Origin of the sequence: Arthrobacter alpinus (assembly GCF_900105965.1) — a bacterium.
In the GTDB taxonomy this organism is placed as follows: domain Bacteria; phylum Actinomycetota; class Actinomycetes; order Actinomycetales; family Micrococcaceae; genus Specibacter; species Specibacter alpinus.
On sequence record NZ_FNTV01000001.1, the window covers coordinates 3,837,084 to 3,893,061 of the forward strand.

55 protein-coding genes, 1 tRNA gene and 1 riboswitch (2 of these 57 only partly in view) are annotated in these 55,978 nt (G+C 61.7%); of the genes, 30 read left to right on the forward strand and 26 right to left on the reverse strand.

Annotated elements, in window-relative coordinates:
• Positions 1 to 17, reverse strand: partial view of a PucR family transcriptional regulator gene (locus BLV41_RS17570; RefSeq protein ID WP_074712758.1) — the 5' portion only. 1,432 nt of this gene lie to the left of the window's left edge; only the first 17 of its 1,449 coding nucleotides appear in the window; its start codon is at positions 15 to 17; its stop codon lies beyond the left edge, outside the window.
• A gap of 142 nt (positions 18 to 159) precedes the next feature.
• On the opposite strand from BLV41_RS17570, the gene BLV41_RS17575 reads away from it, so the two are divergent.
• The 4 genes from BLV41_RS17575 (at position 160) to BLV41_RS17590 (ending at position 5,201) form a co-directional block, all read left to right on the forward strand.
• Positions 160 to 1,590, forward strand: coding sequence for a gamma-aminobutyraldehyde dehydrogenase (locus BLV41_RS17575; protein ID WP_074712759.1), 1,431 nt, complete (start codon positions 160 to 162; stop codon positions 1,588 to 1,590).
• Between the two features lie 76 nt (positions 1,591 to 1,666).
• Entirely contained in the window at positions 1,667 to 3,025 is a 1,359-nt protein-coding gene (gene gabT / locus BLV41_RS17580; protein WP_425284281.1) for a 4-aminobutyrate--2-oxoglutarate transaminase, read from the forward strand.
• A 236-nt stretch (positions 3,026 to 3,261) separates the two neighbouring features.
• Positions 3,262 to 4,161 carry a hypothetical protein gene (locus tag BLV41_RS17585; protein ID WP_139244375.1) on the forward strand — a complete coding sequence of 300 codons (900 nt, stop codon included), beginning with the start codon at positions 3,262 to 3,264 and terminating at the stop codon, positions 4,159 to 4,161.
• Positions 4,158 to 5,201 carry a hypothetical protein gene (locus BLV41_RS17590; RefSeq protein WP_170835494.1) on the forward strand — a complete coding sequence of 348 codons (1,044 nt, stop codon included), beginning with the start codon at positions 4,158 to 4,160 and terminating at the stop codon, positions 5,199 to 5,201. Before BLV41_RS17585 ends, BLV41_RS17590 begins: the two co-directional genes overlap by 4 nt.
• Here BLV41_RS17590 and BLV41_RS22830 read toward each other — a convergent pair.
• A complete protein-coding gene (locus tag BLV41_RS22830; RefSeq protein ID WP_280138635.1) occupies positions 5,198 to 5,320 on the reverse strand; it encodes a hypothetical protein in 123 nt (40 codons plus the stop codon). The genes BLV41_RS17590 and BLV41_RS22830 overlap by 4 nt on opposite strands.
• Between BLV41_RS22830 and BLV41_RS17595 the strand changes: the two genes are divergently transcribed.
• Positions 5,319 to 6,140, forward strand: a complete 822-nt coding sequence (locus BLV41_RS17595) for a universal stress protein (RefSeq protein ID WP_074712763.1) — start codon at positions 5,319 to 5,321, stop codon at positions 6,138 to 6,140. The two genes, BLV41_RS22830 and BLV41_RS17595, sit on opposite strands and share 2 nt — an antisense overlap.
• Positions 6,141 to 6,158: 18 nt before the next feature.
• On the opposite strand, the gene BLV41_RS17600 is transcribed toward BLV41_RS17595, so the two are convergent.
• A complete protein-coding gene (locus BLV41_RS17600) occupies positions 6,159 to 7,553 on the reverse strand; it encodes a dihydrolipoyl dehydrogenase family protein (RefSeq protein ID WP_074712764.1) in 1,395 nt (464 codons plus the stop codon).
• 41 nt (positions 7,554 to 7,594) lie between these two features.
• Positions 7,595 to 8,599: an EamA family transporter RarD gene (rarD, locus tag BLV41_RS17605; RefSeq protein WP_083360853.1), complete on the reverse strand. Its 1,005-nt coding sequence runs from the start codon at positions 8,597 to 8,599 to the stop codon at positions 7,595 to 7,597.
• A 183-nt stretch (positions 8,600 to 8,782) separates the two neighbouring features.
• Here rarD and BLV41_RS17610 point away from each other — a divergent pair, with 183 nt between their 5' ends.
• From BLV41_RS17610 to BLV41_RS17630, 5 genes are all read left to right on the forward strand, one after another.
• The gene (locus tag BLV41_RS17610; RefSeq protein ID WP_074712765.1) at positions 8,783 to 10,201 is read left to right on the forward strand and encodes an FAD-dependent oxidoreductase; all 1,419 of its coding nucleotides are present in this window, start codon (positions 8,783 to 8,785) and stop codon (positions 10,199 to 10,201) included.
• 169 nt (positions 10,202 to 10,370) lie between these two features.
• Positions 10,371 to 12,191, forward strand: a complete 1,821-nt coding sequence (locus BLV41_RS17615) for a DUF7927 domain-containing protein (protein WP_074712766.1) — start codon at positions 10,371 to 10,373, stop codon at positions 12,189 to 12,191.
• A 226-nt stretch (positions 12,192 to 12,417) separates the two neighbouring features.
• Positions 12,418 to 14,145, forward strand: coding sequence for an RNA polymerase sigma factor (locus BLV41_RS17620; RefSeq protein WP_170835495.1), 1,728 nt, complete (start codon positions 12,418 to 12,420; stop codon positions 14,143 to 14,145).
• A 127-nt stretch (positions 14,146 to 14,272) separates the two neighbouring features.
• Positions 14,273 to 15,781, forward strand: coding sequence for an amino acid permease (locus BLV41_RS17625; protein WP_074712768.1), 1,509 nt, complete (start codon positions 14,273 to 14,275; stop codon positions 15,779 to 15,781).
• Positions 15,782 to 15,837: 56 nt separating this feature from the next.
• On the forward strand, positions 15,838 to 16,638 hold the full coding sequence (locus BLV41_RS17630; protein WP_083360855.1) for an oxygenase MpaB family protein: 801 nt from the start codon (positions 15,838 to 15,840) through the stop codon (positions 16,636 to 16,638).
• A gap of 29 nt (positions 16,639 to 16,667) precedes the next feature.
• Here BLV41_RS17630 and BLV41_RS17635 read toward each other — a convergent pair whose 3' ends face one another.
• Positions 16,668 to 17,303, reverse strand: coding sequence for a DUF2461 domain-containing protein (locus BLV41_RS17635; RefSeq protein WP_074712769.1), 636 nt, complete (start codon positions 17,301 to 17,303; stop codon positions 16,668 to 16,670).
• A gap of 155 nt (positions 17,304 to 17,458) precedes the next feature.
• On the opposite strand from BLV41_RS17635, the gene BLV41_RS17640 reads away from it, so the two are divergent.
• Positions 17,459 to 17,926: a Fur family transcriptional regulator gene (locus BLV41_RS17640; RefSeq protein ID WP_074712770.1), complete on the forward strand. Its 468-nt coding sequence runs from the start codon at positions 17,459 to 17,461 to the stop codon at positions 17,924 to 17,926.
• Between the two features lie 2 nt (positions 17,927 to 17,928).
• Complete coding sequence (locus BLV41_RS17645; protein ID WP_074712771.1) at positions 17,929 to 19,395, forward strand: catalase; 1,467 nt, start codon at positions 17,929 to 17,931, stop codon at positions 19,393 to 19,395.
• Positions 19,396 to 19,491: 96 nt separating this feature from the next.
• Here the strand turns inward: BLV41_RS17645 and BLV41_RS17650 are convergent, their stop codons facing one another.
• Both BLV41_RS17650 and BLV41_RS17655 read right to left on the reverse strand, forming a co-directional pair.
• Positions 19,492 to 19,878, reverse strand: coding sequence for an ankyrin repeat domain-containing protein (locus tag BLV41_RS17650; protein ID WP_074712772.1), 387 nt, complete (start codon positions 19,876 to 19,878; stop codon positions 19,492 to 19,494).
• Positions 19,879 to 19,934: 56 nt separating this feature from the next.
• A complete protein-coding gene (locus BLV41_RS17655; protein ID WP_074712773.1) occupies positions 19,935 to 20,705 on the reverse strand; it encodes a hypothetical protein in 771 nt (256 codons plus the stop codon).
• Between the two features lie 84 nt (positions 20,706 to 20,789).
• On the opposite strand from BLV41_RS17655, the gene BLV41_RS17660 reads away from it, so the two are divergent.
• On the forward strand, positions 20,790 to 22,070 hold the full coding sequence (locus tag BLV41_RS17660) for an MFS transporter (protein ID WP_074712774.1): 1,281 nt from the start codon (positions 20,790 to 20,792) through the stop codon (positions 22,068 to 22,070).
• Between the two features lie 68 nt (positions 22,071 to 22,138).
• A complete protein-coding gene (htpX, locus tag BLV41_RS17665; RefSeq protein WP_074712775.1) occupies positions 22,139 to 23,008 on the forward strand; it encodes a zinc metalloprotease HtpX in 870 nt (289 codons plus the stop codon).
• Positions 23,009 to 23,038: 30 nt separating this feature from the next.
• Here the strand turns inward: htpX and BLV41_RS17670 are convergent, their stop codons facing one another.
• Complete coding sequence (locus BLV41_RS17670; RefSeq protein WP_139244379.1) at positions 23,039 to 24,163, reverse strand: aminotransferase class V-fold PLP-dependent enzyme; 1,125 nt, start codon at positions 24,161 to 24,163, stop codon at positions 23,039 to 23,041.
• 145 nt (positions 24,164 to 24,308) lie between these two features.
• Here BLV41_RS17670 and BLV41_RS17675 point away from each other — a divergent pair, with 145 nt between their 5' ends.
• From BLV41_RS17675 to BLV41_RS17690, 4 genes are all read left to right on the forward strand, one after another.
• Positions 24,309 to 24,743 carry a GNAT family N-acetyltransferase gene (locus BLV41_RS17675; RefSeq protein ID WP_074712777.1) on the forward strand — a complete coding sequence of 145 codons (435 nt, stop codon included), beginning with the start codon at positions 24,309 to 24,311 and terminating at the stop codon, positions 24,741 to 24,743.
• Between the two features lie 49 nt (positions 24,744 to 24,792).
• A complete protein-coding gene (locus BLV41_RS17680) occupies positions 24,793 to 25,509 on the forward strand; it encodes a histidine phosphatase family protein (protein ID WP_074712778.1) in 717 nt (238 codons plus the stop codon).
• 94 nt (positions 25,510 to 25,603) lie between these two features.
• On the forward strand, positions 25,604 to 26,845 hold the full coding sequence (locus tag BLV41_RS17685) for a sensor histidine kinase (RefSeq protein WP_074712779.1): 1,242 nt from the start codon (positions 25,604 to 25,606) through the stop codon (positions 26,843 to 26,845).
• The gene (locus BLV41_RS17690) at positions 26,842 to 27,510 is read left to right on the forward strand and encodes a response regulator (protein WP_074712780.1); all 669 of its coding nucleotides are present in this window, start codon (positions 26,842 to 26,844) and stop codon (positions 27,508 to 27,510) included. Before BLV41_RS17685 ends, BLV41_RS17690 begins: the two co-directional genes overlap by 4 nt.
• A 95-nt stretch (positions 27,511 to 27,605) precedes the next feature.
• On the opposite strand, the gene BLV41_RS17695 is transcribed toward BLV41_RS17690, so the two are convergent.
• Together BLV41_RS17695 and BLV41_RS17700 are read right to left on the reverse strand one after the other, a co-directional pair.
• Positions 27,606 to 28,382, reverse strand: a complete 777-nt coding sequence (locus BLV41_RS17695; protein ID WP_074712781.1) for a VOC family protein — start codon at positions 28,380 to 28,382, stop codon at positions 27,606 to 27,608.
• 188 nt (positions 28,383 to 28,570) lie between these two features.
• Positions 28,571 to 29,059, reverse strand: coding sequence for a YajQ family cyclic di-GMP-binding protein (locus tag BLV41_RS17700; protein ID WP_044576162.1), 489 nt, complete (start codon positions 29,057 to 29,059; stop codon positions 28,571 to 28,573).
• A 198-nt stretch (positions 29,060 to 29,257) separates the two neighbouring features.
• Between BLV41_RS17700 and BLV41_RS17705 the strand changes: the two genes are divergently transcribed.
• The 3 genes from BLV41_RS17705 to BLV41_RS17715 all read left to right on the forward strand — a co-directional run bounded on the left by BLV41_RS17705 (position 29,258) and on the right by BLV41_RS17715 (position 30,574).
• Positions 29,258 to 29,569 (forward strand): hypothetical protein, encoded by a 312-nt coding sequence (locus BLV41_RS17705; RefSeq protein ID WP_074712782.1) that lies wholly within the window; start codon positions 29,258 to 29,260, stop codon positions 29,567 to 29,569.
• Positions 29,570 to 29,732: 163 nt separating this feature from the next.
• A tRNA-Tyr gene (locus BLV41_RS17710) sits at positions 29,733 to 29,814 on the forward strand.
• Between the two features lie 97 nt (positions 29,815 to 29,911).
• Positions 29,912 to 30,574: a hypothetical protein gene (locus tag BLV41_RS17715; protein WP_074712783.1), complete on the forward strand. Its 663-nt coding sequence runs from the start codon at positions 29,912 to 29,914 to the stop codon at positions 30,572 to 30,574.
• 73 nt (positions 30,575 to 30,647) lie between these two features.
• On the opposite strand, the gene BLV41_RS17720 is transcribed toward BLV41_RS17715, so the two are convergent.
• The gene (locus tag BLV41_RS17720; protein ID WP_050070300.1) at positions 30,648 to 30,908 is read right to left on the reverse strand and encodes a hypothetical protein; all 261 of its coding nucleotides are present in this window, start codon (positions 30,906 to 30,908) and stop codon (positions 30,648 to 30,650) included.
• Between the two features lie 203 nt (positions 30,909 to 31,111).
• Between BLV41_RS17720 and BLV41_RS17725 the strand changes: the two genes are divergently transcribed.
• Entirely contained in the window at positions 31,112 to 31,492 is a 381-nt protein-coding gene (locus BLV41_RS17725) for a thioredoxin family protein (protein WP_044576171.1), read from the forward strand.
• Positions 31,493 to 31,568: 76 nt separating this feature from the next.
• Here BLV41_RS17725 and BLV41_RS17730 read toward each other — a convergent pair whose 3' ends face one another.
• From BLV41_RS17730 to BLV41_RS17755, 6 genes are all read right to left on the reverse strand, one after another.
• Positions 31,569 to 31,847 carry a putative quinol monooxygenase gene (locus tag BLV41_RS17730; RefSeq protein ID WP_074712784.1) on the reverse strand — a complete coding sequence of 93 codons (279 nt, stop codon included), beginning with the start codon at positions 31,845 to 31,847 and terminating at the stop codon, positions 31,569 to 31,571.
• Between the two features lie 86 nt (positions 31,848 to 31,933).
• The gene (locus BLV41_RS17735) at positions 31,934 to 32,677 is read right to left on the reverse strand and encodes a GolD/DthD family dehydrogenase (RefSeq protein WP_244516960.1); all 744 of its coding nucleotides are present in this window, start codon (positions 32,675 to 32,677) and stop codon (positions 31,934 to 31,936) included.
• A 2-nt stretch (positions 32,678 to 32,679) separates the two neighbouring features.
• On the reverse strand, positions 32,680 to 33,138 hold the full coding sequence (locus tag BLV41_RS17740) for a ribose-5-phosphate isomerase (protein WP_074712786.1): 459 nt from the start codon (positions 33,136 to 33,138) through the stop codon (positions 32,680 to 32,682).
• A gap of 31 nt (positions 33,139 to 33,169) precedes the next feature.
• Complete coding sequence (locus tag BLV41_RS17745; protein WP_074712787.1) at positions 33,170 to 34,894, reverse strand: dihydroxyacetone kinase family protein; 1,725 nt, start codon at positions 34,892 to 34,894, stop codon at positions 33,170 to 33,172.
• A 32-nt stretch (positions 34,895 to 34,926) separates the two neighbouring features.
• The gene (locus tag BLV41_RS17750; protein ID WP_074712788.1) at positions 34,927 to 36,231 is read right to left on the reverse strand and encodes an MFS transporter; all 1,305 of its coding nucleotides are present in this window, start codon (positions 36,229 to 36,231) and stop codon (positions 34,927 to 34,929) included.
• A gap of 67 nt (positions 36,232 to 36,298) precedes the next feature.
• Positions 36,299 to 37,414 (reverse strand): zinc-binding dehydrogenase, encoded by a 1,116-nt coding sequence (locus BLV41_RS17755; protein WP_074713424.1) that lies wholly within the window; start codon positions 37,412 to 37,414, stop codon positions 36,299 to 36,301.
• Between the two features lie 190 nt (positions 37,415 to 37,604).
• On the opposite strand from BLV41_RS17755, the gene BLV41_RS17760 reads away from it, so the two are divergent.
• Positions 37,605 to 38,582, forward strand: a complete 978-nt coding sequence (locus BLV41_RS17760) for a sugar-binding transcriptional regulator (RefSeq protein ID WP_074712789.1) — start codon at positions 37,605 to 37,607, stop codon at positions 38,580 to 38,582.
• Positions 38,583 to 38,608: 26 nt separating this feature from the next.
• Here BLV41_RS17760 and BLV41_RS17765 read toward each other — a convergent pair whose 3' ends face one another.
• The 3 genes from BLV41_RS17765 to BLV41_RS17775 form a co-directional block, all read right to left on the reverse strand.
• Positions 38,609 to 40,117, reverse strand: coding sequence for an FGGY-family carbohydrate kinase (locus BLV41_RS17765; protein WP_244516961.1), 1,509 nt, complete (start codon positions 40,115 to 40,117; stop codon positions 38,609 to 38,611).
• Positions 40,118 to 40,206: 89 nt separating this feature from the next.
• Positions 40,207 to 41,160, reverse strand: a complete 954-nt coding sequence (locus tag BLV41_RS17770; protein ID WP_074712790.1) for a DNA-3-methyladenine glycosylase family protein — start codon at positions 41,158 to 41,160, stop codon at positions 40,207 to 40,209.
• Between the two features lie 41 nt (positions 41,161 to 41,201).
• Positions 41,202 to 42,452 carry an ArsB/NhaD family transporter gene (locus BLV41_RS17775; RefSeq protein ID WP_244516962.1) on the reverse strand — a complete coding sequence of 417 codons (1,251 nt, stop codon included), beginning with the start codon at positions 42,450 to 42,452 and terminating at the stop codon, positions 41,202 to 41,204.
• A 120-nt stretch (positions 42,453 to 42,572) separates the two neighbouring features.
• Positions 42,573 to 42,685, forward strand: a riboswitch (SAM riboswitch).
• A gap of 5 nt (positions 42,686 to 42,690) precedes the next feature.
• Between BLV41_RS17775 and BLV41_RS17780 the strand changes: the two genes are divergently transcribed.
• The 4 genes from BLV41_RS17780 (at position 42,691) to BLV41_RS17795 (ending at position 46,121) form a co-directional block, all read left to right on the forward strand.
• Positions 42,691 to 43,515: an ABC transporter ATP-binding protein gene (locus BLV41_RS17780; protein ID WP_074712792.1), complete on the forward strand. Its 825-nt coding sequence runs from the start codon at positions 42,691 to 42,693 to the stop codon at positions 43,513 to 43,515.
• Between the two features lie 66 nt (positions 43,516 to 43,581).
• Complete coding sequence (locus BLV41_RS17785) at positions 43,582 to 44,616, forward strand: aliphatic sulfonate ABC transporter substrate-binding protein (protein WP_074712793.1); 1,035 nt, start codon at positions 43,582 to 43,584, stop codon at positions 44,614 to 44,616.
• The gene (locus tag BLV41_RS17790; protein ID WP_074712794.1) at positions 44,613 to 45,434 is read left to right on the forward strand and encodes an ABC transporter permease; all 822 of its coding nucleotides are present in this window, start codon (positions 44,613 to 44,615) and stop codon (positions 45,432 to 45,434) included. The genes BLV41_RS17785 and BLV41_RS17790 overlap by 4 nt, the downstream gene beginning before the upstream one ends.
• A 129-nt stretch (positions 45,435 to 45,563) precedes the next feature.
• Positions 45,564 to 46,121 (forward strand): hypothetical protein, encoded by a 558-nt coding sequence (locus BLV41_RS17795; RefSeq protein ID WP_074712795.1) that lies wholly within the window; start codon positions 45,564 to 45,566, stop codon positions 46,119 to 46,121.
• Here the strand turns inward: BLV41_RS17795 and BLV41_RS17800 are convergent.
• Positions 46,118 to 47,068 carry a LysR family transcriptional regulator gene (locus BLV41_RS17800; protein WP_074712796.1) on the reverse strand — a complete coding sequence of 317 codons (951 nt, stop codon included), beginning with the start codon at positions 47,066 to 47,068 and terminating at the stop codon, positions 46,118 to 46,120. The genes BLV41_RS17795 and BLV41_RS17800 overlap by 4 nt on opposite strands.
• 177 nt (positions 47,069 to 47,245) lie before the next feature.
• On the opposite strand from BLV41_RS17800, the gene BLV41_RS17805 reads away from it, so the two are divergent.
• Positions 47,246 to 50,698: a bifunctional proline dehydrogenase/L-glutamate gamma-semialdehyde dehydrogenase gene (locus BLV41_RS17805; RefSeq protein ID WP_074712797.1), complete on the forward strand. Its 3,453-nt coding sequence runs from the start codon at positions 47,246 to 47,248 to the stop codon at positions 50,696 to 50,698.
• A 101-nt stretch (positions 50,699 to 50,799) separates the two neighbouring features.
• On the opposite strand, the gene BLV41_RS17810 is transcribed toward BLV41_RS17805, so the two are convergent.
• The 5 genes from BLV41_RS17810 to BLV41_RS17830 form a co-directional block, all read right to left on the reverse strand.
• Positions 50,800 to 51,804 (reverse strand): hypothetical protein, encoded by a 1,005-nt coding sequence (locus BLV41_RS17810; RefSeq protein ID WP_074712798.1) that lies wholly within the window; start codon positions 51,802 to 51,804, stop codon positions 50,800 to 50,802.
• 183 nt (positions 51,805 to 51,987) lie between these two features.
• Entirely contained in the window at positions 51,988 to 52,389 is a 402-nt protein-coding gene (locus tag BLV41_RS17815; RefSeq protein ID WP_074712799.1) for a VOC family protein, read from the reverse strand.
• Positions 52,390 to 52,399: 10 nt separating this feature from the next.
• Positions 52,400 to 52,849 carry a helix-turn-helix transcriptional regulator gene (locus BLV41_RS17820; protein WP_074712800.1) on the reverse strand — a complete coding sequence of 150 codons (450 nt, stop codon included), beginning with the start codon at positions 52,847 to 52,849 and terminating at the stop codon, positions 52,400 to 52,402.
• A complete protein-coding gene (locus tag BLV41_RS17825) occupies positions 52,846 to 53,427 on the reverse strand; it encodes a P-loop NTPase family protein (protein WP_074712801.1) in 582 nt (193 codons plus the stop codon). Before BLV41_RS17825 ends, BLV41_RS17820 begins: the two co-directional genes overlap by 4 nt.
• A 62-nt stretch (positions 53,428 to 53,489) precedes the next feature.
• Positions 53,490 to 53,933 carry an SRPBCC family protein gene (locus tag BLV41_RS17830; protein ID WP_074712802.1) on the reverse strand — a complete coding sequence of 148 codons (444 nt, stop codon included), beginning with the start codon at positions 53,931 to 53,933 and terminating at the stop codon, positions 53,490 to 53,492.
• A gap of 111 nt (positions 53,934 to 54,044) precedes the next feature.
• Between BLV41_RS17830 and BLV41_RS17835 the strand changes: the two genes are divergently transcribed.
• Positions 54,045 to 55,430 (forward strand): cystathionine beta-synthase, encoded by a 1,386-nt coding sequence (locus tag BLV41_RS17835; protein WP_074712803.1) that lies wholly within the window; start codon positions 54,045 to 54,047, stop codon positions 55,428 to 55,430.
• A protein-coding gene (locus tag BLV41_RS17840) for a cystathionine gamma-synthase (protein WP_280138648.1) crosses the window boundary here: on the forward strand, positions 55,427 to 55,978 show its start. It continues 642 nt past the right edge of the window; only the first 552 of its 1,194 coding nucleotides appear in the window; its start codon is at positions 55,427 to 55,429; its stop codon lies beyond the right edge, outside the window. The genes BLV41_RS17835 and BLV41_RS17840 overlap by 4 nt, the downstream gene beginning before the upstream one ends.

The window sequence follows — 55,978 nt, forward strand, 5'->3', positions numbered from 1 at the left end:
GCCAAGGAAAGTGCCATGTATCAACTATACAAACGCACTATGAGAAGTGGCGGCTGTGGTGCAGTTGGCTATTCATGGTTGCGTTGTTGCTGGCTTAGGCTTTCGCATAAGCCGTACGTAATCCGCATCACCCACTTCAAACATAAGAGGTTGAACACCGTGGTCCAGACCTTGCAGAACTTCATCAATGGCGAATTCGTGCCCGTTACCGGAACCGAATCCCTAGACATCGTCAATCCCAGCACCGGGGAGATCGTTGCCACGGCTCCCATCTCCAGCCAAGCTGATGTTGATGCGGCCATGACGGCGGCGGCCACGGCGTTCAAGAGCTGGAAGCATGCAACACCGGGGCAACGCCAAAGCGTACTGCTGAAACTGGCCGATGCCATTGAAGCGCGTAGTAGCGACTTGGTTGAAGCCCAGCACCGCAATACCGGCCAGGTCAAGCAGATGATCGCCGATGAGGAAGTGGCCGCCGGCGCTGATCAACTGCGCTTCTTCGCCGGTGCTGCCCGCCTTCTGGAAGGTCGCTCCGCTGGCGAGTACATGGAGAACTTCACTTCCTATGTGCGCCGCGAACCTGTTGGCGTCATTGCACAGGTCACCCCGTGGAACTATCCCTTCCTCATGCTGGTCTGGAAGATTGGCCCGGCCCTGGCCGCCGGCAACACCGTGGTGCTCAAGCCCAGCGACACCACCCCCGAGAGCACACTTGTCTTTGCAGACATCGCCAAGGACATTGTGCCGGCCGGTGTCCTGAACTTTGTTCTGGGCAATGGTGGCACCGGTGCGGCCATGGTTGACCACAAAACACCCGCCATGGTGTCGATCACCGGCTCCGTGCGAGCCGGAATCGCCGTGGCCACGGGCGCGGCCAAGGGGCTCAAACGCGCACACCTTGAATTGGGTGGCAAGGCGCCAGCCATTGTCTTCGCCGATGCCAACCTCGGCAAGACGGCCCAGGAAATCGCAGAGTTCGCCTTCTTCAACGCAGGCCAGGACTGCACCGCCATCACCCGGGTGCTGGTTGAAGAATCAGCACACGAGGAATTTGTCGCAGCACTGGCTACCGCCGCCAAGGGCCTGGAAACGGGCAACCCGGACGAATCCAAGAACTACTTTGGCCCGCTGAACAACGTGAACCACTTCAACGACGTCGTCAAAGTGGTCGCGAACATCCCCGATTACGCAACCATTGTCACGGGCGGAAAGCGTGTGGGGGAGAAGGGCTTCTTCTTCGAGCCCACCGTGGTGGATGGTGTCAAGCAAAGTGATGACATTGTCCAGCAGGAAACCTTCGGGCCGGTCATCACCGTTCAGACCTTCAAGACCGAGGAAGAAGCAGTAGAAATGGCCAACGACGTTGATTATGCTCTCGCGTCCAGCGTCTGGACCTCCAACCATGGAGTTGCCATGCGTGTCTCTCGAGACCTGGACTTTGGTGCCGTGTGGATCAACACCCACATCATGTTGACGGCCGAGATGCCCCACGGCGGCTTCAAGCAGTCGGGCTACGGCAAGGACCTCTCCATGTACGGCGTCGAGGATTACACCCGGATCAAGCACGTCATGAGCAACCTCGACGCATAGCGCCATTCCGGCCTCATTGTTACACCGAGAGCCGGGAAAGAATTACCCCACTTCCATCATTTTGAAAGGAATGTCCATGAGCGATATTCAGTACCGCCTTGCCCAGAAACGCCAAATCTTAGGGGCATTCCCCGGACCCAAGTCCGTGGAGCTCGAGACCCGCCGCAAGGCAGTTGTTGCTGCCGGCGTTGCCTCGGGCGTGCCGGTTTACGTTGAAGACGCCGACGGCGGCATCATCAAGGACGTAGACGGCAACTCCTTCATCGATCTGGGCTCAGGCATTGCCGTGACCAGCGTTGGTGCCTCGGACGCAAACGTGGTCGACGCCGTCCGCGAGCAGGTTGGCCACTTCACCCACACCTGTTTCATGGTCACGCCCTACGAAAGCTATGTAGCCGTGGCAGAAGAGTTGAACGCGCTGACCCCCGGCACCCATGAAAAGCGCACGGTATTGTTCAACTCCGGCGCCGAAGCCGTGGAGAACGCGGTCAAGGTAGCCCGCCTGGCCACGGGCCGCGACGCCATCGTGGCCTTCGACCACGCCTACCACGGCCGCACCAACCTGACCATGGCGTTGACCGCCAAGGCCATGCCGTACAAGACGAACTTCGGTCCGTTCGCACCCGAGATTTACCGCGTGCCCATGAGCTACCCGTACCGCGAGGAAGCCGACATCAAGGGTGAAGAGGCAGCCCGCCGCGCCATCACCATGATCGAGAAGCAGATCGGCGCCGGCTCGGTTGCCGCCATCGTGATCGAACCCATTCAGGGCGAGGGAGGCTTCATTGTCCCGGCCGACGGGTTCCTGCCCACCCTGGCCGCATGGGCCAAGGAGAACGGCGTGGTCTTCATCGCCGACGAGGTCCAGTCCGGCTTCTGCCGTACCGGCGAGTGGTTCGCCTCCCAGCATGAGGGCGTTGTTCCGGATATCATCACGATGGCCAAGGGCATCGGTGGCGGCTTGCCGCTCTCTGCAATCACCGGCCGCGCCGACCTCATGGATGCCGTGCACCCCGGTGGTCTCGGCGGCACCTATGGCGGAAACCCCGTTGCCTGCGTCGCCGCACTGGCAGCCATCAAGACCATGAAGGAGCACGACCTCAACGGCCGTGCCGCCAACATCGAGCGCATCGTCACCGACCGCTTCAACGCTCTCGTTGAAGAAATGGGCGAGGCCGGCATCATCGGCGAAATCCGCGGCCGTGGCGCCATGATGGCGATCGAACTGGTCAAGCCCGGCACGGCCAACACCACCAAGGAAGTCAACGCCGAAGCCGCCAAAGCCATAGCCGGTGCCTGCCTGCAGGCCGGCGTCATCATCCTGACCTGTGGCACCTACGGCAACGTCATCCGGCTGCTCCCGCCGCTGGTCATCAGTGACGAGCTCCTGAACGACGGCCTGGACGTCCTCGTGGAGGCTATCCGCTCCGTCTAGCCTTGCGCGAATGATGCGATAGGGAGGCGCTTGTGCCGGGGAATTCGTCCGGAACAAGCGCCTCCCTATTTTGTGGTTGCCCTAAATCTCAAGACGGCTGGGTATTGTGGGAGGAATATTCTGTTTCCGACTCGGCACTTTGGGGTGGCATGGGCAATCAGGGCTTTGATCATCGGTATCCGGCGTTGTTTCAACCCGGCGGAGAAACATGGGCGACGTCGGAGCCTCCTTCAGCTTTGCCCGCCCCGTCCGCCGGACTAGTCACGCCTGCTCCGGTAACGAATGACAGTGAGGATGCCCTGGGAGCCACCCCAGAAGTAATTCCTGTCACCGCAGCCGACACCCAGACGCCTGAGCCTGGATGGAGCGCGAGATCCTGGATCATCGCCAGCATCGCTGTTCTTGTCACTTTTGCCGGAGCAGCATTTTGCTTTCTGGCAGTTTCCTTCATTCCGTCTTCTAGCACGTGGGCCACGACGAATGGACCGGGCGTCGTGGCAAGCCCATGGGGCTACACCATCCTTCCCGGCGCTCCGGCATTGGCCACCGCGGCGTTAGGCATGCTCGCGGCTGCTTTTGTCCTGGGCTCACGCCATTATCGGAGCCAGTGGCTGCGAGGCGCTGCAGCCCTCGTGGGGACAGTTGCGCTTGTTGGTGGAACTATTGCGTGTTTCAGTACCACGCTGTGGCCGGACTTGTTCTACCAGCCTTATCAAGAGCAGGAAAACGTAGTTCCCATTCAGTGGTCCATGATGTTCCAGTGGGCCACCGCGCCGTTTCTTACCGTGGGATTGTGCATCCTCAGCGTGGTTGCCGTCACCAGCCCCGAAGGCAAGCCGAGGGGCGGCGTTTATTCGGCCAAGACCGCCTTTGTAATGGGCGCTGTGCTCGTTGCAGCGGCGTTGTGGGCCTGGTTTGCTACCTCCCTCTACCCTCTCCAGTCGCACGGGGAGGCCATCACAACTGGTGACTATGAGTCCTGGACAAACCCGTGGCCCAATGCGGTGGCGCAGGCTGGGGGACCGCTGGTCATGGTGGGTGCCGGAGTTCTCTTGTGGGGTGCGCTCATCCTGGCAACTTCACCGCCGGCCGCTGCACGCAGGGAAGAAAGCAGTGAAGCTGGGGAAGAATCATGAGCAAACAAGGCTTCGACGCACGCTACCCGGCCATGTTCCAGCCCGGTGGTGAGCCAGGGGCGACGCCGGCGTCCTCACCACCGCCGACTCTGGTTCAGGCAGAGATGCCAGCACCATCGGGAACGGACATGCCAATCCGGCCGAAGCCAGCTCCGCCCATGCCTGCCCTCACCGGGCCGGGATGGGCGGCGGGGCAGATAAGAAAGAGTCCGTGGGTTGTTTGGAGAGGGCCCATGGCCTTTGGTGCCGTTCTGGTGGTGGCCGCGGTTTTTTGTTTTGCAGCGCAATATTTGGCCCCGGTCACTGTCAGCCTTGAACAAGAACTGGTGCCGAATGCCCGGAATGCATCGTGGGCCTTGGCTCTTTATCCGCTTGCCACGCCATTGTTGACCGCAGGCCTCTCGCTCCTGATTTTTGTGATGTTCATGATTTCGCGATTGAGCGCTGAACGTGAAAACCGGATCCGGACATGTCTGGGGGTTTTCGGTGCGGGGCTGCTCATATGCGGCGTCGTTGCCCAGTTTGGCCGCCAGATCTTCCCAACACCCATGGGTCCTGTCCTGGTTGTTGATGCAGAGACGGGCATGCCGTCCTCCTATGTCTTGAGCCTGCCTTTGTCCCTAGCGCTGCCTGAGATTGCACCGGCGCTCCTTTGGGTGGGGTTGGTGGTGATTGCTGCACTCGTTTCAGTGCCTCGGGTGTGGCGGTTCACCGAAACGGAAGGGGTCACAGACGACGTTGATTTGGTGGCGCACCAGGCCTTTTCTCGAGCCCGATCAATCAAGGCCGGAGCACTGTTCGCAGCGTTGGCAATCGCCGCAGGGTTGGCTCCCCAAATCTTCCCTTCGGTAGCAGCCAGGTCCGTGGCTGGTGAAGGCGGCATAACCATGCTGCAGCCATGGACAGAGACTGTCACGGTACTTGCACCGTGTTTGCTGGCGGCAGGACTGACCGTCCTTGCCGTGGGGGTTCTCAGCACCACAGTGCGAGCCGCCCTGGCGGGGCTGACGCAAGAGCCGCCATCCGACGTCGAAGGTTAGCTCTCAAAATCCACAAAGCCTGTTGCCTGAGGCCTCTCCCGCTGTACAGTCAGTGCTACGAATGCAAGGATGCCGCCAGCCAGGTACTGGGAAAGCGCACCGTCGAAGGGTTGATTCATGAAATATGTTGTCGGATACCGGCCTGACGAGCGCGGCGCCGATGCCGTGGCCCTTGCTGGAGTCATCGCCAGGACTCAGGGTGCACAACTACATCTTGTCAACGTGGTTCACGGCGGTAAGGCTGCCGATCCAGACATGGAGAAACACGCTTTGGCCATGGTTCCGGACGCTGTCGAGGCCACGTTCTCCACCCGAGTTTCCGAGTCCTTCATCAACGGCTTGATCGATGCTGCCAAGGAGGACGAAGCCGCCCTGATCGTGGTGGGCGCGGCCAGCAACGGCTTGTTCAAACGCTTCACGGTGGGCTCCGTGGCCAACGGGTTGCTGCACGCATCCCCGGTGCCCGTGGCGCTCGCCCCGCGCGGGTATAACCGCAGGGAGCCGCTCACGCGCCTCACCGCCATGATTGGAACGCGGGAAGGCTGGCAGTCCGTGCTCGACGTCGGCGCCACCGCTGCCGGGCGCCGCCATGTGCCGCTGCGCTTGGTTTCCGTGGTGGAACTGGACCAGCTGGAGCAGACCGACTTCAGCCTGGACAATGCCCTGAGTCCCGCCCGGCAGCACGTGAACACGGTGCTCGCCAAGGCTGCGGCAGATCTGCCGGACACCAAGGTCACCGTCACCCTTGCCCACGGGCGCAACATTGAAGAAGCAATTGACGGGATCGGCTGGAAATCGGGGGAATTGGTCATTGTTGGTTCCAGCAGGCTGGCTGAGAACCGGAAGATCTTCCTCGGATCCACGGCCAATAAGATCTTGCGCGCGCTGCCCGTGCCCATGGTGGTAGTTCCCCGAGACTTCCAGAAGCAGGGGATCTAGCAGTCAGGTCTGGTGGACCTACGCCTCCAGGAATGCGTCACTGAACAGTAGTTGCAGGCCCTCCGCCATGGTGGGGTGGGCGATGACAGCATCGCGGAGCCGTTGATAGGGCAGTTTTCCGAGCATGGCCATCTGAACCACGGCGATCACTTCGCTTGAGTCGTGGCCCAGAAGTGAGACTCCCAGGATCTGGTCCGTGCCGCGTTCCACCACTGCCTGCCACACGCCATCCAAGTGGCCCACTGTCCGGGCTCGGGGAATGGCTGAGACTGGCATCCGCGCCACACGGATGTCATGTCCGGCGTCACGTGCCTGGGCCTCGGAAAGGCCCACCCGTCCCAATTCAGGGGTTGTGAAAACACAATAGGGAATGAGCCTGTCCCGGGTGCTTTGCAAGGTTCCATCGGGGCCGGCGGCGAGGTTGGCTTTGAGGATCCGGAAATCATTCCATGAGGCGTGCGTGAACTGTGGCGTTCCCGCCACGTCGCCGGCCGCCCACACGCCCTCCGCCGTGGTGTGAAGGGAGTCATCGACACGCACCAGGCCGCGGTCTGTCAGCTCCACGCCTGCCTCCTCCAGTCCCAGCGCCGCAGTGACCGGAGTGCGTCCAACCGCCACCAAGATTTCCGCGGCATCCACCTGTGAGCCGTCGGAAAGGGCTACGCTCACACCGCTGATGGAACGGGCCACCGATTCGGCTGCGACGCCCAGGCGGACGGACACGCCGTCGGCCTCCAACGCGGAAGCAAGAGCCGCCGAAACCTGCGCATCTTCGCGCGGCAACAATGCCTTGCCGCGCTGAACCAAGGTCACGGCCACCCCCATGATGGCGAGCATGGATGCAAATTCGCAGCCAATGTAGCCGCCACCGAGAATGAGCAGACTCTCAGGAAGCTCGGCCAGCTCAAGGATCGTGGTGCTCGTTAAGGGTTGTGTGGCCCGGAGACCGGGAATGTCTGGAACCAGTGGCACCATCCCCGTGTTAATCACAACTTTGGTGCCGCGCAGCGTGCGGTGAGTGCCGGCGTCGTCAGTCACCTCAACCGTGCGGGGTCCGGTGAACCGGGCCTCGCCAATCACCAATTCCATGCCCGAGGCCAGGAAAGATTTGCGTTGGCCAGCCACCATGGTGGCCACCACCGATTCTTTGTGGGCGCGCAACAAGGCGAGATCAATGGCAGGGGTCCCGCCATCCAGGATGCCGAACTCGGCGGCCCGGCGCGCGGTAGCCAGAAGTCGTGCACTGTTGACAAGGGTTTTGGTGGGGATGCAGGCCACATTGATGCACGTGCCGCCGATCATGCCACGCTCAACCATGGCAACCCGTTGGCCGCCGGCCGCCGAATCCATGGCCAGCGACTTGCCAGCTTTCCCGCCACCAATCACCAGCAGATCAAATTCCTCCAGAGCCATGGGCGTTCCTTCCCTTTATTCGCTTGAGGTTGTTCTTCAAGTTATCCCTGGACCGGGGCGGTTCGGCGCAACTTGGACGTGCGGCGGTAGTTAATCAGCATGTCCACGATCAAGATGCTCAAGGCTACCCAGACAATCGAGAAGCCTATCCACCGTTCCACGCTCATGTGCTCGCCCAGAAGATTGATGGCCACAAGGAACTGAATCAGCGGGGTCATGAACTGCAGCAAGCCTATTCCGGTCATGGACAACCGGCTGGCTGAGGCGCCAAAGAACAACAGCGGAACGGCAGTGACAATGCCGGCAGAGGCCATGAGCCAGAAGTGGCCGGGGCCCAAGCCCGTCAACGTGGCCTGCCCCAGGACGGTCACCACCACCATGGCGGCCACGGCAAACGGGGTTAGCACCGCGGTTTCAACGCTCAGGCTCGTGATGGCATCGACCTTGCCGCCCACACGGTTCTTTACGAATCCGTAGGTTCCGAAGCTTGCGGCCAACACCAGCGCAATCCATGGCAACTTGCCATAACTGAACGTCAAGACCACCACCGCCACGAAACCGATGCCCACGGCTACCCACTGCAGAGGCCGGAGCTTCTCCTTCAGCACGATGACCCCGATCAACACGGACACCAGGGGATTGATGAAGTAGCCAAGAGAGGCCTCGATGGCGTTGCCACTTGTTACGGCAAAGACATAGGTCAACCAGTTAATGACAATCAAAAACCCAGCAATTGTCAGCGTTCCCAGAATGCGACGGCTCTTGAACGCCGTCGCCATTTTCCCCCAACCGCGGCTGAGCGTAATGATCAGGGCGCAGAAGATCAGCGACCAGACCACTCGATTGGCAACAATTTCGATGCTGTTGGCCGGTAGGAGAAGCATGAAGTAGATGGGCATCATGCCCCACAGGCCATAGGCTCCAACGCCATAAAGGACGCCCGTCGCGGCTTCTGATCTTGCCGGCTTGGCGGTCTTCGGGTGGTTGGTGGGAATGCGGTCTGTCTTAGCTTGGCTGGGAGTCACAATCCCCATAACAACACTCATGACGTTTATAGTCCACGGCCACTTGGCATTGATTGGACATGGCGGTAATGGAAAACGGCGCGATCAACGGGCCCTGCAACCCAAATGGCACAGGAACGGAGCGCAAAATTGGTGCCCGGGTGTGCAACAGTTGATCCAGTACTAGGCTGATGTTGCGCTTCACAGTTCGGAAGGACTCCTTTCTTGGCTACTCACCTCGCCCCTCGCCCGTTCCGCGTCGCCATTATTGGTTCCGGACCGGCCGGTGTCTATGCGGCCGACATCTTGACCAAGTCTCAAGAAGTATCCGGCGGCGACGTCCATGTCAGTATTGATCTATTTGAGTCCCAGCCTGCCCCGTATGGCCTCATCCGCTACGGTGTTGCACCCGACCACCCGCGGATCAAGGGCATCATGAACGCCCTCCACAAGGTGCTGGACCGTGGCGACATCCGTTTTTTCGGCAATGTCACGTACGGACGGGACGTGACATTGTCCGAGCTGCGTTCCTTCTATGACGCCATCATCTTCGCCACGGGCGCTACGAAGGACGCCGTGCTCGATATCCCCGGCATAGAGCTGGATGGCTCCTACGGTGGTGCAGACTTTGTCTCCTGGTACGACGGCCACCCGGATGTTTCCCGCGAATGGCCGCTGACCGCGAAGGAAATTGCCGTGATTGGCAATGGCAACGTGGCCCTGGATGTTGCACGCGTGTTGTCCAAACACGCTGATGATCTGCTGACCACCGAGATCCCGGACAATGTTTATGCCGGCCTGTTGGCCTCGCCCGTGACCGACGTGCATGTGTTCGGCCGCCGAGGCCCAGCACAGGTGAAGTTCACCCCTCTGGAACTGCGCGAACTCTCACATTCCCGCGACGTTGACATTGTCCTCTATGAGGAGGACTTTGATTTCGACGAAGCCTCGGACGCTGCCATCAAGAGCAACAACCAGATCAAAATCATGGTCAATACACTCACCAACTGGCTGGTTGAGCAAGACGAGCGAGACTCCAAAACCCCTGCCTCACGCCGTCTACACCTACACTTCCTGCACACCCCGGTGGAGATTGTCGGCACGGAAGGCAAGGTCTCAGGCATCCGTTTTGAGCGTAATGAGCTTGACGGGACAGGAAACGTTCGCGGCACGGGGGAGTTTATCGACTACCCGGTGCAGGCCGTGTATCGGGCCGTAGGCTACTTCGGTTCCGAACTCCCGGAGGTTGGCTTTGACGCCCGCCGCGGCATCATCCCTAACGACGGCGGGCGCGTGGTGGATGCCAACGGCACCCAGGTGCCAGGGCTGTATGCAACGGGGTGGATTAAGCGAGGTCCTGTTGGTCTCATTGGGCACACCAAAGGTGATGCCTTGGAAACCATCGGCTGCCTCCTGGAAGACAGGAGCGGACTTCCCGTTCCGGAACGGCCAGGTGAATCTGAAATCGTCAATTTGCTGGAATCCCGGGGCGTTGAGTACACAACGTGGGAGGGTTGGAGCAGGCTCGATGCCCATGAGAAAGACTTGGGTGCAAGCTTCATCCCGGCGTCCGGCCTTGACATAGTTCGGGAGCGCGTCAAGGTTGTGGATCGCGATGAGATGGTGAAGATCTCCAGAACGTAGACGCCGCGCTCGCAGCCACCTCAACGTCCTTCAAAACTTTCGATCGTTTTTCTCGTCACGATTGCTCACGGCTCCACTCTCAATACATGACCAAACCGGAATTGCGGTTGGCATGAGGGAAAGCAGTGAGCTACACATGATGAGAAGAAACCTTTGGCGGGGACACAAAGTGGCGGGAGTCGTTGCGGCCGTGGCCGTTGCGGGCACGATGGCGGCAAGTGCTTTGCCGGCTATCGCAAGTCCCGATTCATCCTCCGTTGTGTCGGCAGCTGCCAGCGTGTCGCCCAACCCGGCGTTGCCGCAGAAATGTGGGCTGAATCTTGCCCTGGTTTTTGACCTTTCAAACTCCATGAGCGATTCCGATGTCAGCACGGTCAAGTCAGCCAGCGCTGAGGCAGTTGCGGCATTGTCCGGCACGGGAACGACCATGGGTGTCTACAGCTTCGCAACTTTCGCCAAGCAGGAACTCACCGCCACCTCCTTGGCCTCGGAACAAGGCGCCGCAAGCGTAGTCAGCAGCATTAATGCCCTGACTCGCCCAGGCGATGCCAATACCTGGCACGGTGGCACCAACTGGCAGCAGGGTCTGAAGATTGTTCCCGAGGACACCTATGACGGCGTGATCTTCTTTACCGACGGCGTGCCCACCTTCTACGGTGCAAATCCCCTGAACCAGAGTGGCAACGGAACCAATGGCACTGGTGGCACCGGAAACGATTCGGCCGGCAACCCCGCTGAGTCGCTAAATGCGGCTATCCCAGAGGCGAATGTGCTCAAGGACTCCGGAACCCGAATCATCGGCGTGGGTGTCAGGGGCGCCGACGCCGATCGTCTGTCGCAGATCACCGGTCCCGTTCCCGATTCCGATTTCTACACCACCAACTATGACCAGTTGGCTGCGACCCTCAAGGACATCGCAACGGCCGGATGCACAGGAACGCTGAACATAAACAAGTCCGTTGAGGCCCACGATTCCACGGCCACGACACCCGGTGAAGGCTGGGTATTTGATGCTTTTGCCGATGGATCCGAGACGAAAACCCTCACCACCAACGTCAACGGTCAGGCCGGAATGAGCCTGAACTTCCCCGCACAGGAACCGGTCACCGTGACCATCAAGGAACGGCAGCAGGACGGCTACACGGTTGTGCAGAAAAGCGGCTACAACGCTGTATGCACCCGAGATGGCCAGCCACTTGAGGTGGTCAACACCGGCGACGCCGGAAATGTCGGCTTTGCTATCACGGCCACAGCCGGCTCCATCACCTCGTGCACGGTTACCAACAAGGCGCCGGTCAAGTCCTGGACGATGGAGAAGTCCTCTGACACGGACGGCACCGTCAACCCAGGTGAAACCATCACCTACTCCGTAACAGCGAGCAACACGGGCGAACAGGCTGTAGACGGCATCTCCTTCCGCGATGACCTGACAGCTGTTTTGGAGCACGCCACCTACGTCACGGGTTCGGCGACCCTGGCCATCGGCGGAGCTGCTGGCACCGCTGTGTCAGATCCATTGGCAGGCATTCTTTCGGCAGGCCCCCTCACCTTGGCAAAAGGGCAATCAGCTCTCCTGACTTACCAAGTCAAGGTCAACGGCGACGCCTTCAATGCAACACTTATCAACGCCGTCACGGGTACCGGAGAGGTCCCGCCTTCCGCCTGTGTCCAGGAGCTCCCCTGCACCACCACGGACATTGTTCCGCCACAGCCCACCGTGACACCGGAGCCGACTGAGACGCCGACCGTGACACCGGAGCCGGCTGAGACGCCGAGTCCCTCAGTAATTCCCTCCGCCCCGGGTACACCGAAAGCCTTGGTGGTGCCAGTAACTCCGGCTGCGCCTTCAACATCGATCGCGCCAGCATCGGCTGGAGATGACTTGGCTTACACAGGATCCTCCGCAGCACTGCCAGCAGTTCTTGGTGGCCTGTTGCTGATTGGTGGCTTGTTGCTCCTGGCTCTTCGACGAACTCGCCGGGCACACTAGAGAACCATTGCACCAGTAAGTTGGCCGTCGCGGGCTGCCCAGAGAACTCCTCCGGGCAGCCCGCGACTTCGGCACTTAACAGCTCCTTGGGGTACCGAAAAAGTTTTCAAAAAGTTATCAATTTTCGCGTCATGATTTCGCCTTTTGCACTCACAGCTTGGTTCTGGCAGATAGGTAGAATAGCCATGGCTCGGGGGACAGCAGATCGACGAAGGAGTTGAACGCCTTGAATGACTTGGGCAAAGAGCTAGACGATGCCTGCACGGCGAACAGTGACGAGCGGTTGATTCAACGAGTCCGAGACGGTGACGCTGGGGCATATGCAGATCTCTATGAACGGCATCGTGGCGCAGCCCTGGCCACAGCCCAAAGCTATGCCCGCAACTCAACGGACGCCTCCGATTTTGTTGCCGACGCCTTCGCCAATGTCCTGGCGGCCATCCGCAATGGGAACGGTCCCACGGTTTTTTTCCGCGCTTACCTACTCACCACCCTGCGAAGGTTGGCTACTGCCAAGCGCACAGTTGATGGGCGGCAAGTTGAAGTAGACGATCTTGAATCGGTTATGGCGGTGGAACCGGTCCAAGACCCGGCCGTAGCCTCCTTTGAGCGGGACGTCGTGGGCCGCTCATTCAAGGACCTGCCGGAACGATGGCAAGCCGTGCTTTGGTACACAGAAGTGGATGGGCTTTCTCCAGCTGCCGTTTCACCCATGCTTGGAATTTCGGCGAACGCTGTGGCTGCCTTGGCCGTCCGGGCCAGGGAAGGGCTGAAGCAGGCTTATCTGCAGAACCATATTTCCTCCGCCCATGACGGTTGTGCCGAGTTTTCGAAGCGATTGGGGGCCTACGCCCGGGGTGGGCTAACGCGCGGACGTGCCACTAAAGTGGCGGACCACCTGGAGGGCTGCTTGAAGTGCACCTCCTTGCTGATGCACATCCAGGATGTCGGCGTTGGCATGAGAACTGTCATTTTTCCTGCAGTGGTGGGTCTTGCCGCGGCTGGGCAAACAAGTGGCTTGATCGCCGGAGTTGCTTCCGCGCCGCTGACCGGGACCCGAACGCTAGGGTCGGGCACGGCATCGATTGGTGGCGCAGTGATGGTGACAGCCTCCGCCGTTGCCCTGTCCGGTGCACTCGTGGCCGTTGCCTTGGTGCTTCCAGGAGGAGCCGGGCTTGACAATTCGGACCTTCTGGAGGACTTGTCTGCTGGCGGAGCCAGCGTCCCGGCGCCGCAATACTGGGCAGCTGCGCCTGAGACAAACCCGGGACAGGCAGTGGAGGGCGAGCTGCCCGGAGTCATTTTCACCACTGTCGCCCCATCAAGCCCTTCGGAAACAACGCCGGTCCAGGAGCCAACGCCGATTCCCATGCCTGCTGTCGAAATGACCGTCTCACCGGCGCCGGCCTCTCCCTCATCAGGCTCCGGCGAAACGCCGAATCCGAGGGAAACCCCTACGCAAACGCCCTCCGGGCTACCGACGCCCGCACAGACAACTGTTCCTGAAGTCACGCCGCCGGCGACTGCAGAGCCGACTCCCGAACCAACGCCGTCGGCCACTGCTGAACCAACGCCCTCACAGGGTCCAACGCCCTCACCGACGCCGTTCACTGCTAGGGGCAAGGTGCTTGCACAGAATGGTTCGCAGAGCAGGCTTCAAATCGACCTGGTGAATCATGGTCTCGATGTCACCAGCCCCGCCGTCACCTTTTCGATTCCAAGGCTTTGGGCCGGGCAGGCTGTTCCTGTGACGGCTCCCGTGGGCTGGACATGCGTAGATTCGTCCACCATTTTCACCGTGGGAAGTACTTGCACGGCACCGGCATGGGCAGCCGCGGAGGCTCGATTTCTGGTCAGCGTGATGACTCCGATCGTCGCTGATGGGTATTTCGTGAAAATCGACGCATCAGCAGATGGCGCCGAAAAATACACCGGGTGGCTGCGACCCAAATAGCTCTGTGACAAAAGATGACAAGATCTTAGTCCCACAATGCGAGATGAAATCTGCCAAATACAATTATTCTGATAGTGCTTCGCTATTGTTATTGGGTTCCAAAATACCTGAGGATTAAGCGATTTCCATGAACCTGTTCAGAACCAAATCAATCGAGCATTCCCTCGCCGATGCCAAAGAGCCCGGCCATGGTCTCAAGAGATCATTGACTACCTGGGATCTAATGATCATGGGTGTAGCTGTAGCCGTGGGTGCAGGAATCTTCTCGGTCGGCGCCAATGCGGCGGCGAACCATGCTGGACCTGCCGTGTCCATTTCGTTCATCCTGGCTGCCATCACCTGCGCCTTGGCGATCATGTGTTACGCAGAATTTGCCACGGCGATCCCTGTTGCCGGCAGTGCTTATGTGTTCACATACGCCACCGTTGGTGAGCTGTTGGCATGGATTATCGGCTGGAATTTGATCCTTGAACTTCTCATGGCCGGGTCGGTGATTGCCAAATACTGGGGCATCTACCTGAGCAACTTCTTTGAAGCCGTGAACATAGACGTCCCCTCCAACTTCGCGCTGGGGCCGGTCACCGTGTTCTGGGGACCGCTGGTTGTAGTTGCCGTCTTCACCTTTGTTTTGGTGATGGGCACCAAGCTGGCGGCGCGTATCAATAACGTGTTTACGCTGATCAAGATCGGGATTGTCCTGTTCGTGATCGTCGTGGGCTTCTTCTACGTCAAGGCTGAGAACTACACACCGTTCGTGCCCCCGTCCCAACCCGGCGCAGTCACGGAGACCTCGTGGCAGCTGCAACCGTTCCTGTCTCTAATGACCGGGGCTGAGCCGTCGATCTACGGATTCGCAGGAATCGTCTCGGGCGCCGCCCTGGTGTTCTTTGCGTTTATTGGGTTCGACGTCGTGGCCACCAGCGCTGAGGAAGTCAAGAACCCGGCCAAGACACTGCCCCGAGGCATCTTTGCCGGTCTGGCCGTTGTGACGGTCCTGTACATCCTTGTCACCCTGGCGGTCACCGGAATGGTGTCATATGAGGATCTTGCGAAGGCAGATGATCCCTCACTGTCCACAGCATTCTCACTGGTGGGTGCAGACTGGGCCGTTGTGGTCATCTCCCTGGGGTCCCTGATTGGCCTGACAACTGTCATCATGGTGCTCCTTATGGGTCTTGCCCGCGTCATGATGGCCATGAGTCGTGACGGACTCCTGCCCCGTGGACTGAGCAAGACCTCGGAAAAGCATTCAACGCCTGCCCGCACCCAGATCCTCAGCGGTATTTTCGTTGGAATTCTTGCTGGCTTCACCCCTGTTGAAGTGCTCAGTGAAATGATCAACATCGGTACTCTGAGCGCCTTCGTCATGGTCAGCATCGGCATCCTGGTCCTCCGCCACAAGCGGCCCGACCTCAAGCCTGCCTTCCGGGTTCCCTTCGGCCCTGTCATCCCTGTTCTTTCGGCACTGCTGTGCATCTACTTGATGTTGAACCTGGCCACACTGACTTGGGTGTTCTTTGCCATCTGGCTTGCTGTGGGACTCGTGTTCTACTTCAGCTACGGCTATTGGAACTCCCGTTTGCGCCGTGAAGAAGCGGCCGGACTCGCGACCACGCAACCCAGCAACCTCGGCTAGGGGCCGGCCAAGCGCGGGGCCTCGACGATAGTGAGGCTCCGCGTACGCTGGAACATATGAAGCATGAAACGACCAACGCCGCCACGGTGTTGAAAACCATAGCCGATATGGCCCCGGAAGCAGTTCTGTTGGCCGGCGCGGGCAGGGCGATCCTGCTCCAATTGGCCAACCCCGCCGTGGGCTACGGTGTGGCGGATCATTCGAGCTTTTCCGCCGATCCGCTGCGTCGCCTGCACGGGACACTGAGCTACATCTACGCCCTGAGCAACGGCACGCCGGCACAGCGCAAAAGCGTGCAGCGGCAAGTCCAGCGCGCGCATCGGCCGGTCAGATCCGGAGGGTCCCCGGATGTCCCCGCCTACGATGCTTCAGATCCGCAGCAGCAGCTATGGGTTGCCGCTACCCTTTATGATTCAGCATGCCAGGTGCATGAACTTGTGTTCCCCGCCCTCGCGGACGATGATGCGGAGTCCGTGTATCAAAGCTACGCAGTCCTTGGAACTGCCCTGGGGATGCCCGCGAACCTTTGGCCCGCATCCCGCGCAGAATTTGCAAGCTATTGGGACAAACAGCTTGCAACATTGAGCGTGGATCAAACGGTCGCGAACGTGGCGGCCCAACTATTGGCAGCTGCAAACGCTCCGCGATGGGCCCGCGTGCTCATGCCGCTGGCCCGCTTCCTAACGGCGGGTTTGCTGCCTCCCCAAGTCCGGGACATGTACGGCTTTACCTGGACATCAGGGAAAGGGCGGATACTTACGAGCTTCTTCAAACTTGTCTCGGTGCTGGTCAAGATCACCCCCTGCGGAATCCGCCGGGCCCCCATGCGTTACTACCTCCGGCGCATCCCGGAGTAGCGTTTCAGGGGCTCGAGGGTGCCAGGCAATTACGGCGCTGCGTAGCGAATGACCCAGTCAACAAGCGGGCGCAGCCGCTCCCAATACTCTTCGATGTGACCCTGAGCAGCCGCAGTCGCCAGCCAGTCAGGACTCCCCAGTGATAGCGAAGCGCTCAGTGTTTTGTGCTTTAGCAGCTCAGGGCGGGCGTGGTCCTTGGGGTAGCCGCGGGGGGTTGTCTTGAGCGTTTGCCCTTCAATGGTGAACCCCGCAGCCACGAGCCCAGCCATGATGGTTTCCAGCCCCTTGCCACTGGCCGAGGCATCCACGGCGGCCCGGTACCGTGCCAGCTGGGCCGGGGCAACAGAACGGTAGCCGCCTCCCACGAGTAGGCCATCGGCGCTGACTTGGAGGTAAAACCCCACGCCTTCATGGTTGGAAACAAACATGCCCTGAGCACTCTTGTAGGGCTCCTTGTTGGGGGAGAAGCGCACGTCCCGGTACGGGCGGAATATCTTGCCAGGACCAAAACGGGGTTCCAGCTCGCGCAGGAGGGCCGCAAGCGGGGCCTGCACAGCGCCGTCGTACTGGTCTTTGTGCTCCAGCCACCACTCGCGATTGTTGTTGTCTTCAAGGGCCGCATAAAAATCAAGGGCCGCCGTGGGAATGCCATTGAATGTCTCCATGCCTCTAGAGCTTATGGACAGCGCCGCGGCTGCGCCAGGGACTCTCCAGCAACTGTGGGTATCCGCCCGAGCAACCCCTGGTGTGGGGGAATCGGCGGCCGCGACTTAGGGACTCCTTACTGGACTGAGTCCAAAAAAGGGTTCACAATTGACACATGGTCACCAAAGAGCACTACGAGGAAATGTTGCGTGCAGTCCCGCTGCGCGTCACGCGTCCCCGTGTTGCCGTGCTCGAGGCGGTCGGGATGCATCCGCATGCGGATGCAGACACCGTCATTGGTGCCGTGCGCGCGGAATTGGGCAGTGTATCCAAACAGGCCGTCTATGACGTCCTGGGGGCACTGGTCGATGCCCATCTGGTGCGGCGCATTGAGCCTTCGGGTTCGCCTGCCCGCTATGAGAGCAGGGTGGGCGACAACCACCACCACGTGGTGTGCCGCTCCTGCGGGGACATAGCCGACGTGGATTGCGCCCTGGGCGCGGCTCCTTGCCTGCATGCCTCAAATGACCACGGATTCACCATTGATGAAGCCGAGGTCATTTACTGGGGCACGTGCCCTGCCTGCGCCGCCAAAAGACTTCTGAACGAACAAGAACCGACAACATCTAGGAGCGATAAGTAAAGATGACTATCGAAAACACCGCCCCCCTGACCACGGCAGCCGGCGCACCTGTTGCCAACAACCAGGACAGCCTCACCGCCGGCCCCCGTGGCCCGATGCTGCTGCAGGACGTCTGGTTCCTTGAAAAACTGGCCCACTTCAGCCGTGAGGTCATCCCCGAGCGCCGCATGCACGCCAAGGGCTCCGGCGCCTTCGGCACGTTCACGGTCACGAACGACATCACCAAATACACCAAGGCTGACATTTTCTCCGAGATTGGCAAGCAGACGGAAATGTTTGCCCGCTTCTCCACGGTTGCCGGTGAGCGCGGCGCTGCCGATGCCGAGCGCGACATCCGCGGCTTTTCCCTGAAGTTCTACACCGAAGAGGGCAACTGGGACCTGGTTGGCAACAACACCCCCGTGTTCTTCTTCCGCGATCCGTTGAAGTTCCCCGACCTGAACCGCGCAGTGAAGCGCGATCCCCGCACCAACATGCGCAGCGCCGAGAACAACTGGGACTTCTGGACCAACCTGCCCGAGTCCCTGCACCAGGTCACGATCGTCATGTCCGACCGCGGCATCCCGGCCAGCTACCGCCACATGCACGGCTTTGGCTCGCACACCTTCTCCCTCATCAACGCCGCAGGCGAGCGTTTCTGGGTCAAGTTCCACCACGTCACCCAGCAGGGCATCAAGAACCTGACCGACGCCGAAGCCGGCGCAGTGGTGGCCGCAGACCGCGAGTCCAGCCAGCGCGACCTCTTCGATTCCATCGAGAACGGTGACTTCCCGAAGTGGAAGCTCATGGTCCAGATCATGCCCGAGGCTGACGCTGACACCTACAAGTACCACCCCTTCGACCTCACCAAGGTCTGGTCCAAGAAGGACTACCCGCTGATCGAGGTTGGCGAGTGGGAACTGAACCGCAACTCCGAGAACTACTTCGCAGACGTTGAGCAGTCCGCCTTCACCCCGGCCAACGTTGTTCCCGGCATCAGCTTCTCCCCGGACCGCATGCTTCAGGGCCGTCTGTTCTCCTACGGCGACGCCGCCCGCTACCGCCTGGGTGTCAACCACCACCAGATCCCTGTCAACGCCGCGCGCAACAGCGTCAACACGTACCACCGCGACGGCCAAGGCCGCGTTGATGGCAACCAGGGCCGCACCCCCGGCATCGAGCCGAACTCATACGGCCGCTGGCCCGAGCAGCCGGCCTACGCCGATCCGGCACAGGCCATTGGCGCCGTTGCTGACCGCTTCAACTTCCGCGAAGACGATGCCAACTACTTCGAGCAGCCCGGCATCTTGTTCCGCGAGAAGATGACGGACGAGCAGCGTCAGGTGCTCTTCGAGAACACCGCTCGCGCCATCGACGGTGCCTCACAGGCCACCATTGAGCGCCACATCTTCAACTGCACCCAGGCCGATCCCGCCTACGGTGAAGGTGTTCGCAAGGCCATCGAGGCCCACCAGGCGTCCAAGGCCTAGTCCTTAACGACGTACGACGGCGGCGCTTGCCTTTCGCTTCACTGCGAAAGGCAAGCGCCGCCGTCGTACTTTAAAGGGCGTCGGTTGAGGGGTGCGTTAGCCGAGGAGGTGTTCGCGGCCAAACATGGCTGCCGCTGCGCGGGCCGACGGGGTTCCGGCGTCGAGATCGGCTCCGGCGGCGACCAGCAGCGCGGCCACCGCATCCTCGCCCTTGAACAAGGCGCCGGCAATCGGGGATTGATCCCGGGCGTTGCGGATATCAACGTTGGCGCCGCGGCTGATCAACATGGACACGGCGTCGGCCTGGCCTTTGTAGGCGGCCAACATCAGCAGGGTGTTGCCTTCTGCATCCTGAACGTCAACGCTGATCCCGTGATCCAGAAAATCAGCCAGTTCGGCGGATTTTCCTTCTCGCGCCAAATCCATGGCTAGGGCGATGACCTTGGCGGTCTGGTCTTCGGTGAGGGAGGAGTCATTGGTCATTTCTCAAGCCTAGGCGATGCCCTGTGGAATTCCCCGAAGTTTCCGAACGGAGCTGCCTAGAGTTCCGGCACGTCCAATCCACCGTCAGCAACAAAGTTGGCTACGTGCTGGCGTTCGTCGCCGTGGCGGCGGGCAAAGAGATGAAATTCCACGGCCGATTCCCACTGATCCGTGACCCACACCGTGAGGCCTTGAATCGGGGGAGTTGCCTGCGTTGCCACATGGTCCATGGCCCCGGCCAGCTCAACGAGTGATTCTGCCTCGATATGGTCAATGGTTGTCGACGCGGTACGCGGGACCGCCATCCAATGTCCGTCGTTGAGGGTCGCAGGATTCACTGCTTCAAGTCGAAACACCGGTTCCGGGCCGGAAGGTGGGGAGTCGGTGAGGCCAGCCTCCAGAGCAGGCTCACCTGCCACCGAGTCCCGCCACAGTCGCAGCTGTTCGTCCAGATCCGCTGTGTCCTCGACGGCCACGCGTTGGTGGGCGGGGAGGCGGAGTGCGGCAGCCGCCGTCGTGCTGCCGGGGACGTTGAAGAACACGTGCAGGGTGGGTGTAGAGGTTTCGGCCAGCGGTTCGCCCAGGGCATCACCCACGGGCTGCCAATTCTGGGCCATGTACAGTTGCGCGGCCGTGGCTCCGGACAGCTCGGTCATTGCGCGGCGCCAGGATCCGTAACAGTGCAAAAGATCGGCGGCAGACTCGGTGCTAAACGCCAAGGCCGGATCATTGAGGCGAATGACGAAGTGGCCCAGAGACAAAGGGAACTTGGGCCTGCTGACACTCCAAAAAATGGAGGAGTACAGGTTGGTGCGAATCGGAACCAAAGCAATCCCCTCCCCATGGATCGGCGCAGCATGATGCACAGACAGCATAACTCACAGGCGTGGCGAGCGGACTAGGCTTGAGCCGTGCCAAGACTCCTTGCAGATATAACCCCGTTGAAGGAAAGCCCTGCTTTTAGGAGGCTCTGGTTTGGCAACGGACTCTCCTCGATTGGCACCCAACTGACAGTTGTGGCCGTCAGTCTTGAGGTGTACGAGCTCACCGGATCCACCCTGTCAGTGGGCATGCTGGGATTGGCCGCCTTGATCCCGCTGGTCATCGCAGGTCTCTACGGCGGCGCCATCGTAGACACACACGACCGCCGAAAAGTGGCGCTGGCCTCCTCAACGGTGCTGTGGCTCGTGACCGTCTGCATCGCGCTGCAGGCTTGGCTGGGTCTCGGCAATGTTGGCATTCTCTACGGACTCATCGCGATCCAATCGGCGGCGGCAGGTGTCAACGGTTCAGCCCGCAGCGCCATTGTGCCCAGGTTGGTGCGCCCGGAACTGCTGCCCTCCGCCAATGCGCTGAGCATGATCGTCATGGGACTCGGCACCACCATAGGCCCGCTACTCGCCGGCATCCTGGTGGCCAACATCGGCTACGGCTGGACGTACACGGTGGATGTGTTGACGTTTACGGCCTCGCTGTGGGCGCTCTTCAAACTTCCACCGCTGCCGCCGTTGCCACGAGCCGGCGGCGTACAGCGTGCCGGCTTCAAATCGGTGTTGGAAGGATTCGCCTTCCTAGGCACCCGCAAAAATGTGCGTATGACGTTCCTGGTGGACATGTGCGCCATGGTCTTTGCCTTGCCGCGCGCGTTGTTGCCGGCCATCGGGGCGGTCTGGTTGGGCGGAGGCGAGCAAACGGCAGGCATCCTGCTGGCCTCCATTGCCGCCGGGTCCTTCCTCGGGGCCCTGTTCTCCGGCCCGCTGGGCAGTGTCCGGCGCCAGGGCCTGGCGGTGGTGTGGTCCATTTCCCTGTGGGGTGCGGCCATCGCTGCGCTGGGTGGTGCCGTTTTGGCCGGTGGACACACGAACGACGGCGGGACCTCACCGTGGATTGTTGGTGCGGTTGCCGCTTTGGTGGTGGCCGGAGTTGCGGACACCATCAGTTCCGTGTTCCGCTCCACGATTTTGCAATCGGCAACGCCGGACCATCTCCGCGGCAGGCTGCAGGGCATCTTTGTGGTTGTGGTGACCGGTGGGCCCAGGCTGGGTGACGTATTTTCAGGCTCCGTGGGGCAGTGGCGCGGGGAAGGCTGGGCGGCCGTGATCGGCGGCGCTCTCTGCATCGGCGCTGTGTGGGCCCTGGCATTCTGGCAACGCGGATTCTTGCGCTATGACGCCCGCCACCCGGAACCGTAAACGGGAACAAGCCGCCAGCACGGTACGTTTTTAGGTGTATGGAGCTACTACTTTGAGGGGACGCACCGGTGCGCAGGAATTTTAACGGATTGAAGACCGCGGCACTTTTTGGCGTGCTGTGGGCCGTTCTGTTGGGTATTGGTGGCGTGATCTCCGCCGGGAGCGGTAGTGCGGCGCCGCTGTGGATCTTTGCCTTGATTGGGGTGGGGACCACTGCTTACGGCTACTGGAACAGTGACAAGATCGCAATCCGGTCCATGCAGGCCTATCCCGTGAGCGAGGCTCAGGCCCCCGGGATTTACCGGATTGTGCGGGAGCTGTCCACCAAGGCCAATCAGCCCATGCCAGCCATCTACGTTTCACCCACACAGGCACCCAACGCCTTCGCTACTGGACGCAACCCCAAGAACGCCGCCGTTTGCTGCACCGAGGGAATCTTGAACATTCTCGACGAGCGAGAACTGCGCGGCGTGCTGGGCCACGAACTCATGCACGTCTACAACCGCGACATCCTCACCTCCTCAGTGGCGGCCGCTGTGGCAGGGGTCATCACTTCCGTGGCGCAGATGATGATGTTCTTTGGCGGTGGCGACCGCCGCAATGCCAACCCCCTGGCCATGATTGCCATGGCCCTGCTGGCCCCGTTGGCTGCGTCCATGATACAGCTGGCCATCAGCCGCACGCGCGAATACGACGCCGACGAAGACGGCGCGCACCTCACGGACGATCCGCTGGCCTTGGCGTCTGCCCTGCGCAAACTTGAACGCGGCGTCCAGCTTGCCCCGTTGCCGCAGGATCAAAAGCTGGTTAACACCAGCCACCTTATGATCGCCAACCCCTTCAAGGCCGGTGGGGCGAAGAAACTCTTCGCTACACACCCGCCCATGGCCGAGCGCATTGCCCGGCTAGAGAAGATTGCCGGACGCCCGCTCCCGTAACCGGGGTGATCTTTCCAGACGCTGCTGCGGCTAGGCGAAGCTGGCCAGCATCAACGCCACGTGGGACAGGGACTCGTGATCCGTGGTCGCGTGGGCCGAAAACCTGATCCGGTGCGCGCCATGAAGGGTTGCGGAGATGCCTGCACCCGCCAGCGCAGCGTGGGCCTGCGCCGCGTTGCCTTCGGGGAAACCGGCCACCACAATGCCGGCACGCTCCCCGTCCTCGCGTGGCGAAAGCACACTTACCCCGGAGTTCTCCAACTTCTCCGCCAGAACTGCGGTTGTGGCCAAGATGCGGTCGGCAATGACGCCGAGCCCGGCTTCTTCAATGAGTTCCAGCGCGGAGGCAAACGACCCGGCCGCGAAGGGCGAAAGATTTGAAATACTGAACTTGCCGGCGTCCGTGCGCGGGGCATGCGCAACGCCGTCGTACAGCGAAGGATGCTCGACGCCGGTCCAGCCTCCCAGCGTCGGTGCGATCCGTTCCAGACCAACTGCGGAGAACGCCATGGCTCCGGAACCCCACCCGCCACGAACCCACTTCTGGCTGCCCGTCACCACGGCATCGGCAACACTCCAATCCTGGTCAATGGCGCCAAACCCCTGAATGCCATCCACCAGCAGCAATCGATCCGCCCCGATGACCTCGCGGATCCCGGCCAAATCGGCGCGGTATCCGGTTTGGAAGTCCACGGCGCTGACCGCCACTGCCGTGACGGACGGGGTGAGCGATTGTGCCACCAGCTCCGGTGTAACAAACGCCAGACTTTCGCCCATCAGGGCCACCTCGTTCAGACCTGCCTGCTGCGCCCGCAACCAGGGATACGTGTTGGCCGGGAACTCGCCGGCGCTGACCAGGACTTTCCCTTTCACACCAAAGGCGAGCTGAAACAGGCCGTAGGAGGTGGCCGGGAGGAGGGTGATGTTATCCGTGGCAAAGCCGGTCAAGCGGGATACCGTGGCGCGCGCCCGCCCGTCCTCGTTGTGGAGTCGCTCGCTAACGCCCGCAGCTCCCTCGGCGGCGTCGGCCATGAGCTGGCCTGATGCTGCCAGGACGGCCCGTGAGGGTGGGCCAAAGCTGGCAAAGTTTAAGTATCCGGACTGTTCACTAAAGGCAGCGAGATAGTGGGCGGGAAGTTCGTTGGTGCGTTTCATGAAGATCCTGACATGGGCGAAGGGGTCGATCGGGGCGGCGATGGCCAAGCATCGGCCATTCCAGTTGCAGAAAACGTTAGCTCATGGCGCACCTGCGCATTGAGTCTCCGCGACGATCAGGCTCGGCAAAGTCAGCCTCATTTCCATGGACATCATGGCTGCCGGGAGAACTTATGCATTTCCAGATAACCAGACTCTGGACGAAGCCCGTCCCTGGTGGATGGAGCAGTCGGCCGGGCAAACAGTGGTTGCGCTGGATGGGCAGGAAATCATCGAGTCGGCGAAGATGGGACCCAACCGCCCTGGACGCGGCCAGCACATCGCCACCGCCTCATTCCTGGTTCATCCGCAGCATCAAGGACGCGGGGTTGGGCGGGCTTTCGGTGAATACGTGATCCATTGGGCGCGTCGCGAGGGCTACCGTGGCATACAGTTCAACGCCGTCGTGGGAGCCAACCATCCGGCGGCTTATCTGTGGCAGTCTCTTCGCTTGGAGATTATGGGTACTGTCCCGGAGGTCTTCGATCACCCGGATGAGGGGTTTGTCGGTCTGCATGTCATGTATCAATGTCTGAGGTGAGCCCGTCCCCGCGGACCCGCCGATTCGCCAAGTGGTACAGAATGGAATCATGCGACTCATCTTGATCAGGCACGGACAAACACCTAACAATGTGCGAAGTCTTTTGGACACCGCCATTCCAGGACCCGGGTTGACTCCCCTGGGGCAGTTGCAGGCGGCTGCAGTCCCCGGCGCGTTGGCCGGTCAGGACATCGAGTCGCTCTACATCTCGAACCTGACCCGTACGGCACTAACGGCCGCGCCACTGGCCGCGGATCGTGGCCTTGAACCGCTGGTCAGGGACGGCCTGCGAGAGATCAGCGCCGGCAGCCTTGAAATGAAGGGTGACCGGGCGTCGATTGAGGCGTATCTTCACGCTGTGAAGTCGTGGCTCAGCGGGGACCTGTCCGTGCGCATGCCCGGCGCCGATTCCGGATATGAGGTGCTGGAACGCTTTGACGCAGTGGTTGAAGAAGCTGCCTCAAAGGAATCCGCAGCAATTGTCAGCCACGGCGCCATGATCCGTTTCTGGGCAGGACACCGCGGAGCCAACATCGATTGGTCGGATGCCAAGTACCACGATCTCTCCAACACCGGCATTGTCATGATGGACGGCGAGCCTACGGGTAGCGACGCCCCGGGCGGGTGGCAGATCCACTCCTGGCAGGGCGCCCCTGCCGGCGGGTTGAGTGGGCTGGACGCCGACGGGCCCACAGCGGAAATCACCACTGAAGAAAACGGCGCTGCACAGGTCAGCGCCGGCTCCAGCAGGAATCACGACCATTAAGAATCGTCCACTCCCAGGCGGACCGGAGACATCCGCCGCAACAGCTGGATCGGCGCACGCCCAGACACCCTTTAGCACGGTGAATTTGTGGCGGATGAAAGGCATCAGCTGGGTGTGGCTGGGTACAGCCGCCGGTTGCATTGCGCTCCTTGCCGTGGGGGCGCCGCTGAACATGAGCCTGTACCAAATGGCACTGCCCTTTGCGCTGGGGCTGGCCATTTTGCATGCGGCCGCACTGGGCCTCACCGCCGCCCGTCCCTTGGCCGGCGTCTTGGTGTCCTTGATTCCGATGATCGTGTTGCCTTTGGTTTCAGACCCTGTGGGGGCTGCGCCGATGCCTTTCAGTGTGGTTGCCATCATCACGCAGGTTTTGGTGATCTGTGTGGCCGGGTTGCGTGCCTATTGGATGGTTCCGGCCGCTGCGTGGCTTGCAAGCGTCATCATTGGGGTTTCCCTGAATTACGTGACCATGCCGCACGGGCAGAGCGAAGGCGCCCAGAATAACGTGGTCATCTTTGCCGCGGTATCCGGGGGGCTCATGGTGGCCGCCGTGGTTGCTCAACAGTGGCAGCATATGCGCACAGAGCTCGCCGCCGAGCGCACAGTCAGCGCCGAGGAGCAGTCCAGGCGGCGGCTGGCCGAGGAACGCACACGCATTGCCCGTGAGCTTCATGACGTGGTGGCCCACGGGATGTCCGTGGTGGTGGTTCAGGCAACCACCGCCAGCTACAGGCACCCTGGGCTTAGCGAGGAGCTGAAGAAAGAGTTTGATGACATTGCCGCGAACTCGCGCCGTGCCATGACTGAGATGCGCAGCATGCTTGGCTCCCTCCGCAACGCGGACGCGGGGCGTCAACTGGGCCCCCAACCAACACTCGAGGACCTGCCCCAACTCCTTGCCTCGGCTCGCTCAGCCGGGGTGAATATTCCCGAACCCACGTTGTCCGGAGTGGAGCGTGAGGACATTAGTGAAGTCATTGCCTTGACCGCCTACCGCATTGTGCAGGAGGCGCTCAGCAATGTCATTCGGCATGCCCCCGGAGCAACCGTGAACGTGGATTTCACGGTGTCCGGTGGCAATCTGCGTGTCCAAGTAGTCAACTCCAGTTCCGACGTGGGTGCGCTGATGGCCCAGCTGGATAAGGGAGCGCACGTGGGGCAGGGTCTCATTGGCATGCGCGAACGCGCGGCCATCGTGGGTGGATCGGTGACCTGCATTCCAACGCTCGACGGCGGATTCTCGGTCTCAGCCCTGCTGCCGCTGGGTGCCAGCAAGAGTGCCGCGGGAAAATCAGGAACCACGAGCAACAACAACGAGGGACGTGCCCAAGCATGAGTATTCGAGTGCTGGTCGTAGACGATCAGGCGATGGTGCGAGAAGGATTTGCTGCCTTGCTTGGCGCCCAGGAAGATATCGAAGTTGTGGGGCAGGCTGAGAACGGTGCCGTTGCGGTGGAACTGGCCGCCGCCCATCGCCCGGACGTGGTCTTGATGGATGTGCGCATGCCTGTCATGGACGGGTTGGAGGCGGCCCGGCAAATTCTTGCTGATGCACCCGGCCCGGACTCCACACACGTTTTGATGCTGACAACTTTTGACGTCGATGACTATGTTTACGATGCCCTGAGAATTGGTGCGAGCGGATTCCTGCTCAAGGACGCGCTTGCTGATGAATTGGTCGCGGCTGTGCGGATCGTAGCCTCCGGTGAGGCGCTGCTGGCACCCTCCGTGACGAAGCGGATGATCGAGCAATTCGCGGTATCGCGGGCCAGGCCGGCGCTTTCGCGTGACCGGCTTGCCGGGCTCACCGACCGTGAACTGGAGGTGATGACCTTGATTGGCAGAGGACACTCCAACCAGGAAATCGCGGCCCAACTCTTCATTGCCCAGCAAACCGTCAAAACCCATGTCAGCAAGATTCTGGCCAAGCTGGAACTGCGCGATCGAGTTCAGGCCGTGGTCTTGGCGTATGACACGGGATTGGTTGAACCCGGTAGCTGACATTAAACGCTGATGGGGGAGGTGTTGGGATTCGCGCCTGGCTGACCAGATGCGACTCCCAACAACCACCCCCCCCGCAGCCACGATGCTGTCGGCTAGGCTGGCGGCTGGACCAGCTTGAACATGGCGCCCGTGCAATCGGTCAGCCCGGCAATGCGGCCGTAGGGCGAATCTTCGGCGGCGTTGATGACCGTGGCACCCAAGGTGAGTGCTTTCGCAACGGTGGCATCGACGTCGTCCGTCTGGAAGTAGATCTGCCAGCTGGAGGGGACCTCGTCAGGCAGGAACGCTGCGGCATCCATGATGCCTGCCAGCTCCTTGTCGCCATCGATAAGGTTCGTGTAACGGAACTCGGGGGAATCGCTCATGACCGAGGTTTGCAGGCCAAAAACGTTCTTGTAGAAGTCAACCGTGGCGGGGTAGTTCTTGCTGTGGAGCTCGTGCCAAGCGGCTGCTCCCGCCTCCTCGTGGGCCTGAAAACCTGTGTGCCCGCCAAATTCCCACATGCCAATGGACGCTCCGCCGGGATCGCCAATCATGGCCATCTTGCCCTGCTCCGGAACGTCCATGGGCTCCATGTAGGGGATGGCGCCAGCATTCTTGGCCGTGTCCATGGTGCTTTCAATGTCATCCACGCGCAGGTACGTCGACCACATGTCCGGGTAACCCTCACCGTCCGTCTGGCTCTGCATGAGCCCGGCCACGGACTTTCCGTCCTTGTACGCCATGGTGTAGCCGCCGTACTTTTCTGCGTCACCTGCCTCATAGCTCCAACCAAACAAGGCAGCATAAAACTCTTGCGACCTGGCCATGTCCGAGGTCATCAAATCGATCCAGCACGGGGCACCTGCGGGAATTCCCTGAGGGTTCATTGCGGCTCCAAACTACGCTCAAGTGGGGGAAGAAGTCATGCGGACAATGATCTTCGGCATATTTCTTCGGGCAAGGGAAGACTATGCCCCACACGGGGCCGCGGGCAATAGCAAAAAGCGCCTGCCACAAGGAACCGGCGCCCCTCCTGGGGTGTGATTGCATGGCAGGCGCTTTTTGGGTGTTGCTGTTAGCGCATGTTGACGAACTGCAGGTCCGCATCCTCAAACTTGCGCAGGAGCCCCATGACTTCCTGGAGATCGTCACGGCTCTTGGAACTGACGCGGAGTTCGTCGCCCTGGATGGTTGACTTGACGCCCTTGGGGCCCTCATCACGGATCAACTTGTTGATCTTCTTGGCGATGTCTTGGGCGATGCCCTCAACGATCTCGGCTTCCAGGCGGTACTCCTTGCCTGAGGCGTAGGGCTCGCCGGCGTCCAAGGACTTCAGGGAGATGCCGCGCTTGATCAGCTTGGACTCGAAGACGTCCATGATGGCCATGACGCGTTCTTCGGAGTTGGCCTTGATCAGGATCTTCTCGCCGCTGAAATCGATCTCGGCGCCAACACCCTTGAAGTCGTAGCGCTGGACTACTTCCTTCTGGGCCTGGTGCAGGGCGTTGGCAACCTCTTGCTTGTCGACCTTGCTGACGACGTCGAACGTTGATTCACTAGCCATGGTTTCCTCCACATGTTCACAAAAAATAATTGGTTGATTTGCCACCAAGCTTAGCGCCCGGGGGCCCCTCTCGGGAGCGGGTGGGGAGAAGCGAGGTTTGGGAGGTGCTCACAGACTCTTCAAAGGAATCCATGGGGGAGTGCACATCTGAGCCGGGCAGAGTAGTTGGTGATGAAACAAAGTGCATCAGGAGGACGCATGAGCCAGGACAAAAGCACCGACCCCATACCTGCCACTCGGAGCAGGGTTGCCAAGAAGACCGTGGGAACCACCATGGCTGCCGTCACTTTGGCGGCTGCAGCGGTCCTGGCCGGTCCGGGAATTGCCGGAGCCTCGGCGTCGAGCCTTGATCCGGACAGCATCATCGGGTCACCGCCCAACTCCGCCTCGAGCAGGATCGCCGGTGTTCAGCAGGACCTGGACCGCGCCGTGGCCTTGCACCAGGTCACCGCTGAGCAGGCAGCCTTCCTGCAGCGGCAATTGGTCAAGAGAATTCAGGATGGCGTGTAGTGCTCCACACACCTCATAAGGGCGGTTTCTAGGGGATTTCGTCGTTTTTTTGGACAGCCGGAGATCTCGATTCGATTATTGGGCAAATACCTTGTATTGTTTTAGTGCTTCCACTTCGTGGGGGCACAAGCCAGGGCTGATGATATCGGCAATGGCAGGCCATGGCAGATTACCCGAGCGGCCAAAGGGGGCTGACTGTAAATCAGCTGGCAACGCCTTCACTGGTTCGAATCCAGTATCTGCCACACTCGGGAAACCCGGGACCAAGCACCTAGTGCTTTGGTTCCGGGTTTTTTGTTGCCCGGGTGTTTGGAGGGACGTGCGGCAAACTACAGTTAAGGTATGGAATACGTCGTGCCCCTGATTATTGTGCTGGTCATCGTCATTGCCGTGGTCGTTGGCTCCAAGGTCCTCAAACGGCGCAGCCGGCCCGTGCAGGAATCGGGGCTCGGCGCGGACGGCCTGGGGCACAAACAGGCTAAGGGAAACCGCGAAATTTCCCGCGAAAATGCCGAGGCGGCCAGTGCCCGGCTGAATCCGGTGACACACCAGCGCGTTTACTCCATGATTGCCCAACGCCAGGTGCTCAACGCGGTGAAGGAATACCGTTCGGCGACGGGCATGAGTTTGGGGGATTCGGCGGCAGCTGTTGCAGCTCTGGCCCAGTTCCCGCAGCCCACCCCTGAGGCGAAGCCGGCCCCGGTCATCAAAGAGGGGCCGTTGACAGTTGATGACATCATCAAGGCGGCGCCGGAGGAAGTAAAACCGGAGCCTGCTGTCCGGAACACGGTGCCCAGCGCCTATCGCTACCGCGCCATCGTGTCCCAAGGTGGTGACGTTCGCGAGGTTGCCAGCACGCGGCTGAACGAACAGATTTTCCGGCAGATCCGTGATCTGGCCCAGTCCGGAAATTACGACGGCGCGGCTCGCCTCTTGCGCAGCCACGCCGACATTGGCGAGGGCGAAGCGCGGGAATTCGTCTCGATGATTGGCCCCGAAGACTAGGCTCCGAAATGCAACAAGAAGTGCCCGGCTCCCGCGAAGGGACCGGGCAATTCTTATTGCGTGAGCGTGTCTGTTACGAAGCGTCTTGGTCCAGGACGAAGCCGTCCTGATGGTGGATCAGCTGGCGTCCCATGCCTGAGTCGAGCTGAATCCACAGACACTGTCGGTCGTGGGAGAGTGTCTCCACACGGCCTTCCAAGCGCCAGCCGCGCTCATTGACCAGCGCCACGGGCTCGTCCCGGGCCATGACCGGCCAGACCTCATTGTTGTCGGGGTTGATGAAAGTGCGGTGGTGAATTCGGCGGGTCATGGGTTCTCCTTGCGTGAAAGTCATCGCTGCTTCCTTAAAATTGAGTTAACACCGCCATCATGCGCTGGCCAGATTAACCAGCTGTGAACTTGGTGTGTCTTTCCGCCCAAAACCCCGTGAAACCGTCCATTACCTGGGCGTCCCTTCCATCGCCTGCCAACCACCCCCGCTCACGCGCTGAGCGAAATGACTGGCCACGGTTCCTCCCGTTCACGTACCGTAGGAGCATGGCTACAGTTGAAATCACCACGGAATCCTTCGGCACCACCATCGAAGACAACGACATTGTGATCGTTGATTTTTGGGCTTCCTGGTGCCAGCCCTGCGTGCGCTTTGCACCCACCTTTGAGGCTGCCTCGCAAAAGCACGACGACATTGTCTTCGGCAAGGTTGATACCGAAGCACAGCAGCAGCTCGCCGCGGAAGCTAATATCACCTCAATTCCCACGCTCATGGCGTTCCGCGAAAAGGTCCTGGTTTTCGCCCAGCCTGGCGCGCTCAATGGTACCCAGCTTGATTCCGTCATCGACGCCGTCAAGGCTCTGGACATGACGGAGGTCCATGCGGCCGTGGCTGCCAAGCAGGCCGAAAGCCCCGCCGCCGAGTAACTTCAAGAACTTAGACAGTTGTGGCCCCCAAAAACGTAGCGTTTTTGGGGGCCACAACTAGTGAATCTGTGAGTGCTTAGGACCGGTCCAGTTTGACGGGTTCTGCCAACAAGGCGCTCAAGGACTCGTTGAGATCCTGTACGGCGATGCCCTTGCTGTGCTTGTCCAGGTCTTCCTCCGAAGCCCACTGCTCCGTCAGCACGATCTTTTCTTCCGATTCCTCGGTGATTTCATACTGGATGCAGCCGGTCTCTTCAACGACCTGCTCGACGGCAATGTCGAGGGCGAGCTTCACGCGGAAGAATTCGCCCTCATTGGGGATGAATGTGGCCTGTAGGTTGATGATCTCGCTCATAACCCAAGCCTAGGGGATAGACAGCAACCCAGGAGAAGTCATTCCGCACTATGGGACCGGCCCCGAAAATCTCGGGCCGGGCACAGCTAAATGCTGGAGTATCCGCCGTCGATCAAGATGTTTTCACCGGTGATCATGCCCGCGTCTTCGCCCGCCAAGTAGGCGATCAGCGAGGCCACTTCCTCCGGCTGCGCAAACCGGCCGGTGGGGATCTGCTTCTTCAGCGCCTCGCCTTTCTCGCCGGCCCAGGCCAGCTTCCCGAGCGGCGTCTCGACGACGGTTGGAGACACGGCGTTGACGGTGACGCCATGCGGTGCCCACTCCATGGAAAGGACCTTGGTCATGCCCACGATTCCGGCCTTGCTGGCGCAGTAGGCGACGTGTTCGTCCAAGCCGATCACGCTTGCCTGTGAGGCGAGGTTGATGATGCGGCCGTAGCCAGCCTTAGTCATGACCTTGCCGACGGCCTGCGCCATCTTGAAGCTGGCGCTCAGGTTCACGGCGAGCGTGGCTTCCCATTTTTGTTCGCTCAACTCAAGCGCCTTGTCCAGAAGGACAATGCCAGCAGAGTTCACCAGGATGTCCACTTTGCCCGCCGCGGCCACCACCTGGTCAACGATTTCGCCACTGGCGCCGGGCGCCGTCAGGTCCTTGGCAATGCCCTGATGCCCGCCGCCGGGGAACTTTGCGATCTCCGTATGAACTGAATCATTGAGGTCGACGCCGAACACGTGGGCGCCGCGGTCGGCAAAGTAGCGTGCCACGGAGTTTCCGATGCCACTGGCCGCTCCGGTGACAACAACTGTCCGTCCCTTAAAGTCGCTGCCCACGCCTACGCCTCGTATCCGCTGATGGCGCAGACCTTTTCGGCCGAGGCGCTGGCCTCATCGAAGGTGTATGCCAGCCATTCGCCAGCCAGTCGGCGGGCAAGCTCCACCCCGATGACACGTTGGCCCATGCACAGGACCTGGGCGTTGTTGCTCAGAACTGAGCGCTCCACGGAGAACGAGTCATGTGCCGTGACGGCGCGGATGCCCTTGACCTTGTTGGCGGCAATGGCAACGCCGAGGCCGGTTCCGCAGAACAGGATGGCCCTGTCTGCGGATCCGTCGGCAACAAGCTTCGCGGCGTTGACTGCAATGTGGGGATACGCGGTCGTGTCGTTTGGGTCCACGCCCACATCAATGACTTCGCCGACGAGGCCATTGGCGGCCAGGTCTTTCTTGAGGATTTCCTTGTATTCCACACCGGCTTCGTCGCAGCCGATGACTACACGCAATTTCTGGTTCATGGTTGATTCCTTACCTGGGAGGTTCAAAAGATCAGTACAGTCGGGCCGGGGTGGGCAGGCTGGCCAGTGCAGTGACCAGCAGTGCCAGGGAGGTTGCCCCTGCATCGGGGGTGCCAACGGACTTCGCGGCGAGCGGTCGTGCGCGTCCCAGCTTGGGGCTCAGTGCGGCGGTTGCGGTCGCCTGCTCGGTGGCAACGGCGGCAGCACCCTGCCAGGCTGCGGCGAAGTCCCGGCCGCTGGCCACGGAGCCCGCCAGGGACTCGGTGAAGGGCAGCATCGCATCGACGAGCGTCTTGTCGCCAATGGTGGCGCGGCCAAGCTCCAAGATGGCGTCGGCAAAGGCATGTGCCGCTGCCACGTAGTCACTTGGGCTGTAGCGGGAGCGGTCATTTTCCAGCGAGGTTCCCGCGGCTTCCAAGGCTGCTCCCCACAGAACACCGGACGTGCCACCGGCCTTTTCTGCCCAGGCCTGCCCTGCGCGCTGCAGCACCCAGGCAGCGCCTGCGCCGCCTTCGGATGCCGAGGTTGCCGCCTGCAGTGCTGCATCGATGCCCTTGACCATTCCGCGGCCGTGGTCGCCGTCGCCTGCCACAGCATCAATTTCGCCCAGGCGCTGTTCATGCTGGTGCAGTGTGGCGGCCATGATTTTCAGTCCGGCCACTACAGCCCCGGCAAGTTGTGCGGATGCTTCGGAGAAGGTGGGGGCCGCAGCGGTTTCCTGCTCGGCCTCGGCGCCGTCCTGGCCGAACGCCTCAAGCGCTGCGACGGGAGCAGCCTGCTTGCGGTAGGCCGGGGTGTAGGCGTCCGCCTTCCAGAAGGCTTCCAATTCCTCATCGAGCCACATGAGCGTCAACGACGTGCCTCCCATGTCCAGGCTGGTCACCAGTTCGCCCACTTCGACGTCGACCAGTTCCAGGCCGGCGTTGCGCAGGCGCTTGGCGACCGGGGCCCACAGCAGGAACAGTTCCTCGTACTTGGTGGTGCCCAGGCCGTTGAGGACCACGCCGACCTTTTTTCCGGCGCCAACCGGGGCAGATTTCAGCAGTTTCTCCACCAGCATCTCCGAAAGTGCCGAGGCAGTTGGCATCGCCTCGTCGCTGATGCCAGGTTCCCCGTGGATGCCCAGCCCAAGGCCAAGGTGTCCTTCCGGAACTTCAAACAGCGGCTTGTCGGCGCCGGGCATGGTGCAGCCTGAGAACGCAACACCCAGAGTGCGGGTGGCTTGGTTGGCGGAACGTCCGGCGCGTTCCACTCCGTCCAGGTCGAGGCCGGCGGCAGCCGCCGCACCCATGACCTTGAAGACGGTGAAGTCGCCGGCAATTCCGCGGCGCTTTTCCTCGTCGTCCGAAGAGGCGATGTCGTCGGTGACAACCACAATGCGGGTGTCGATGCCTTCCTTGCGGAGGCGCTCGGCGGCAATGCCGAAGTTCATGTTGTCACCGGCGTAGTTGCCGAAGCTGAGCACCACACCGAGTCCCTGGTTGGCGGCCTTGGCCACCGAGTAGACCTGGGCTGCAGACGGGGAGGTGAAGATGTTTCCCACGACGGCGCCTGTGGCGAAGCCGGTGCCCACGAGCCCGGCGAATGCCGGATAGTGGCCGGAGCCGCCGCCAATGACCACAGCCACCTGTGGCACCCCGGTGCGAAGCGCCACGGCGCCGCCGGCAACCCCGCGCAGGCGGTCCGAGTAGATGTCCAGGAAACCCTCGAACTGGTCATCCGAAAAATCTGCTGGTGAATTGAATATCTTAGTCATTGCTGCTCCAGAATTTTGTAGCGAGGGGTTTCTTAGTGTTGGTGGCCGCGGGAAGAGTCCTCGGGCACCTTAAGGAATTTGGTCAGGGCGAAGGCCACGCCATACAGGGCGACGAATGCCCAAACGACGCCGGTGTTCCCGCCCCAGGGCAGTACCACTGCGACGACGGCGGCGCCCAGGAAGGCGGCGCCTCCGGCTGCGGTGGTGTACATGGCCATGTCCGCGCCCTGGTGGGTGGGAGTGAGTGCCGGCATGATGGCTCCCATGGGTACGAAGCCGGCCAGCAGGATGCCGAAGATCACGCCGGCAAGGACTGAGAGCCAGTAGCCCCAGTCGGAGCCAGGTGCCACCATGTGCGGCACGTACCACCAGGCGAGCAGGCCCAGCGCGGAACCTGCGATGCCGAACCAGCGGACAGTGCGCAACCAGCCCCACTTGTCACCGATGGCGCCAAAGACCGCATTGAAGGCGATATTGGAGGCAAACACAATGACTGTCATCATGAGCCACTGGGTTTGTGACCATCCGAGCTCGCCGCCGATGACGGCGGGCAGGATGACGAACATGCCGTATTGGGGTGCCGTGTTGATCAGGCGGACCACAAAGCCCGCCAGGACGCGGGGCTCCTTGGCCAGGAGCCGGACGCCGCCAGTAAGCACCTGTGCCGTGCTTTCATTCGCCGGGGCTTGGCGCTTGGAGCCTCCCGGTTCCCTTACACCGAACCAGACGATGGCGAAGCCGATGGTCACCAGGGCGATCGAGGCCCACAGGGTCTTGGTTTCGCCTGAGGCGCCGCCTCCGAAGCCGGGGATGGCGATCAAGGCGAAGAGTGATCCAAAGGTGGGCAGTCCGCCCGTGAACATGACATAGAACCAGCCGACGGCGGTGCCCTTGCGTTTGACGGGCACCACCTTGTTGACCCACACCAGGAAGGCAAAGGCGAACAAGGGGTAGCCCAGGCCGCGGAAGAAGTAGGTGGCGAAGATTGCCGCTGCTGAGCCTGTGCCAAGGCTCAGCAGGAAGAGGACCTCAAAGACCACCCAGAGAACGAAGCCCAGGGCCATGACCTTGCGCGGCCCAACCAGGTCCGACAGGGCCCCTGAAAGATAAGAAGCAACCATGACGGCCACCCCATACACGGTGATGATGGTGGGAACCAACGCAGCCCGGCTGCCGAGGGCCTCGGCCATGTGCGGGGCGATGAAGTTGGATTCAACGCCGTTGCCTGCCATGAAGACCAGAACCGCGATGAAACCCCAGCGCAGCACATGCGGGATGCCGATCCGGTCGAGCCAAGTTTCCGGAGCCACTTGGGGCCGGGTGCTAAGTGCTGTCATGAGAAAACGCCTTTGTTTTAGGGGATTGACGGACGTGGGAGGTGAAGCCTGAAGGTTGCTTCGCGGGTCAGGGGAGGATGGAGACCTTCACGGACGCGCCGGCGGTGTCGCCGACGAGGTCAAGTGCGTCCTGGAACCTGTCCAGGGGGAACTGGTCGGTGCAGATTTCGTCCAGTGGCAGGATGCCTGATTCGATCATCTTGATGGCAGCGGGCCAGCAGTGCGGGCCGAGGTGCGCGCCGCGGACATCGAGTTCCTTGTCGTCGCTGATGATCGACCAGTCGACTGTGACATCCGAGCCAAAGACCGAGTACTCAACGTAGGTGCCGAGCTTGGCCAGCAGGTTCAGGCCCTGGCCAACAGCCGAAGGGTGGCCGGTGCCTTCGATGTAGACGTCGGCTCCGTAGCCGCCTGTCAGGTCCTTGATGATCTGGACGGCATCTTCACGGCCAACGTTGATGACCATGTCGGCCCCGCACTTGGTGGCGAGGGCGAGCTTGTTGTCCGACATGTCCAAGGCAATGACCTTCATGGGGTTCTTGGCCTTGGCTCCGGCAACCATGCCCAGGCCGATCGGGCCGCAGCCTGCGATGACGACGACGTCGTTGAACTTGATCTCTGCGCGCTCAACTGCGTGCAGTGAGCAGGAGAGAGGTTCGGCGAATGCGGCGTGTGCCGGGGCGAGATCCTTGGAAACCTTGTGGGTGAGGGCCTTGAGGGGCACCAGCACGTATTCGGCCATGGCGCCGTTGTAGTTGCGGAAACCGAACATGTCGTGGGGGCCGCACATCCAGTACTGGCCGCGGACACAGTAGCGGCACTCGCCACAGGGCACGATCTGTTCGCAGGCGATCCGGTCGCCCATGTCCAGGCCGTGGTGGGACAGCCCTTTTGCGTCGCCGAGAACAACTGTCCCAATGAACTCGTGACCCGGGGTGACGCCGGCCTGCGCCCATGCGGGGCGGTTCTCGTCTCCCCAGAACTTCGGTGCACCGTGGTAGCACTTGAGATCGCTGGCACAGACGCCGACAGCCTCGACCTTGATCAGCAATTCACCCGGTCCGGGGACGGGAATCGGAAGGGTTTCCAACACGTAGTTTTCGGGTCCGTGGACGATGACGGCCTGCATGGTTGCAGGTACGGCAGTGGATGTGGCAACAGTTTCAGCAGCGGTGGTGGTCATTGTTTCCTCCATGAAAAATGTGATGTAGCTCAATGGTTCAAGTGTGGAGTCACCCTGAACAAATGTCAAGAACATAATTTCTGAACATGGAATCTGAGAAATTTTGTTCACAGCAGCCCTGTTTCGGGCTACCATGAAGACAGCCCAGCCCGCGCGCAGGCCGTGAAATGAACCAGGGGAGAATGAGCAATTGCCGACTGAAACGGCCGCCGCCGAAGGCGGAAACTTGAGCAGGTTTCCGGTGGAAACGCTGTATCAAGCCGCGCGCATGTACTACCTGGAAGATGTGAATCAGGCCCAAATTGCTGAAAATATGAAGGTTTCACGCCCCACTGTCAGCAGGTTGCTGACGGAAGCGCGGCGTATTGGGATGGTCAAAATTGAGGTTGTACACCCATCAATGGCTGTGACGGACTCGCTCGCCGCAGAGCTGGCTGAAGCCCTGGGGTTGGAAAAGGTGTACCTCGCCGATGCCGACCAGTCCGGCCGGTTGGGAGCAGGCCTTGCACCCGCGGTGGGTGAAGCTATCCGGGACATGGGGCTGGCGCCTGGGGACATCTTGTTGGCCTCGTCCGGCCGAACTATTTACGAGCTGGCAGGGGCGCCGCTGCCCAAATTGCCCGGAGTGATAGTCGTCCCCACCGTTGGCGGCCAGACGGAGCCCGAGCCCTGGTACCAGACCAATGAGATTGCACGCTCGATTGCAGAGCAGACAGGTGCCCGCCCGGCCTTCCTGTGGACCCAAGCATTGCCCGCTCCGGAAATGTTTGCGCTGCTCCAGCACGACCCCGACTTTCAGCGGATTCAGCGGCTGTGGGAGTCGGCGAAAGGGGCCTTGTTGGGCATCGGTGCCCCGCCGACCACGCGAAGCTCGATCTCCCGCTTTATCCCCAAAGATGACGACTCGCTGTCCCGGGCGGCCGGGGACATATCCCTGAATTTCTTTGACGCTGACGGGGCGGAAATACATTTTCCAGGCAGCGGGAACATGATCACCACGCCCCCGGCCCTGTTGCGTTCAATTCCCTGTGCCGTTGGCGTCGCGGTGGGTGCGGAAAAGGTTCGAAGCATCATTGGCGGGGCCAACACCAAATACTTCCGCCGTCTGGTCACGGACGTCCAGACGGCCAAGGCAATTCTCGACGTGGTGCACTCGGCGACGGCCTAGGGCCCGGCCCGGAATCAGGCAGTGTTTCAGGCGCCGCCCCGCTGGATCTTGGCCAAGGCGTGCATGTGCCCGGCGGTGGCCGGATACAGCTGGCAGTACTTCTCATACAGGAAGTCGTACTGTTGCGCCGACGCCGGATCCGGCTCAACCACGCGCGCCATGCGCGTCCAGTCGGTCTCCGGCGGGACTGCCCCGGTTGCAATCGCGGCCATGAGAGCATCCCCGTAACTGGCGCCAATTGTTTGTTCGGGGATGATTTGGGTGCGCCCCAGAATATCGCTGACCAGTTGTGTCCAGAGCGTCCCTTGGGTGCCGCCGCCCACTGCCAGGATTCGCTGGATGGGCTGACCGGAACTTTCAAAAAGCTCCAAGCTCTGGCGCAGGCCGAAACAGATGCCTTCCAGAGCCGCCCGGACCAGATGCCCACGGCCGTGTCGTAGGGTCAGCCCGATGATCGTGCCCCGGGCGTCGGGGTCTAGGATCGGCGAGCGTTCGCCCGCGAAATACGGCAACACCAGCAGGCCGTCTGCGCCGGGGCCGGCATCCAGTGCCTCCGCCATGAGCGTTTCCATGGGGGCATCGCCGAACAAGTGTGCCAGCCAGGTGATGAGGATTCCGGAGGTCGACATTCCTCCTGCGAGGGTCAGCGTTCCCTGCTCCACCCCCGCGGTGGTCCACAGCTGTCGGTGCGCGTGAAAATCGGCCAGCACTTGAACGAAAAACATGGTGGAGCCGTACATCAGCATGAGGTCGCCGGGTATGCGGACCCCGGCGCTGAATCCTTCCGCCCAGGCGTCGACAGTGCCGGCGCAGACCGGCGTCCCCGCCGGGATTCCCGTCAACGCGGAGGCGGAATCGGTGACGGTGCCAACGATGTCGGTTGACCATGCCAGCGCAGGCATGGGGATGTGCCCGGCGATGGCGTCCGCCCGCTCCGGAATCCAGTCCTGCCGGTGGACGGCATACAGCGGGTCGCACTGGCTTGCCGTGTGGTGATCCAGGATGTATTCGCCGGTGAGCTTGGCGGTGAGGTAGGAACTGCAGCTGAACCAGTGGCGGGCCGCGGCGAAAACTTCCGGTTCCTGGTCTGCAAGCCAGCGGAGCTTGGGTCCCACCGCCTGGGACGACAGGACCTTGCCGCCGGTGGAGTAGATGGCATCCTCGCCAAATTCCCGGTTCAGGTCTTCGATCTGCTGTTCCGCCCGGGTGTCAATGCCATAGAGGATCGCGGGGCGAAGTGGCGTGTAGTCGGCATCGGTGACGACCAGGCAGGGCCCCATCCCGCTGATGGAGACTCCGGCAACTCTGGTTGGATCGTTCCTGGCGAACAGTTCGCCGCACAGGCCGATGACCTCGGCCCACCACGTATTTTCCGCATCAAACTCCGCCCAGCCCGGACGGGGGAGGGATACCTGGTGTGTGATGGTGGCTGTGTCTAGAATTGCGCCGTCCGAGTTCGTCAGGACGGCTTTGCTGCTTCCGGTGCCTAGGTCAATACCGAGGAACATGTGGATCCGCCTCTGTGATCGGGTCATTGGTGCGTCCCTTCCAGGCTGCCGCTGCCAATGGTGAATGTCTCCATTATGTGGTGAATCTGCGACTGGCGCCGGGAGGGCGTGCGTTCTCAGTGTCCGCGGTGGTCCTGGATGCTCATCCTCGGCCCGAACGACGGCTTGCGGAAACCGCTCAGGTACAGCATCCGCACCACCCGCTGCCTGTGCCCGCGCCACGGTTCGAGAAGTTCCAACATGCCCGCGTCATCCACGGGCTTGCCTGCCAAGGCCCAGCCAACGTAAGCGGCCAGATGAAAATCGCCCACCGCCACTTGGTCAGGATCGCCGTGAGTTCGTTGGGTGACCTCAGCGGCCGTCCATGCGCCGATGCCCGGGATGCTTTGCAACTTTGTGCCAGCTTCTGCTGCCGGCAACTTCGCCAAACGATCCAGGGCCGACGCCGAACGCAGCATCCGCATGATGGTTGCCGAACGCTGGGGTCCAACACCTGCCTTGTGCCACTCCCAGGAGGGAATAGCCGCCCACTGTTGCGCCGTGGGGGCAACCAATAAATCCGCCGGAATCTGCGCGTGTTCGCGCGCTCCGGGCGCTTGCGTGCCAAATTTTCGCAACAACGTCGCGTACCCGCGGTGGGCCTCGACGGTGGTGACCTTTTGCTCGAGGATGGCCGGCACCAGCGAATCAACCACCCGCCCTGTGGCGGGCAGGCGCAGCGCCGGGTACCGGCGTCGTGCTTCCTTGATGCGAGGGGGCAGGGACTGGATGAAATCTGGTGCGTCAAAAGTGGACCAGTCATCCTGCGCGCCAAGCAGTGCAGGAACGGTGGAGAGTGCGTGTTCGGCGCCGGGACCCCAGGTGCGGGCGTGCAACTCGGTGCCGTGTTGGTTGATGCCCAGAGTCGCGGGGCCATCCGGGGTGTTGAAGGCGAGCCAGGCGGCGTCAGGGGTCATCCGGATCGTAGGGTCGCCGGGGCCGCGCCCGATGATGCCCAGCGTCTGGTGCAAATTGAACGGACGGCCGGCATCCCAGACCACGGCGGGCCCTGAAAACATGGTGGCGGTCATGAGTTCATCCTCGCACGGGTGGACGCTGGAAGGCAGTCAAACTAGCTGGGCATCCCGGCGCTCAACCACAATGCCAACACCGCAGCCGGGATTAAGACAACAACAAGACACAACCCGGCCAGGACAAAACGGCTCCACGAGATGGTGATTCCCATGGATTTGAGCCGCGCATGCCACAACAGGGTTGCCAACGATGCCCAAGGACTGATGAGTGGGCCAAGGTTGACGCCAATTAGAAGCGCGGCCAGCCTTACAGAGGAGTCTGCCTGGGTTTCGAGAGCCAAGTAGGCCGGCAGATTGTTGATCGTGTTGGCACTGACGGCGCCGGCGGTGGCGAGTTGAAGCAGACTGGGAAGGCTGTCCCCAGATCCGGCGACCCTAGCCAGCGCAGTGCCCAGGCCATGGTCATGCAACGTTGCAACCACAAGAAACAAACCCAGGGTGAGCAGCAACGGTTGGACCGGCACCATGGCCCATTTCACGGCGGACCGCCTTCGAATCAGAAAAACCAGCAACAAAAACGCGGCAGCGATGCTGGCGGGGATGGCAACGGGGATTCCTGTAACGAGGGCGGGCAACAGGAGTGCAAGTGTGACAGCACTGATCCACAGGAGCGCTCTATCCCTCACCTGGTGAGCTGGCGGGGATTGGTAGCGGCCGCGCAGATCCTTGCGGAAGATCAAGGCCAGAAATGCCAGTGGCACCACGACGCCCACTAGGGCAGGTGCCCACAGCAGGCCGAAGAATCCCAGCGGAGTGGTATCCAACTGATGTTGAGCCAGGAGATTGGTCAAATTGGATACCGGCAAAAACATCGATGCCGTATTGGCCAGCCATGCCGTGGTCAAGGCGAACGCCAAAGGGGGAATTCGCGCATGGCGTGCCAATTGCACAACCAACGGGGTGACGAGCACCGCCGTGGTGTCCAGGGAGAGGAAAACGGTGCTCAGGGTTGCCAAGGCAACAACCAGCAGCCACAAGATCATGATCCGGCCCGTGCTCACGGGACCCGGTACGCGCGGCGTGCCCCATCGGGCCAAGCGCGAGGTTAGGAAATTGAACAAGCCGGCATTGTCGGCAAGCTCGGTCACGACCGTCATGGCAAGGACAAACAAGAGTATAGGAAGTGTGCGGCCCGCCAGCGCTAGAGCTGATTCGCGGCTGAGCAGGCCAGTACCCCACAGAATCAGCCCGACGGCGAAGATCCCGGCAGGCAAACCCGATGCCAAATATTTCTTCATGCGGGTGCCGGTTCCTGCCGGGCTGCTGCGGTCATGGTTCCATGTTCGCACGACGAATTGAATACTCGCCGTCTCCCGTCACGCGCCACGCGAGCGGAGGATTGTTACGGCTCACTAACTGCCCTAGTGCCCCAAATTTTCGCCCATCCGCAGGAACCCCTAGGCTGGTGCTGACCATCCCGAGCGGCCGAGAGATCTGGCTCAATGACGCCGCAGCAACCCTGGTCGACGCCACCACAAAGGCGCCGATGCTGGCAGGGTGCTACCGCCAGAACCGATGGAGTGCCGCATGACCGATTTACTTTCCACGCCTATTTCCGGACCGTCTGCCGAACCGCAGGGCACTGCGGCCATGCCGGTCTCATTCCACAACCTTGGCCGCACATTTGGCACTGGCACGGCCGCGCACACGGTGCTTCGAGACGTCTCCTTTGAGGTTAAAGCAGGGGAGATTGTGGCGCTCCTTGGCCCCTCCGGTTGCGGCAAGTCCACACTCCTGCGCGCCGTGGCCGGGCTCGATGCGCCCAGCTCTGGGACTGTCAGCATTGACGGAACCCCGGTTACTGGCATAGATCCACGCTGCGCCGTGGCGTTTCAGGAACCCCGTTTGCTGCCGTGGAAATCAGTCTCCGGGAACGTGGCAATCGGGGTTCCAGCCGGCTTCGACGCAGCCAAGCGCAACGCAGCAGTTGAAAAGTTGGTGGGTCTCGTGGGGCTTTCCAAGTTTGCCGGACACCGGCCGCGGGAGGTCTCCGGCGGTATGGCTCAACGAGCATCGTTGGCCCGCGCCCTGGCCAGAAACCCCGGAGTCTTGCTGCTCGATGAGCCCTTCGGAGCCCTGGACGCCCTGACCCGAATCACCATGCAGGACCTGCTGCTGGACATTCATGCAGCCGAACCCACCACGGTTCTGCTGGTGACCCACGATGTTGATGAGGCCCTGCAACTTGCCGACCACATCATCTTGTTGGGTCCCGATGGCAGCGACCTTCCCGGCGCAACTATTGTGCGCACCGTTGAAGTTCCAGGCCCTCGCCCCCGTGACCGGGCATCGACTGCCTTGGCCGGCCTGCGCAGCTCCCTGCTCGCCAGTCTCGGCGTCGACGGCCACTAGGACCACACGCCTTCACCGTCTTGTCTGTTCCTTCTTTTCTGAACCGCAACCATTTTGAGGATCATCATGTCTTTTTCTCCCACTGTCAGCCGCCGTTCCTTCTTGGGCGCAGCCGCCGCCATCTCCGCGCTGGCCATGGCCGGATGCGCGGGCGAAAACGCCACAACTGATGGTGCCGCTCAACAAGGTGGCACGTTGAACATCGACTTCGCCACATACAACCCGTTGAGCCTGGTCATCAAGGAAAAGGGCTGGCTTGAGGCAACCTTGGCTGATCAGGGCGTCACGGTGAACTGGCTGCAGTCAGCCGGTTCCAACAAGGCCAACGAAGCGCTGCGGGCCGGTGCCATTGACGTTGGTTCCACGGCCGGATCGGCAGCACTTTTGGCTCGATCAAACAAGTCTCCCATCAAGGCGATCTCCATTTTCTCCCAGCCAGAATGGGCGGCATTGGTGACAGCCAAGGGCTCAACCATCACTTCCGTGGCGGCTCTAAAGGGTAAATCCGTTGCGGCAACCAAGGGTACAGATCCATACTTCTTCCTGGTCCAGGCCCTGGCCGAGGCCGGTCTGAGCACGAAGGACGTGACCGTCGAGAACCTCCAACATGCCGATGGCCGTGCCGCCCTGGCCAACGGTTCCGTTGATGCCTGGTCAGGCCTGGATCCCATTATGGCCAGTGCCGAGCAAGACGGTGCGTCGCTGTTTTACCGAAACCTGAACTTCAACACCTATGGTTTCCTCAATGCCACCGAGTCGTTCTTGAAGGAGAAGCCGGAACTGGCCCAGACCGTGGTTGACGCGTATGAAAAGGCTCGGGTCTGGGCCTCGGAAAACCCCGAAGAGACGGCTCAGATCTTGGCCTCAGCCGCTGGTCTCAAGCCGGAAGTCGCCAACACTGTCATCCTGGAACGCAGCAATCTAGGGGTCTCCGGCGTCCCCGGCGAAAAGCAGCAGGCCGTGCTGGCCAAGATCGGGCCCACCTTCGTGGAGCTTGGCGACGTGAAGACCCAGGGAGAAGTTGATGACGCGCTGGCGAGCTTGCTGGATGACTCCTTTGCCACGAAGGCCAATCCGGCAAACATCAAGGAAGCATCATGACGGTAAGAGCAGGCGCCGCCACGAAATCGCCCGGGCGCACGGCACCCTCGGGCAAGGCTCTGCTCTCAAACGGATGGGCCAAGCTTGGCTTGGGTTTGATCTTGCCCGTGCTGATCTTGCTGGCCTGGCACTTGAGCACGGCGGCCGGAATCTTCTCCCCGGTTCAGTTGCCGGCACCTCGCACGGTGTTAGAGGCCGCCGGAGAGCTGATTTCACGCAATGAACTGTTCAACCACGTTGCCATCTCCACTCAGCGGGTGTTGCTCGGATTTGTGGTTGGTGCTGCGCTGGGTATTTCGCTTGGGGCGCTGGTGGGCTTGTCCAAGATTGCTGAGGTGGTGCTGGGACCAACCATCGGCGCGCTGCGGGCTGTCCCTTCACTGGCCTGGGTGCCCCTGTTGATCCTGTGGATGAAGATTGGGGAGGATTCCAAGGTCACCTTGATAGTAATTGGTGCGTTCTTCCCCGTGTTCACCACGGTGTCATTGGCGCTGCGTCACGTGGATAAAAACCTCGTGGAGGCTGCACGGGCCTTTGGCCTCAAGGGTGTGAAACTGCTGACGACGGTCCAGCTGCCGGCCGTTGTCCCGGCCATTTTTTCCGGCCTGCGGCTGGCTCTGGCCCAAGCCTGGTTGTTCCTGGTTGCCGCGGAACTCATTGCCTCGTCCATGGGTCTGGGCTTCCTCCTGACAGATTCTCAATCCAATGGCCGCACCGACAGGCTGCTGTTGGCCATCATCCTGCTGGCCATTCTCGGTAAGATCACGGATGCCTTGCTGGGGCTGGCCGAGAAGTGGGCTGTACGCCGCTGGTCTTGAGCGGTTGCCGCCCGCAGTAGCAAAGTAGTGTCCGCCCCAGTAGGGTGGCACCAATACTTCGGCAGATGAATCGAGAAGTGAATTGGGGACGCCATGAGGTTTGCTCAAGGGTCTGGATGGTGCATCAGCATGGATGCCTCGTGGCCGCTTTCGGTAGCACTGTACGTTCGTGATGCTTTGGGCCTTGCAGCGACCAAGCCGTTCTTTGTGCCTCCGGTAGTTCCGGAAGTGCCCGAGCAGATACCCGCAACAGGACCCCTCAGTGACGTTGTCTTGGCCGGCGAGTGGGCGCACTGGTTTGCCGATTTGGTTCGAACCCGCAACGGCATCCGTTCCCTGGACGAGCTGTTGCTTGAAGACCGCCACCCCGAGCTTCAGGACTCCGTGCAGCAACACTTCATCGCAGCCCAGAGCGCCGCGGAACTATTCAAGGTCTCGTACCACGACGAGCTCATGCGTGCGGGAAAGAACCACGGTGCCATCCCTTCCCGGCTGGTGCACACCATTGAAAAGGAGTTGGGCCGCCGCGCGTCCCCCTTTGAATTGGCGGTCAGGGTTGTTCCGGTTCAGGGTCAATGGCTTCACCGGCCCTTCCCCAAGCTGGTTCTCATGAGCAGTGCCGCGCAATTTGATTCCGATGCGCAGTTCCGCCTGCTGGGCCCCATACTCAGGGAACTGGCCAGCTAAACCCGGCCCTCCGGCGTCGAACTTTCCCCGGACAAACCCTCAGCCGCCACCTGCAGGATTTCCCGGCAGGCCAAAATAGCCGGACGACGGCGGCTGGCCCGGCGCGCGGCCGTGAACACTGTACGACGGGGGAGCCCAGGCAGATCGATCAGGGTTAGTGCCGGTTCCCGCCCCGTCCACATCAGATCCGGCATCAAGGCCACGGCATGCCCGGATTCAATGAGACGTACCTGGGCCTGGAGATCGGCCGTTTCAAAACGCACATCCGGTTCAAAACCAGCTTGCCGGCACGCCTGTTCGGCCCAGTGCCGCGAGGCTGCGCCGCGCGGCTCCATGACCCATGGCAGCCCGGCGGTGTCCTCAAGATGCGTGATGGGCTCGGCGCGCAGCCTGGCCACGGTTCCTTCCACGCCGGGGGAGGGGACTGCCAGTCGGATGGCATCGGTGGTCAGGACCACGCGGTCCAACTCCGGATGCCGTGGCGCGGCGTGTCCGGGGTATTGCTCGGCCACAACCATGTCGAAATCGCGCGCCCACGTCTCGTACAACGCCGTTTCCGGCTCGCGCTGGGTCATTTCGATGCGCACGTCCGGGTAGTTCTGCGACATCGCCGTGAGCAACTCCGGCAGCAGGGCCAAGGCTGCGGATTGGAAGACGGCCAGTTTTACCGTCCCTGCCACGGTTGTCAGCGAGGCCGCCATGTCCGCTTCGGCGCGCTCGAGGGATTCCACGATCTCCGCCGTGTGGGCCACCAAAATCTCCGCCTGTGCGGTTAGCTGCACGCGTCGGCCTACTTTGCGGAGCAGTTTCACCCCGGCTTCCTTCTCCAAAAGAGCCAGTTGCTGGGACACCGCAGACGGGCTGTATTGCAGGGCCAGGGCCACATCGGCCAGGGTTCCGCGGATGTGCAATTCACGCAGCAGCCGCAGGCGTTTTACGTCCAGCACGAGACTCTCCAAATAGTTAAGTAAAACTGACTAATATTCGTCAAAAAACACCACTTTTACTTATTGAATATTAGCTCCATACTGGACTCAATGGGAACCCGGCGGGCGTCTTTGGGCGATGTCGCCAGTGGGCCCACTAGCAATCGATCACCAGCAGAAAAGAACCCACCAGACACCATGACAAGCACCGTCCCTGCGGCCACCGCCGCGAACATCCCGGTCCCTGGCAACGACCTTGCCGAGGAGACCATCGCATTGGTCCGGCACTGGCTCGGCGAAGCTGCCACATTCCCCGCCGACGTCTCGGCACAGCGACTGGCTGGCGTCCTGAAGGACCCCAACGGCCTTGACTTCACAGTTGGCTTCGTTGACGGCGTGATCCGCCCCGAAGACCTCGCCGTGGCCGCCCGCAACCTGGCCGCACTGGCCCCCAAGGTTCCGGCGTTCCTGCCCTGGTACATGCGCGGCGCAGTCCGCCTCGGTGGCGTCATGGCCCCCATCCTGCCGGGCATTGTCATCCCGATCGCCCGCAGGGTTCTCCGGGACATGGTGGGCCACCTGATCGTGGACGCCACCGACGCCAAGCTGGGCCCGGCCATCGCCAAGATCCGCAAGGGCGGCGTTGACCTGAACATCAACCTGCTCGGCGAAGCCGTGCTGGGCGACAACGAAGCCGCCCGCCGCCTGCAGGGGACACTGGACCTGCTGGCGCGCGACGACGTGGACTACGTCTCCATCAAGGAATCCTCCACCGTTGCACCGCACTCCCCGTGGGCCTTTGACGACGCCGTCAACCACATCGTGGAAAAGCTCACGCCGCTGTACACGCTGGCCAACTCCTTCGCCAAGCCCAAGTTCATCAACCTGGACATGGAGGAGTACAAGGACCTCACCATGACCATCGCCGTGTTCAAGCGCATCCTGGACAAGCCCGAGTTCAAGAACCTCGAGGCCGGCATCGTGCTCCAGGCCTACCTGCCGGACACCCTGGCCGCCATGATCGAGCTGCAGGAGTGGGCAGCCGCCCGCCGCACCGAGGGCGGCGCCGCCGTCAAGGTTCGCATCGTCAAGGGCGCCAACCTGCCCATGGAACAGGTCCAGGCTTCCGTCTTCGGCTGGCCGCTGGCCACCTGGGGCACCAAGCAGGACTCCGACACCAACTACAAGCGCATCGTGAACTACGCGCTGACCCCCGAGCACATCAACAACGTGCACATCGGCGTGGCCGGGCACAACCTGTTCGATGTTGCACACGCATGGCTGCTGGCCAAGCAGCGCGGCATTGACACCGCCTCCGGCCAGCTGGAATTTGAGATGCTGCTGGGCATGGCCACTGGCCAGGCCGAGGCCGTCCGCAAGGACGTTGGCTCGCTTCTGCTCTACACACCCGTGGTCCACCCGGGCGAATTCGACGTCGCCATCGCCTACCTCATCCGCCGGTTGGAAGAGGGCGCAAGCCAGGACAACTTCATGTCCGCCGTGTTTGAGCTCTCCGAAAACGAGGCCCTGTTCGAGCGCGAAACCAACCGCTTCCTGGCCTCCCTCCAGGACCTGGACACCTCCGTCCCGCCCACGAACCGCGTGCAGGACCGCAACCAGCCGGCCACCCCGGCGCCTGCCGAGGGCTTCGCGAACACCCCGGACACCGACCCGTCGCTGGTGCCCAACCACGCCTGGGGCCGCGACATCCTGGCCCGCATCCCCGGCTCGGAGCTGGGTGACGACATCGTCGCCGCGACCACCGTCACGGAACTGGACGAGCTGAATCGCATCGTGGCCACCGCCGTCGACGCAGCCTCTGCCTGGGGTGCCATGACCGGCGCCGAGCGCGCCGCCATCCTGCACAAGGCCGGCGACATGCTGGACGCCCGCCGCGCCGACTTCATGGAGGTCATGGCCTCCGAGACCGGCAAGACGCTGGACCAGTCGGACCCGGAGATCAGCGAAGCCGTGGACTTTGCCCACTACTACGCCGAGCGCGCCAAGGACCTGGAAACCGTCGACGGCGCCACGTTCGTCCCGGCCAAGCTCACCGTGGTGACCCCGCCGTGGAACTTCCCCGTTGCCATCCCGGCCGGCTCCACCCTCTCGGCACTCGCCGCCGGCTCCGCCGTCGTCATCAAGCCGGCACCGCAGGCACAGCGCAGCGGCTCCCTCATGGTCCAGGCCCTGTGGGACGCCGGAGTGCCGCGCGATGTCCTGGCCCTGGTGCAACTGGGTGAAAACGAGCTGGGCCAGGCCCTCGTGGCACACCCCGCCGTCGACCGACTGATCCTGACCGGCGGCTACGAAACAGCCGAGCTGTTCCGCAGCTTCCGCAACGACCTGCCCATGCTGGCGGAGACCTCCGGCAAGAACGCCATCATCGTAACCCCCAGCGCCGACCTGGACCTGGCGGCCAAGGATGTTGTGCAGTCAGCGTTCGGCCACGCCGGGCAGAAGTGCTCCGCCGCGTCGCTGGTCATCATGGTCGGTTCCGTGGCCAAGTCCAACCGCTTCCGCAACCAGCTGCTCGACGCCGCTGCGAGCCTGAGCGTTGGCTACCCGGAAACCGCCACCACGCAGATGGGCCCGGTCATTGAGCCGGCCGCCGGCAAGCTGCTGGGCGCCCTGACCACCCTGGATGCCGGCGAGGCCTGGGCCATCGAGCCCAAGCAGCTGGACGAAACCGGGCGCCTCTGGTCCCCGGGTGTGCGCACCGGCGTTGCCGCGGGATCCAACTTCCACCTGACCGAATTCTTCGGCCCCGTGCTGGGCGTCATGCAGGCAGAGACGCTCGAGGAGGCCATCTCCATGGTCAACGCGATCGACTACGGTCTGACCACCGGCCTGCACTCCCTGGATTCCGCGGAGATTGGCCTCTGGCTGGACACCGTCCAGGCCGGAAACCTGTACGTGAACCGCGGCATCACCGGTGCCATTGTGCAGCGTCAGCCCTTCGGTGGCTGGAAGAAGTCGGCCGTTGGTGCGGGCACCAAGGCCGGCGGCCCCAACTACCTCATGGGCCTGGGGTCCTGGGTCCCCGCTACGGCCACGGCCACCGCGCCCCTGGGCGACGCCGCGACGAAGCTGCTGTCGGCTGCGTCCTCCCTGTCCGCTGATGAGCAGGCGTTCCTGACCCGCTCGCTGCAGAGTGACGCCGCCGCCTGGGCCAATGAATTCGGCGCCGCCAAGGACGTGTCCGGGCTGTGGGCCGAGCGCAACGTATTCCGCTACGTGGCACTGAACCCGCTGGTCCGCCTGGCCGAAGGGGAATCCACCGCCAAGCTGCTGCGCGTGCTTGCGGCAGGAATCCTGGCCGGGGCAGCCCCTGAAGTCTCCTCCGCCGTCGAGCTTCCCAGCGAAGTGGCAGCCCTGCTGCTGAGCCTGCGCATCAATGTGTCAGTGGAGAACGACGCCGACTGGCTCACCCGCGCGCAGCGCTTCGGTGCCGGCCGCATCCGCCTCATCGGCGGTGACGCCACAGCCGTTTACGCGGCCACCGGCGGACGCCCCGACCTGGCGATCTACCACGGTGAGGTCACCGAGGCCGGCCGTGTGGAGATGCTGCCGTTCCTGCACGAGCAGGCCGTCAGCATCACGGCGCACCGCTTCGGCACCCCGAACCACCTCTCGGACGGTCTGATCTAGCACCCTCCGCAGTGACTGGCCGATTTCCGCGCCCGTCCCCATAAATGCGCCTTGTCTACAGGGCGCATTTATGGGGGACGGGCGCATTTTTTGTGGGCCTGCTATTTTTGCGGGATTCCGGCCTGACGAAGCAGCCGCTCGAAGCCGCGAAGGTCCATCATTTCCGGCCATGTCCACCGGAAGAAGCCAACGCCCTGCGCCCGGATTTGATCTTCGCGGTCCTTTTCCTCGATGATCCGTTGTTCGATGGACTTTCCGCCGGCCCAATCCTGCCTCAAGTACTTGGCCCGGCCGTCAAATTCCCCGGCCTTGCGCTGGCGCGCGAACCAGAAGTCGACGAACGCGTCCCTGCCGTCGCGGAGGGTGAAGCAATGCTGCAGTTCCGGGGCGGCGAATCCCAGCTGGGCCATTCTGACCCGGCTGATGGATTCGCCCGCGGAACCGGAGAGTCCGGATGCGAACTCAACCACTGCCACGGCCCTGTTGTAGGCCGCCTTTGAAGGCAAGGAGTCTGCGGCGTCCAGGAGCTCGGACTTGAGCAGCGGCAAGCCCTGCGGCTCATCGTTGTTCCACACAGGATCTTGTTCGGAGGCTGCAGCATCCACGGGCAAGAAGACGTTGCCGGGCCCGGGATACCTGCGCTCATGCAGGCTGGAATCGCACACGGTCACAGCCTGCTCAAATTTCAGCCGCGTGATCAGTCCCAGCGTGGTGGTGAGTTTGTCCGTCAGCAGCAATGGACCGCAACGCACCACTCCACCGTCCAAACGCCCAAAGTGCCGGATGATGTCCCCTCGGCTGCGGCCGCCGCCCGCCTGATCCGTCAAAACGTACAGCTTCTCCGGTGTTCCGCAGATCCACAAGCCCCAAAGGAGTGCGGCCGTGGACAAGCAAAATATGGGCGGGTCCTTGGTAGCCAGCGTGAATGCCGCAGCGCGCAGGCCGTACTGGGAGAACTCATCCAGGGCGTGCCACTCGGTGGCCTCTGCGTACACGCTGCGGCGGACACGAAAGTACCTGCCGCTGTTGCAAAGCCTGGCGAGCAGGCGTGAATCCTGGCCTGCCAGCTCCAGGTCCGAGGGAAGAATCAACCGTGGTGTGCCCATGCCACCAAGCGTTCCAGACCTCTGGGCACCATGTAAGTGGGGTTCCTCGATCCTGTGGATAAGTCCGGAGAGCATGAAACTGATGTCACCCGAGGATCCGCGCGCCATTTCCGCACCCGCCTCCCATAAATGCGCCCCGTAGTAGGGGCGCATTTATGGGAGGCGGGCGCATTTCTCGCCAGCTCAGGCCTGGGAAACGCGGACCATGTTTCCGGAGGGGTCGCGGAAGGCGCAGTCGCGCGGGCCCCACGGCTGATCCACGGGTTCCTGGAGCACCTCGGCGCCGGCGGTCACGGCCTGATCAAAGGTGGCGTCAAGATCGGAGGCGCTGAAATTGATCATGGGCAGCACCCCCTTGGCGAGCAGCTCGGCCATGGCGTCGCCGTCTTCCTGGGAGCGCCCCGCGTGCGGTTCGGACAGGACGATTCCCAGGCCCGGCTGTGAGAGCGTGCCCATCGTGACCCAGCGGAAATCGCCATTGCTGACATCGTTTTGAACCTCAAGGCCCAGTGCATCACGGTAGAAGGCGATGGCCTCATCGGGGTTGGTTACTGTCATGTGCGTATATTGCAGTGAAATAGTCATGACACTTACGCTATGACGCCGTGGCCGCGGGTGCTTCTTCATTTCTGCTCGACTTGCCCGAACCATCGCGCGCCGGCCGGGTGGTCACCCTGACAAAGCACGGCGGCATGGCCTCTATGGCCTTGTGGTCGCGGCTCTTGTAGTTGCTGGGGGTCTCGCCCATGATTTCGGTGAAGCGGGTGCTAAAAGAGCCCAGCGAGGTGGCGCCCACGGCCATGCACGCATCGGTGACTGAATAGCCGGCACGCAGCAATGCTGAGGCCCTCTCAATCCGCCGTGTCATGAGGTAGCTGTAGGGCGTTTCACCATAGGCAGCCCGGAACTTGCGGGAAAAATGCGCTGGCGACATGAACGCCTTGGCAGCGATGGTGGGCACGTCCAACGGCTCCGCGTAGTCCCGGTCGATCATGTCTCGGGCCTTGCGCAGCAGCGTGAGCGTTGCCAATTCCTCCGGCATCATGGTTGAAGCTGCTCGCCGGAGGCAACACGGCGTTCGAGCATACCTATCCACACCTCAACATCTTTGGGCCTGGAGAGCCGCACTACCTGAAGCCCGGGATGCTCGTGTTCCAACTCCGGCACAACCTTTCTTAGTGAATTGCGGGTGCGCCAGCCCCAACGGATGATGTGGTCGGGGTTGTTGAAAATGCTCCATAGCGGACCTTCAAAGTTGCCGTTCCACAGCTCCACGCGTCGCAGCCGGCGCTGGACTGTGCGCCGGATGAGCCGCCCCATGGATACCGGCATGGGGAAATCCAGCCACAACAGAGTGTCGGCGCGTTGGGCCAACAATGGCCGCATTGCCGAATATTGCCACTCGGTAGCCCAGCTCGGCGCAGCGGTGAGACGTTCGACGTCGGCCGCGAAGTCCGCGCGCGGCTCCCAGTTCGGGCCGTGGAAAAGACTGTCGAGCTCGGTGTACGGGATGCCCAGTAAGGCGGCCGTCCGTCCTGCCAATGAGGTTTTGCCCGAACCGGAGACTCCGGCAACCAGCATGCGTCTGGGCAGGCGGGGCAGGGGATCGGTGGAGGAGAGCATCCTTGATTCTAAAACGTAGCCACTGACTGTTGCCACGCCCCGGGGCAAAGCTGACCAGATGGTCAGCTTTGCGGGTTGGATTCGGCGAACTTCTTGAACGCCTCCATGGTCTTCAGGGTTTCCTTCCGGAAGGTGAAGCCAAATAGCAGCCCGATCACCTTCATGAAGCCCTTCAGCTCGAAGATGTTGTGGGCCACCCACTTTGTAGCGGTGCCGTCCAGATCAATGAACTGGTTGTTGCTGATGTTGTGCACACCGTTGGCATCGTAGCTGCCATCAAAATGATCCGGCAATTGGCGCCGGAGAATGGTTTCCACCATTTCCAAGGTGCCGCGGCCGCGTTTGTAGACGAGCTTCGAGGTTGCGCCGTTTTGTCCGGGGACACCCGTCAATGGCTCAAAGGAAAGCAGCCCCTTTTGCCAGTGTGACATGAGGCTCGGGTTGTCGAACAGCTCGAGGAAGCGATCCCGGGGAACATTGACAACAATCTCTTGGGTGTATTCCATGGGCGTATCTTATACCGGATTTGGCGCGAGACCCGGATGAAAGCTCGGATCAAGCACTACGGCGTCATGGCCGGTAGTCACCAGCCCGGCCGGGGCAGTACGTTTGAGTATATGAAGTATGCGAACTCCGTCCTGGACCTCATTGGCAACACTCCCTTGGTGAAATTGAACAAGGTGACCGAGGGAATCCAGGCCACCGTGCTGGTGAAACTTGAATACATGAATCCGGGTGGTTCCGCCAAGGACCGCATTGCCGTGAAGATGCTGGATGAGGCTGCCAAGGAAGGCAAAATCAAGCCCGGCGGTACGGTGGTGGAACCCACCAGCGGCAACACCGGCGTCGCCATGGCCATGGTGGCCCAGGCTCGCGGCTACAAGTGTGTTTTTGTGGTCCCGGACAAGGTGGGTGAAGACAAGCGCGCCGTCCTGCAGGCCTACGGTGCCGAGGTGGTGGTGACCCCCACTGCGGTCGCCGCGGACAGCCCGCAGTCCTATTACGGTGTCTCCGACCGGCTCGTCAAGGAAATTCCCGGCGCCTACAAGCCCGATCAGTTCTCCAACCAAAACGGGCCGCTGAGCCACTACGAATCGACCGGGCCCGAGATTTGGCGCGATACCGAAGGCAAGGTCACCCACTTTGTTGCTGGTGTGGGCACCGGCGGCACCATTTCCGGCACGGGTCGCTTCCTGCGTGAGGTCTCCGCTGACCGTCCCGAGGCCGACGGCGGCGAGGTCCAGATCATCGGTGCCGACCCGGAAGGCTCCGTTTACTCCGGCGGCACCGGCCGTCCGTACCTGGTGGAAGGCGTGGGCGAGGACATCTGGCCCCCGTCCTACGATAAAAACGTTCCGCACCAGATCATCGCCGTCACGGACAATGACAGCTTCGCCATGACCCGCCGCCTGGCCCGCGAGGAGGGCCTGCTTGTGGGAGGTTCCTCCGGCATGGCCGTGGTGGCCGCACTGGAAGCCGCCAAGGATCTCGGGCCGGAAGCCGTCGTCGTCGTTCTTCTGCCTGACAGCGGGCGTGGCTACCTGGCCAAGATCTTTGATGACAAGTGGATGCAGTCGTACGGTTTCCTGAAGGTCACCGACGAGCCCGCAATCGGCGACGTACTCAAGGCCAAGACCGGGCGGCTGCCGGATTTGGTGCACATCCACCCGAACGAGACCGTGCGCGACGTCATCAACCTGATGGCCGAGTACGGTGTCTCCCAAATTCCCGTGCTTTCCGCCGAGCCGCCTGTGGTGATGGGTGAGGTCATTGGCTCGGTCGATGAACGCACCCTGACGGGCAAGTTGTTCCGCCACGAGGCCAAGCTGACGGACAAGATCACCGAACACATGCAGCCGCTGCTGCCCATCATCGGTTCGCTGGAACCGATCTCCGCCGCGCGCACCAAATTGCAGGACGTGGACGCGCTCATGGTGACGTTTGTGGGGGCGCCCGTTGGCGTCCTGACGCGCCACGACCTGCTGACCTACCTCAACGACTGACCGTTTCCAGACGAAGGAACAAAACCATGACTGAAGGCTTCAACACCCGGGCCGTCCACGCCGGACAAACCCCCGATCCCACCACCGGCTCCGTGATCCCGCCGCTGTACCAAACCACAACGTTCGCCCAGGACGGGATTGGCAAGCTGCGCAACGGCTACGAATACGGCCGCGGCACCAACCCCACCCGCGACGGCCTCCAGGCTCAGCTCGCGGCACTTGAAGGCGGCGAATTCGCGTTCAGCTTCGCCTCAGGCCTGGCTGCCGAGGACGCCCTGATCCGTGCACTGCTGCTCCCTGGCGATCACATCATCATGGGCAACGACGTCTACGGCGGCACGTACCGGCTCATCAACAGGGTCCTCTCGGTCTGGGGCATCAGCAACGCTGCCGTTGACATGAACGACGCCGACGCGCTGGCCGCCGCTGTTGCTGCGGGCGGGCCGGAAGGCAAGACGAAGATGGTGTGGGTGGAGACGCCGTCGAACCCCATGATGAAGATTACCGACATTGCCGCGCTGGCCGAGGTGGCGCATGCGGCCGGTGCG

Excerpts from the sequence above, each read along its gene's own strand:
- BLV41_RS17690 (WP_074712780.1), top strand. The coding sequence starts at position 26,842 with ATGAGTATTCGAGTGCTGGTCGTAGACGATCAGGCGATGGTGCGAGAA.
- BLV41_RS17590 (WP_170835494.1), top strand. The coding sequence starts at position 4,158 with ATGAGCAAACAAGGCTTCGACGCACGCTACCCGGCCATGTTCCAGCCC.
- BLV41_RS17640 (WP_074712770.1), top strand. The coding sequence starts at position 17,459 with ATGGTCACCAAAGAGCACTACGAGGAAATGTTGCGTGCAGTCCCGCTG.
- BLV41_RS17790 (WP_074712794.1), top strand. The coding sequence starts at position 44,613 with ATGACGGTAAGAGCAGGCGCCGCCACGAAATCGCCCGGGCGCACGGCA.
- BLV41_RS17715 (WP_074712783.1), top strand. The coding sequence starts at position 29,912 with ATGGAATACGTCGTGCCCCTGATTATTGTGCTGGTCATCGTCATTGCC.
- BLV41_RS17595 (WP_074712763.1), top strand. The coding sequence starts at position 5,319 with ATGAAATATGTTGTCGGATACCGGCCTGACGAGCGCGGCGCCGATGCC.
- BLV41_RS17705 (WP_074712782.1), top strand. The coding sequence starts at position 29,258 with ATGAGCCAGGACAAAAGCACCGACCCCATACCTGCCACTCGGAGCAGG.
- BLV41_RS17645 (WP_074712771.1), top strand. The coding sequence starts at position 17,929 with ATGACTATCGAAAACACCGCCCCCCTGACCACGGCAGCCGGCGCACCT.
- BLV41_RS17720 (WP_050070300.1), bottom strand. The coding sequence starts at position 30,908 with ATGACTTTCACGCAAGGAGAACCCATGACCCGCCGAATTCACCACCGC.
- BLV41_RS17765 (WP_244516961.1), bottom strand. The coding sequence starts at position 40,117 with ATGACCCGATCACAGAGGCGGATCCACATGTTCCTCGGTATTGACCTA.
- BLV41_RS17830 (WP_074712802.1), bottom strand. The coding sequence starts at position 53,933 with ATGGAATACACCCAAGAGATTGTTGTCAATGTTCCCCGGGATCGCTTC.
- BLV41_RS17750 (WP_074712788.1), bottom strand. The coding sequence starts at position 36,231 with ATGACAGCACTTAGCACCCGGCCCCAAGTGGCTCCGGAAACTTGGCTC.
- BLV41_RS17825 (WP_074712801.1), bottom strand. The coding sequence starts at position 53,427 with ATGCTCTCCTCCACCGATCCCCTGCCCCGCCTGCCCAGACGCATGCTG.
- BLV41_RS17810 (WP_074712798.1), bottom strand. The coding sequence starts at position 51,804 with ATGGGCACACCACGGTTGATTCTTCCCTCGGACCTGGAGCTGGCAGGC.
- rarD (WP_083360853.1), bottom strand. The coding sequence starts at position 8,599 with ATGAGTGTTGTTATGGGGATTGTGACTCCCAGCCAAGCTAAGACAGAC.
- BLV41_RS17805 (WP_074712797.1), top strand. The coding sequence starts at position 47,246 with ATGACAAGCACCGTCCCTGCGGCCACCGCCGCGAACATCCCGGTCCCT.
- BLV41_RS17795 (WP_074712795.1), top strand. The coding sequence starts at position 45,564 with ATGGATGCCTCGTGGCCGCTTTCGGTAGCACTGTACGTTCGTGATGCT.
- BLV41_RS17780 (WP_074712792.1), top strand. The coding sequence starts at position 42,691 with ATGACCGATTTACTTTCCACGCCTATTTCCGGACCGTCTGCCGAACCG.
- gabT (WP_425284281.1), top strand. The coding sequence starts at position 1,667 with ATGAGCGATATTCAGTACCGCCTTGCCCAGAAACGCCAAATCTTAGGG.
- BLV41_RS17700 (WP_044576162.1), bottom strand. The coding sequence starts at position 29,059 with ATGGCTAGTGAATCAACGTTCGACGTCGTCAGCAAGGTCGACAAGCAA.
- BLV41_RS17725 (WP_044576171.1), top strand. The coding sequence starts at position 31,112 with ATGGCTACAGTTGAAATCACCACGGAATCCTTCGGCACCACCATCGAA.
- BLV41_RS17745 (WP_074712787.1), bottom strand. The coding sequence starts at position 34,894 with ATGACTAAGATATTCAATTCACCAGCAGATTTTTCGGATGACCAGTTC.
- BLV41_RS17685 (WP_074712779.1), top strand. The coding sequence starts at position 25,604 with ATGAAAGGCATCAGCTGGGTGTGGCTGGGTACAGCCGCCGGTTGCATT.
- BLV41_RS17755 (WP_074713424.1), bottom strand. The coding sequence starts at position 37,414 with ATGACCACCACCGCTGCTGAAACTGTTGCCACATCCACTGCCGTACCT.
- BLV41_RS17770 (WP_074712790.1), bottom strand. The coding sequence starts at position 41,160 with ATGACCGCCACCATGTTTTCAGGGCCCGCCGTGGTCTGGGATGCCGGC.
- BLV41_RS17815 (WP_074712799.1), bottom strand. The coding sequence starts at position 52,389 with ATGACTATTTCACTGCAATATACGCACATGACAGTAACCAACCCCGAT.
- BLV41_RS17630 (WP_083360855.1), top strand. The coding sequence starts at position 15,838 with ATGAAGCATGAAACGACCAACGCCGCCACGGTGTTGAAAACCATAGCC.
- BLV41_RS17635 (WP_074712769.1), bottom strand. The coding sequence starts at position 17,303 with ATGGAGACATTCAATGGCATTCCCACGGCGGCCCTTGATTTTTATGCG.
- BLV41_RS17785 (WP_074712793.1), top strand. The coding sequence starts at position 43,582 with ATGTCTTTTTCTCCCACTGTCAGCCGCCGTTCCTTCTTGGGCGCAGCC.
- BLV41_RS17695 (WP_074712781.1), bottom strand. The coding sequence starts at position 28,382 with ATGAACCCTCAGGGAATTCCCGCAGGTGCCCCGTGCTGGATCGATTTG.
- BLV41_RS17670 (WP_139244379.1), bottom strand. The coding sequence starts at position 24,163 with ATGAAACGCACCAACGAACTTCCCGCCCACTATCTCGCTGCCTTTAGT.
- BLV41_RS22830 (WP_280138635.1), bottom strand. The coding sequence starts at position 5,320 with ATGAATCAACCCTTCGACGGTGCGCTTTCCCAGTACCTGGCTGGCGGC.
- BLV41_RS17600 (WP_074712764.1), bottom strand. The coding sequence starts at position 7,553 with ATGGCTCTGGAGGAATTTGATCTGCTGGTGATTGGTGGCGGGAAAGCT.
- BLV41_RS17650 (WP_074712772.1), bottom strand. The coding sequence starts at position 19,878 with ATGACCAATGACTCCTCCCTCACCGAAGACCAGACCGCCAAGGTCATC.
- BLV41_RS17680 (WP_074712778.1), top strand. The coding sequence starts at position 24,793 with ATGCGACTCATCTTGATCAGGCACGGACAAACACCTAACAATGTGCGA.
- BLV41_RS17835 (WP_074712803.1), top strand. The coding sequence starts at position 54,045 with ATGAAGTATGCGAACTCCGTCCTGGACCTCATTGGCAACACTCCCTTG.
- BLV41_RS17675 (WP_074712777.1), top strand. The coding sequence starts at position 24,309 with ATGGACATCATGGCTGCCGGGAGAACTTATGCATTTCCAGATAACCAG.
- BLV41_RS17730 (WP_074712784.1), bottom strand. The coding sequence starts at position 31,847 with ATGAGCGAGATCATCAACCTACAGGCCACATTCATCCCCAATGAGGGC.
- BLV41_RS17740 (WP_074712786.1), bottom strand. The coding sequence starts at position 33,138 with ATGAACCAGAAATTGCGTGTAGTCATCGGCTGCGACGAAGCCGGTGTG.
- BLV41_RS17625 (WP_074712768.1), top strand. The coding sequence starts at position 14,273 with ATGAACCTGTTCAGAACCAAATCAATCGAGCATTCCCTCGCCGATGCC.
- BLV41_RS17820 (WP_074712800.1), bottom strand. The coding sequence starts at position 52,849 with ATGATGCCGGAGGAATTGGCAACGCTCACGCTGCTGCGCAAGGCCCGA.